This window comes from Vibrio sp. Y42_MX_L11 (assembly GCF_024181785.1).
Classification (GTDB): Bacteria; Pseudomonadota; Gammaproteobacteria; order Enterobacterales; family Vibrionaceae; genus Vibrio; species Vibrio diabolicus.
Window position 1 is genome coordinate 1 of the sequence record NZ_JAMZAP010000017.1, and the last position, 57,671, is coordinate 57,671.

Annotated in this window: 47 protein-coding genes and 1 pseudogene (1 of these 48 running past the window's edge); 24 read left to right on the forward strand and 24 right to left on the reverse strand. The window is 43.0% G+C overall.

The features are described 5' to 3' along the window. Positions 1-597: 597 nt before the first annotated feature. Together NL643_RS16440 and rnk are read right to left on the reverse strand one after the other, a co-directional pair. Entirely contained in the window at positions 598-1,551 is a 954-nt protein-coding gene (locus NL643_RS16440) for a sensor domain-containing diguanylate cyclase (protein WP_253644868.1), read from the reverse strand. A 238-nt stretch (positions 1,552-1,789) separates the two neighbouring features. Then, positions 1,790-2,197 carry a nucleoside diphosphate kinase regulator gene (gene rnk / locus NL643_RS16445; RefSeq protein ID WP_005394604.1) on the reverse strand — a complete coding sequence of 136 codons (408 nt, stop codon included), beginning with the start codon at positions 2,195-2,197 and terminating at the stop codon, positions 1,790-1,792. 529 nt (positions 2,198-2,726) lie between these two features. Here rnk and nirB point away from each other — a divergent pair. The 4 genes from nirB (at position 2,727) to cobA (ending at position 7,608) form a co-directional block, all read left to right on the forward strand. Next, on the forward strand, positions 2,727-5,291 hold the full coding sequence (gene nirB / locus NL643_RS16450) for a nitrite reductase large subunit NirB (RefSeq protein WP_248379939.1): 2,565 nt from the start codon (positions 2,727-2,729) through the stop codon (positions 5,289-5,291). Positions 5,292-5,304: 13 nt separating this feature from the next. Further along, positions 5,305-5,628, forward strand: coding sequence for a nitrite reductase small subunit NirD (gene nirD / locus NL643_RS16455; RefSeq protein WP_046875391.1), 324 nt, complete (start codon positions 5,305-5,307; stop codon positions 5,626-5,628). 196 nt (positions 5,629-5,824) lie between these two features. Beyond that, positions 5,825-6,676, forward strand: a complete 852-nt coding sequence (locus NL643_RS16460; protein ID WP_248379937.1) for a formate/nitrite transporter family protein — start codon at positions 5,825-5,827, stop codon at positions 6,674-6,676. Between the two features lie 173 nt (positions 6,677-6,849). Beyond that, positions 6,850-7,608 carry a uroporphyrinogen-III C-methyltransferase gene (gene cobA / locus NL643_RS16465; protein WP_005394598.1) on the forward strand — a complete coding sequence of 253 codons (759 nt, stop codon included), beginning with the start codon at positions 6,850-6,852 and terminating at the stop codon, positions 7,606-7,608. A 13-nt stretch (positions 7,609-7,621) separates the two neighbouring features. Here cobA and NL643_RS16470 read toward each other — a convergent pair whose 3' ends face one another. Beyond that, on the reverse strand, positions 7,622-8,062 hold the full coding sequence (locus NL643_RS16470) for a DUF4174 domain-containing protein (RefSeq protein WP_182018505.1): 441 nt from the start codon (positions 8,060-8,062) through the stop codon (positions 7,622-7,624). A gap of 117 nt (positions 8,063-8,179) precedes the next feature. On the opposite strand from NL643_RS16470, the gene NL643_RS16475 reads away from it, so the two are divergent. Beyond that, positions 8,180-8,668: an NYN domain-containing protein gene (locus tag NL643_RS16475; RefSeq protein ID WP_005394594.1), complete on the forward strand. Its 489-nt coding sequence runs from the start codon at positions 8,180-8,182 to the stop codon at positions 8,666-8,668. A gap of 88 nt (positions 8,669-8,756) precedes the next feature. On the opposite strand, the gene NL643_RS16480 is transcribed toward NL643_RS16475, so the two are convergent. Continuing rightward, positions 8,757-10,088, reverse strand: a complete 1,332-nt coding sequence (locus NL643_RS16480; protein ID WP_005394592.1) for an anaerobic C4-dicarboxylate transporter — start codon at positions 10,086-10,088, stop codon at positions 8,757-8,759. Positions 10,089-10,508: 420 nt separating this feature from the next. On the opposite strand from NL643_RS16480, the gene NL643_RS16485 reads away from it, so the two are divergent. Both NL643_RS16485 and NL643_RS16490 read left to right on the forward strand, forming a co-directional pair. After that, on the forward strand, positions 10,509-11,246 hold the full coding sequence (locus tag NL643_RS16485) for a siderophore ferric iron reductase (protein WP_164665658.1): 738 nt from the start codon (positions 10,509-10,511) through the stop codon (positions 11,244-11,246). Between the two features lie 89 nt (positions 11,247-11,335). Beyond that, positions 11,336-13,507 (forward strand): TonB-dependent receptor, encoded by a 2,172-nt coding sequence (locus NL643_RS16490; RefSeq protein ID WP_253644835.1) that lies wholly within the window; start codon positions 11,336-11,338, stop codon positions 13,505-13,507. Positions 13,508-13,560: 53 nt separating this feature from the next. Here NL643_RS16490 and NL643_RS16495 read toward each other — a convergent pair whose 3' ends face one another. Beyond that, positions 13,561-13,752: a DUF2986 domain-containing protein gene (locus NL643_RS16495; protein ID WP_012842232.1), complete on the reverse strand. Its 192-nt coding sequence runs from the start codon at positions 13,750-13,752 to the stop codon at positions 13,561-13,563. 136 nt (positions 13,753-13,888) lie between these two features. On the opposite strand from NL643_RS16495, the gene NL643_RS16500 reads away from it, so the two are divergent. Both NL643_RS16500 and NL643_RS16505 read left to right on the forward strand, forming a co-directional pair. Further along, on the forward strand, positions 13,889-14,398 hold the full coding sequence (locus tag NL643_RS16500; RefSeq protein ID WP_253644836.1) for a GNAT family N-acetyltransferase: 510 nt from the start codon (positions 13,889-13,891) through the stop codon (positions 14,396-14,398). Between the two features lie 13 nt (positions 14,399-14,411). Continuing rightward, positions 14,412-14,801, forward strand: a complete 390-nt coding sequence (locus NL643_RS16505; RefSeq protein WP_005394584.1) for a nitrous oxide-stimulated promoter family protein — start codon at positions 14,412-14,414, stop codon at positions 14,799-14,801. 48 nt (positions 14,802-14,849) lie between these two features. Here NL643_RS16505 and NL643_RS16510 read toward each other — a convergent pair whose 3' ends face one another. Together NL643_RS16510 and trxC are read right to left on the reverse strand one after the other, a co-directional pair. Beyond that, positions 14,850-16,010, reverse strand: a complete 1,161-nt coding sequence (locus NL643_RS16510) for an MFS transporter (protein WP_012842235.1) — start codon at positions 16,008-16,010, stop codon at positions 14,850-14,852. Between the two features lie 176 nt (positions 16,011-16,186). Further along, on the reverse strand, positions 16,187-16,621 hold the full coding sequence (gene trxC / locus NL643_RS16515) for a thioredoxin TrxC (protein ID WP_005394579.1): 435 nt from the start codon (positions 16,619-16,621) through the stop codon (positions 16,187-16,189). A gap of 162 nt (positions 16,622-16,783) precedes the next feature. Between trxC and NL643_RS16520 the strand changes: the two genes are divergently transcribed. After that, positions 16,784-17,878 carry a ketoacyl-ACP synthase III gene (locus NL643_RS16520; RefSeq protein WP_253644837.1) on the forward strand — a complete coding sequence of 365 codons (1,095 nt, stop codon included), beginning with the start codon at positions 16,784-16,786 and terminating at the stop codon, positions 17,876-17,878. An 86-nt stretch (positions 17,879-17,964) separates the two neighbouring features. On the opposite strand, the gene NL643_RS16525 is transcribed toward NL643_RS16520, so the two are convergent. The 10 genes from NL643_RS16525 to NL643_RS16570 form a co-directional block, all read right to left on the reverse strand. After that, entirely contained in the window at positions 17,965-19,290 is a 1,326-nt protein-coding gene (locus tag NL643_RS16525) for a DUF1501 domain-containing protein (RefSeq protein ID WP_253644838.1), read from the reverse strand. Positions 19,291-19,299: 9 nt separating this feature from the next. After that, positions 19,300-20,868 carry a DUF1800 family protein gene (locus NL643_RS16530; protein WP_253644839.1) on the reverse strand — a complete coding sequence of 523 codons (1,569 nt, stop codon included), beginning with the start codon at positions 20,866-20,868 and terminating at the stop codon, positions 19,300-19,302. Positions 20,869-21,274: 406 nt separating this feature from the next. After that, positions 21,275-22,537: a hydroxymethylglutaryl-CoA reductase gene (locus NL643_RS16535; RefSeq protein WP_253644840.1), complete on the reverse strand. Its 1,263-nt coding sequence runs from the start codon at positions 22,535-22,537 to the stop codon at positions 21,275-21,277. 351 nt (positions 22,538-22,888) lie between these two features. After that, positions 22,889-24,106 (reverse strand): mannose-6-phosphate isomerase, class I, encoded by a 1,218-nt coding sequence (gene manA, locus NL643_RS16540; protein ID WP_253644841.1) that lies wholly within the window; start codon positions 24,104-24,106, stop codon positions 22,889-22,891. 124 nt (positions 24,107-24,230) lie between these two features. Beyond that, positions 24,231-25,571, reverse strand: a complete 1,341-nt coding sequence (locus NL643_RS16545; protein ID WP_253644842.1) for an MFS transporter — start codon at positions 25,569-25,571, stop codon at positions 24,231-24,233. A 6-nt stretch (positions 25,572-25,577) separates the two neighbouring features. Further along, entirely contained in the window at positions 25,578-27,080 is a 1,503-nt protein-coding gene (gene uhpB, locus NL643_RS16550) for a signal transduction histidine-protein kinase/phosphatase UhpB (protein WP_253644843.1), read from the reverse strand. Then, positions 27,080-27,688 carry a transcriptional regulator UhpA gene (uhpA, locus tag NL643_RS16555; RefSeq protein WP_253644844.1) on the reverse strand — a complete coding sequence of 203 codons (609 nt, stop codon included), beginning with the start codon at positions 27,686-27,688 and terminating at the stop codon, positions 27,080-27,082. The genes uhpB and uhpA overlap by 1 nt, the downstream gene beginning before the upstream one ends. 138 nt (positions 27,689-27,826) lie before the next feature. Continuing rightward, positions 27,827-29,221, reverse strand: coding sequence for a hexose-6-phosphate:phosphate antiporter (uhpT, locus tag NL643_RS16560; protein WP_021707729.1), 1,395 nt, complete (start codon positions 29,219-29,221; stop codon positions 27,827-27,829). Positions 29,222-29,627: 406 nt separating this feature from the next. After that, the gene (gene fdhD, locus NL643_RS16565) at positions 29,628-30,458 is read right to left on the reverse strand and encodes a formate dehydrogenase accessory sulfurtransferase FdhD (protein WP_025534358.1); all 831 of its coding nucleotides are present in this window, start codon (positions 30,456-30,458) and stop codon (positions 29,628-29,630) included. A 53-nt stretch (positions 30,459-30,511) separates the two neighbouring features. Further along, positions 30,512-31,396, reverse strand: coding sequence for a LysR family transcriptional regulator (locus NL643_RS16570; RefSeq protein WP_005460961.1), 885 nt, complete (start codon positions 31,394-31,396; stop codon positions 30,512-30,514). 666 nt (positions 31,397-32,062) lie between these two features. On the opposite strand from NL643_RS16570, the gene NL643_RS16575 reads away from it, so the two are divergent. The 4 genes from NL643_RS16575 (at position 32,063) to NL643_RS16590 (ending at position 36,943) form a co-directional block, all read left to right on the forward strand. Continuing rightward, positions 32,063-34,387, forward strand: a complete 2,325-nt coding sequence (locus NL643_RS16575) for an FdhF/YdeP family oxidoreductase (RefSeq protein WP_253644845.1) — start codon at positions 32,063-32,065, stop codon at positions 34,385-34,387. Between the two features lie 297 nt (positions 34,388-34,684). Beyond that, positions 34,685-35,161, forward strand: a complete 477-nt coding sequence (locus tag NL643_RS16580) for a DM13 domain-containing protein (RefSeq protein ID WP_225461107.1) — start codon at positions 34,685-34,687, stop codon at positions 35,159-35,161. A 141-nt stretch (positions 35,162-35,302) separates the two neighbouring features. Then, entirely contained in the window at positions 35,303-36,103 is an 801-nt protein-coding gene (locus tag NL643_RS16585) for a PhzF family phenazine biosynthesis protein (RefSeq protein WP_253644846.1), read from the forward strand. Between the two features lie 144 nt (positions 36,104-36,247). Then, positions 36,248-36,943 carry an aspartate/glutamate racemase family protein gene (locus NL643_RS16590; RefSeq protein ID WP_047009206.1) on the forward strand — a complete coding sequence of 232 codons (696 nt, stop codon included), beginning with the start codon at positions 36,248-36,250 and terminating at the stop codon, positions 36,941-36,943. Between the two features lie 76 nt (positions 36,944-37,019). Here NL643_RS16590 and NL643_RS16595 read toward each other — a convergent pair. After that, positions 37,020-38,609: pseudogene (locus NL643_RS16595) on the reverse strand (FAD-dependent oxidoreductase); the annotation flags it as partial. 48 nt (positions 38,610-38,657) lie between these two features. Here NL643_RS16595 and NL643_RS16600 point away from each other — a divergent pair. After that, positions 38,658-40,310, forward strand: coding sequence for a recombinase family protein (locus NL643_RS16600; RefSeq protein ID WP_253644847.1), 1,653 nt, complete (start codon positions 38,658-38,660; stop codon positions 40,308-40,310). A 636-nt stretch (positions 40,311-40,946) separates the two neighbouring features. On the opposite strand, the gene NL643_RS16605 is transcribed toward NL643_RS16600, so the two are convergent. Then, positions 40,947-41,090, reverse strand: a complete 144-nt coding sequence (locus tag NL643_RS16605; protein ID WP_157178127.1) for a hypothetical protein — start codon at positions 41,088-41,090, stop codon at positions 40,947-40,949. Positions 41,091-41,811: 721 nt separating this feature from the next. Between NL643_RS16605 and NL643_RS16610 the strand changes: the two genes are divergently transcribed. The 9 genes from NL643_RS16610 to NL643_RS16650 all read left to right on the forward strand — a co-directional run bounded on the left by NL643_RS16610 (position 41,812) and on the right by NL643_RS16650 (position 49,868). Next, complete coding sequence (locus tag NL643_RS16610) at positions 41,812-44,298, forward strand: hypothetical protein (RefSeq protein WP_253644848.1); 2,487 nt, start codon at positions 41,812-41,814, stop codon at positions 44,296-44,298. After that, entirely contained in the window at positions 44,291-44,527 is a 237-nt protein-coding gene (locus NL643_RS16615; RefSeq protein ID WP_253644849.1) for a hypothetical protein, read from the forward strand. Before NL643_RS16610 ends, NL643_RS16615 begins: the two co-directional genes overlap by 8 nt. A gap of 392 nt (positions 44,528-44,919) precedes the next feature. Beyond that, complete coding sequence (locus NL643_RS16620; RefSeq protein WP_086582438.1) at positions 44,920-45,252, forward strand: hypothetical protein; 333 nt, start codon at positions 44,920-44,922, stop codon at positions 45,250-45,252. 53 nt (positions 45,253-45,305) lie between these two features. Continuing rightward, positions 45,306-45,566, forward strand: a complete 261-nt coding sequence (locus tag NL643_RS16625; RefSeq protein WP_253644850.1) for an ATPase — start codon at positions 45,306-45,308, stop codon at positions 45,564-45,566. A gap of 689 nt (positions 45,567-46,255) precedes the next feature. Then, positions 46,256-46,903 (forward strand): hypothetical protein, encoded by a 648-nt coding sequence (locus NL643_RS16630; protein WP_253644851.1) that lies wholly within the window; start codon positions 46,256-46,258, stop codon positions 46,901-46,903. A gap of 14 nt (positions 46,904-46,917) precedes the next feature. Beyond that, positions 46,918-47,655: a hypothetical protein gene (locus NL643_RS16635; RefSeq protein WP_122015991.1), complete on the forward strand. Its 738-nt coding sequence runs from the start codon at positions 46,918-46,920 to the stop codon at positions 47,653-47,655. 461 nt (positions 47,656-48,116) lie between these two features. Next, positions 48,117-48,821: a hypothetical protein gene (locus NL643_RS16640; RefSeq protein WP_213968031.1), complete on the forward strand. Its 705-nt coding sequence runs from the start codon at positions 48,117-48,119 to the stop codon at positions 48,819-48,821. Positions 48,822-48,828: 7 nt separating this feature from the next. Beyond that, the gene (locus tag NL643_RS16645; RefSeq protein ID WP_213968035.1) at positions 48,829-49,248 is read left to right on the forward strand and encodes an AAA family ATPase; all 420 of its coding nucleotides are present in this window, start codon (positions 48,829-48,831) and stop codon (positions 49,246-49,248) included. Further along, complete coding sequence (locus tag NL643_RS16650) at positions 49,245-49,868, forward strand: hypothetical protein (RefSeq protein ID WP_122015993.1); 624 nt, start codon at positions 49,245-49,247, stop codon at positions 49,866-49,868. The genes NL643_RS16645 and NL643_RS16650 overlap by 4 nt, the downstream gene beginning before the upstream one ends. A 70-nt stretch (positions 49,869-49,938) precedes the next feature. Here the strand turns inward: NL643_RS16650 and brxL are convergent, their stop codons facing one another. From brxL to pglX, 5 genes are all read right to left on the reverse strand, one after another. Next, positions 49,939-51,978, reverse strand: a complete 2,040-nt coding sequence (gene brxL, locus NL643_RS16655) for a protease Lon-related BREX system protein BrxL (protein WP_206514138.1) — start codon at positions 51,976-51,978, stop codon at positions 49,939-49,941. Between the two features lie 144 nt (positions 51,979-52,122). Beyond that, complete coding sequence (pglZ, locus tag NL643_RS16660; protein WP_253644852.1) at positions 52,123-54,903, reverse strand: BREX-1 system phosphatase PglZ type A; 2,781 nt, start codon at positions 54,901-54,903, stop codon at positions 52,123-52,125. Between the two features lie 79 nt (positions 54,904-54,982). After that, entirely contained in the window at positions 54,983-55,405 is a 423-nt protein-coding gene (locus tag NL643_RS16665; RefSeq protein ID WP_253644853.1) for a DUF3944 domain-containing protein, read from the reverse strand. 69 nt (positions 55,406-55,474) lie between these two features. Beyond that, the gene (locus tag NL643_RS16670; RefSeq protein WP_253644854.1) at positions 55,475-57,409 is read right to left on the reverse strand and encodes a DUF262 domain-containing protein; all 1,935 of its coding nucleotides are present in this window, start codon (positions 57,407-57,409) and stop codon (positions 55,475-55,477) included. A 57-nt stretch (positions 57,410-57,466) separates the two neighbouring features. Continuing rightward, positions 57,467-57,671, reverse strand: the end of a protein-coding gene (gene pglX, locus NL643_RS16675; protein WP_253644855.1) for a BREX-1 system adenine-specific DNA-methyltransferase PglX. The gene runs 3,479 nt beyond the window's last position; the window shows 205 of its 3,684 coding nt (coding positions 3,480-3,684); its start codon lies off the right edge, out of view; its stop codon occupies positions 57,467-57,469.

Consider the following 57,671-nt stretch of genomic DNA (forward strand, 5'->3'; position numbering starts at 1 on the left):
TTAAATAACAGTAATAGATCAAAACTGGGGATCGCGGTCAAGAGGTCTGTCGCACTAACATTTGTAAACGATCACTGGATCACATTGTTTTAATTCTGAAATTGGCTGCGGAATGACGGTTATATACCTACTTAATATTTTGATATTAAATGAAATTACAAATTCATAATGTTTTAAATAAAATAAATACCGAGCTCTACCCAAATAGAACCAGTAATTATCAAGTGTGCATTATGTTTTATAAAGTTTGTTTTATATTTGTGTGTGTTTATTACTTTTAAACACGAGGCGAGATATTAGCAGAAGGGGTGGTTAAAATTCAACCATGCATTTCGGTTTTTATAAGTTTATGAATTATAATGTTTAACTACTTTTTATTGGTGGTTTTTATAAAAATAATAAGAAATAATATTGTATGCAACAAAAGCAGTCACAAAAACAGTAATAATATTACACCGTGTAGTATGCAACACTCTTAATTGTTTGTTATTTCTTTTGTTTCCTATATAAATGACTTATTAAAAATAAGACTCTATCAATTCCGTAGAGAAAATTGTCAAATTAAAGAAATATTAATTTCAAAAAACAAGAGAATTATTATATCTGGATATAGGCAACGCCATTTTTGCCATTTTTCTTTATCTCATACATTGTATGATCGGCTTTTTGATAAACTTCATTAAACTGTTGTTTTCCTTTATCAAATAGACAAACGCCGATGCTCATTCCAATCGTTACTTTATTTAAGTCCTGATTTATCGCAGGAATGATGGAACTTAAGAGTCGATCACAAAGTTGAGATATTTCTTCTTGATTTGAATAAGAGCTTAAAACGACAAACTCATCTCCTCCTATGCGTCCGACTTGAGACTTGCTTGGCGCAAGCTCTGTTAAGCTATTGGCGATATTGATGAGGAGAGTATCACCAGTATGATGGCCTAGCTGGTCGTTAACTGCTTTAAAATTATCTATATCAACAAACACTAAGGCAGACTGCTGAGACGGCTTGGTTTGAGGTTGATGATTAAAGTTTTCCTCAATTGCTTTTCTATTTAACAGTCCGGTCAATGGATCACTCGAAGCTAACTTAGCCAGTTGCTGCTCATATCGCTTTTCTTTTGTAATATCGATATGAGTGCCCATCATGCGTAGTGGTTCGCCATCAGAACCATACTCGACGATGCGCCCTCGATCGTAGACCCAACTATCACTGCCGTCTTTATGCATCATGCGATGAACTACCTCATAAAGGTCGGTTTTGCCAGCTAGGTGATCTTCAAATGCACCCACCGCAAGATCATAATCTTCAGGGTGGAGATTGTTTTTCCACGTTTCAACCGTCGCGGTTAACTCATGGGGCTGATAACCTAGCATTTTGCCCCACTGCATATTGAATATCGTCAAAGTACCTGAAGGAATATGCTGCTCCCACAAACACAGTCCATTACTGTCGAGTGCAGCATTCAACTTTTCTTGTAGTCGCGCATTCTTCCGCTTCAGCTCTTCATTTTCTTTTTCTAAGCAGGCAATTCGAGTTAGATATTCTTCCATTTTGCGCATAATTTACGTCGTTTTCGGAGCGACAATATACGAAAAATACTTTGCAATTTCTATGATTGAGCTTGGAGATATAGGTATTGAATATGCGGTAAATAATAAAGAATCGTTGATGTTACTTAAGAGCAGCAAAGTAAATGCTTGGAAAAACAAAGAAGGAAATAGGGGATAAGCGAGGGGCTCTCCTGGTGCAAAGTCATAAATGAGGCCTTTGCACCGGGACTACTGAGGGTTAGCGGTTTAGTGCACCACAACGCTCAGGCTGGTAGGTGATATCGACAATTTCAATTGTCTTCACTTGATTATTTGGCATTGGCCATTCAAGTTTTTGACCAACAGACAAACCGATCAGTGCGCTGCCTACGGGCGCAAAAATGGAAATATCATCACTGCTTTTCAGCTCAGATGGGTAAACCAGTGTCTTTGTCATGGTTCTATCTTCACCTGCAAATTTAAACTCTACAGTTGAGTTCATCGTGACCACATTATCTGGCATTTGTTCTGGCTCAAGAACCGTCGCACGGTCTAGCTCTGCTTCTAGCTCAACAAGCTCCGCCGCGATGTTTGGCATTTTATCCAACAAAGCCGTGATTCGGTTCATATCTAAGCTTGAAATGTAGATAGAATTGTTTTCTGACATTTTATGACTCCCAAATAAAAGGCCGCCTCACAAACATGGGACGGCACTCTATATGTCAATTACGGTATCAATCATATGGATTTTATTCCATATGAACTAAATCAGATTCTAGTCTTTATAGTGCGACTTAGCTAGTAAAAGATTTTTGTTGTGAGACTTGATTTTTCTAAAACTTTCAGTCACTTCAGTTGTTCACCTTTAGTAGCCTTGAAACGGCTAGGTTAAAACGAATGCTTTGTTTTTAAACAAAGCTGGGTTTATCGTTAGCGTGGTTTAACTCGACAATCATTGCCATTCTGTAAAAGCCAAAACTGTATAGCCCTTTGTGAGCATGACTGCGGTTATCTCATTTTGTAAAAACTACCAACATCCGTTAATAAATTACCTTTTATTCTTCAATATCAAGATAAAAACGTTCATCTACCCCTTTAGGGTAGTTTGAAATTGTAATTGATTTACATCATGTATTAATTTTCTTTCACAATTAACAATGAGCTCAGTGATAAGAACCTAACCCTTAGGAATTATAATGAGCAAGTTGAAGCTAGTAGTCATCGGTAACGGTATGGTAGGGCACCGTTATATTGAAGACTTAGTCGAGAAAACTGACATCTCTAATATGGAGATTACCGTTTTCTGTGAAGAACCTCGTGTCGCATACGACCGTGTGCACCTTTCCTCTTACTTTTCTCACCATACTGCAGATGAACTTTCCTTAGTAAAAGAAGGCTTCTACGAGAAACACGGTATTAATATGCTGATCGGCGAACGCGCGATTAACATCAACCGTGAAAACCGCATTGTTTACTCAAGCACTGGTCGCGAAGTTCAATACGACAAGCTGATTCTTGCTACAGGCTCATTCCCATTTGTCCCGCCTATCAAAGGCCACGAAAGCAAAGACTGTTTTGTTTACCGCACGATCGAAGATCTAAAAGCGATTGAAGCGTGTGCGAAAAACAGCAAATCAGGCGTGGTTATCGGTGGTGGTCTTCTAGGTCTTGAAGCGGCAGGCGCACTAAAAGCATTGGGTGTAGAAACACACGTTGTTGAGTTCGCGCCAAAGCTGATGGCTGAGCAACTTGACCTTGCTGGTGGTAACCAACTTCGTCAAAAAATCGAGCGTATGGGCGTGAACGTTCACACCAGCAAAAACACGCTTGAGATTGCGGCAGAAGGCACAAACGCACGCAACGTTATGCGTTTTGCTGACGGCACTGAGTTAGAAACAGACTTCATTGTATTTTCAGCGGGTATTCGTCCACAAGACAAACTAGCACGCCAAATGGAGCTAGAACTTGGCCCTCGTGGCGGTGTTGCCATCAACGACCACTGCCAGACTTCTGATGAGAACATCTACGCGATTGGTGAGTGTGCGTCTTGGAACGACATGTTCTACGGCCTTGTTGCTCCTGGCTACAAGATGGCGACGGTTGCCGTTGATCACCTACTAGGTAACACAGAAAGCAAATTCGAAGGCGCTGACATGTCTGCGAAGCTAAAACTGCTTGGTGTAAAAGTAGGTTCAATCGGTGATGCGAACGGTCGTACTGAAGGTTGTAAGAGTTACGTTTACCAAAACGAAGAGCAAGAAGTTTACAAACGTCTTATCGTTTCTGAAGACAACAAGAAACTGCTTGGCGCGGTAATGGTTGGCGATACGTCTGACTACGGCGATTTGCTTCAATTGATGTTGAACGAAATCGACCTACCAGAACACCCAGACGCATTGATCCTTCCTGCACACGCAGGCGCTGAGAAACCAGCACTAGGTGCAGACGCTCTACCAGAAAGCGCAGTGATCTGTTCATGTTTCGATGTAACCAAAGCCAAGATCGCACAAGCGGTTGCTGATGGCCACCATACATTGGGCGACATCAAAGCAGTGACTGGCGCTGGCACAGGCTGTGGTGGTTGTATTCCTCTAGTCACTTCTGTCCTAAACGCAGAGCTTGCTAAATCTGGTATTGAAGTGAAGAACGACGTTTGTGAGCACTTTGCTTACTCACGCCAAGAGCTATTCCACTTAATCCGTATTGAAGAGATCAAAACGTTTGATGAGCTTCTGGAGAAATACGGTAAAGGTTACGGCTGTGAAGTATGTAAACCACTTGTGGGTTCTATTTTGGCTTCTTGCTGGGGTGAGCACATCCTTAAGCCACAACTGGTTAAGCTGCACGACACCAACGATAACTTCCTAGGTAACATCCAAAAAGATGGTACTTACTCCGTAATCCCACGCATGGCGGGTGGTGAAGTTACACCTCAAGCACTGGGTGCACTAGCGAACGTTGCTGCAGAATACAACCTATACACCAAAGTAACCGGTGCTCAACGTATTGGTCTGTTCGGTGCTCAAAAAGACGATCTTCCAGAGATCTGGCGCAAGCTTATCGACGCTGGTTTCGAAACAGGTCAAGCGTACGCAAAAGCACTTCGTATGGCGAAGACATGTGTTGGCTCAACTTGGTGTCGTTACGGTGTTCAAGATTCTGTTGGTCTAGGTTCTTACATCGAGAACCGTTACAAAGGCATTCGTACGCCTCATAAGATGAAGTTCGGTGTTTCTGGCTGTACTCGTGAGTGTGCGGAAGCACAAGGTAAAGACCTTGGCATCATCGCGACTGACGCAGGTTGGAACATGTACGTATGTGGTAACGGTGGTATGAAGCCTCGTCACGCAGACCTACTTGCAAGTGACCTAGATAAAGAAACGCTAATCAAGTATATCGACCGCTTCATGATGTTCTACATCCGTACTGCTGCGCCACTACAACGTACATCGGTTTGGATGGAAAACATGGAAGGTGGCGTTGACTACCTACGCGAAGTGATTGTTGAAGACAAACTTGGCATTAACGCTCAACTAGAAGCAGATGTAGCGAAGCTTGTAGACGAGTACGAATGTGAGTGGACTGCAACCATCAATGACGAATCACAACTGACTCGTTTCGCACACTTCATCAACTCTGACAAGCGCGATGACAATGTTGTGTTTGTTCAAGAGCGCGAACAGCACCGCCCAGCGACCTTCACGGAGAAACATCCTGAAGCGAAAGGCGACATCCTACACGTAGCGATCACTGAAGCATAAGGGAAGGTTGAACATGTCATTTGAAAAGATTTGCCAAATCAACGACATCGTACCGGGCACTGGCGTTTGTGCACTGGTTGATGGTCAGCAAGTTGCGGTATTCCGCCCAACACAAGCAGAAGAAGTGCTGGCGATCAGCAACACAGACCCATTCTTCCAATCAAACGTGCTTTCTCGCGGTTTGATTTGTGAGCACCAAGGCGAACTTTGGGTAGCAAGCCCACTTAAAAAGCAACGCTTTAACCTGACAACAGGTGCGTGCATGGAAGACGAGCGTTTTAACGTGAAAGCGTACAAAACGCGCGTAACCAACGGTGAAGTAGAAATTTCTGCATAAGCTTGGTTTGCATTCCCTCCTCCTTAAGGGGAGGGAGTGCACCGAGTACTTAGATTCAATAGACAAAGGCTTTCCAAGCGTCATCTTGGGGGAACAGGGAAGCGAGATGATGTCGACAGCAGTGGGTGTCAACGGGAAGCCTTTCTCTATTCAATCTTTAACTTTTTAACTTTCAATTTTGAATAAGGACACATTCATGTCTACAGACTTTAAACCTGCTGAATTCGTGCAAACCATGATCAACGTGGGTGAAGCGAAAATTAATACCAGCACACGAGATCTTCTGCTTCGCGGCACGATGGCAGGCGTTATTCTGTCTCTTGCGGTGGTGGTTGCTATTACCGCGATTGTACAAACGGGCATTGGCCTTGTGGGGGCGCTTGTTTTCCCTGTGGGCTTTGTGATTCTCAGTGTGATGGGTTACGACCTTGTCACTGGTGTTTTTGGTCTTGCTCCTTTGGCTAAGTTTGCTAACCGTCCGGGTATCACTTGGGGTCGTATTTTCCGTTGCTGGGGATTGGTAGGTTTGGGTAACCTGATTGGTTCTCTAATTGTGGCTTACCTAGTGGCAATCTCTCTAACCGGTAACTTCTCTCTAGAATTGAACGCGGTAGCGAAGAAGTTTGTCGATGTATCGACTGCCCGTAGCCTTGGTTTCGAAAACATGGGTATGGACGGATGGATCACGTGTTTTGTACGCGCTATCTTCTGTAACCTAATGGTGTGCCTAGGCGTGATCGGCAACATGACGGCACGTTCAGTATCTGGTCGTGTAGCGATGATGTGGTTCCCAATCTTCATCTTCTTCGCGCTAGTATTCGAGCACACCGTGGTAAACATGTTTCTATTCCCACTGGGTATGATTCTAGGTGCGGATTTTGGTATCGCGACTTGGTTGAACTTCAACCTTATCCCAACCATCCTAGGTAATATCGTTGGTGGTCTCGTAATGACTTGTCTGCCACTGTACCTAACTCATGCGAAAACAGCGCCTTCTATCAACGTAGTTGAAGAAGAAGTAAAAGCAGAGCCTGCAATCGCAAAATAAACTGCTTTTATCTGGCCCTACCTATGGTAGGTAGGGCAACTCAACTCATTTAACTTTCAATAGATATTGTATTGATTTGGCTATAAAAAGTAATAACTCCTTGGAGTAGTTTGAACCTTAAGTTAATAACGTGAGTGTTACTCTTTATATCCAAATTTCCGATAGGCGTTGATATGACTACTGCGAACTCATCTTTAAACAGCGGCTTTGTTTCTCTAGTAGGTGCGGGGCCGGGCGATCCAGACTTGCTGACAGTCAAAGGTTTGAAAGCGATTCAAGCGGCTGAAGTTGTGGTGTATGACCGATTAGTGTCGAAAGACATTCTTGAATTGGCGCATGCATCAGCGGAGATGATCTACGTAGGCAAAAAATTGGACTTTCACTGTGTACCTCAAGATCAAATTAACCAAATCTTGGTACAAAAAGCACAAGAAGGTAAACGCGTTGTGCGCCTAAAAGGTGGTGATTCTTTCATCTTTGGACGCGGGGGTGAAGAGTTAGAAGAGCTTGCAGAATACGGCATCAAATACGAAGTGGTGCCGGGGATCACCGCGGCGGCGGGTGCAACAGCTTATGCTGGTATTCCATTAACGCACCGTGATCATGCGCAAAGTGTTCAATTTATTACGGGTCACGTGCAAAAAGACGGTCGCGAAATTGAGTGGCATTCGTTAGCGCAATCTAACAACACACTTGTGTTCTACATGGGTTTGAAGCAAAGCGGTCACATCATGGATAACCTGATCACTCACGGATTAGATCCAGAGATGTCATGCGCCATTATTGAAAATGGTACGCGTCCAGAGCAGCGCGTGTTCCAAGGAAAACTGAACGAACTTTCTGAAATGGCTGAGAAAGCGATCAGTCCAGCATTGATCGTCGTTGGCAGCGTGACTCAGTTGCACAACAAACTAGACTGGTTTAGAAAATAAGTTCGTCTAATGGTTAGATTTTGCAGGGGCTGTGACGTCTCTGCATTTCTTGCTTACGCATTGGCATTTGATCAATCAAGTTGTTGATAAATGGCCAATCCGTTTCTGCGCCCCATCGGTATTTCTCTTGGCCATCTTTACCCAGTAAAATTGCGGTATGTGAGCCTTTTTCAATTTCATACAGCTTGGCAAGCATTTTCAAATCAAACTCTTCTTTGAGCCAAGCTGGAGACGTGTAACCTTGTTCTGTAATGACTAATGTGACCACGTCTCTGTCTTCCAACTCGCACTCATTCATGAGTGCTTCTAGTAAGAATTGTTTAACGTATTCATCGTTTTCTGGAGCGAAGTAAAGCACACTCCGATGCGGCCAGTACTTTGAATGTGCTGGATAACCGAATGCTGTCGATGACAAGATACAAGAAAGTAGTATCACTAGTAACTTTCCGCCCATGACAGTTCCCCTAGAAACCCAAATACCGTTTATACGTTAAGTTTAGTGGAATTGGCTCATTGTGCTTTTACCAAAACTGACTTAGGGTAGGCAGCAAATAAATCAAGCGTAGAAAAGATGAATTCAGAAAGAAAACAAAAGATCGCCATTTTGGTTGATGTACAGAATGTGTATTACACCTGTCGCGAAGCGTATCGCAGTAATTTTGATTACAACCAGTTTTGGTATGTTGCGACGCAAGGGAAAGAGGTGGTGAGTGCTCGTGCTTATGCCATCGCGAGTAACGATCCAAAACAGCGTCAGTTTCATCACATTTTACGCGGTGTTGGGTTCGAGGTAATGCTTAAACCCTATATTCAGCGTCGTGACGGCAGCTCGAAAGGCGACTGGGATGTTGGTATTACTCTTGATGCGATTGAAATTGCACCTGAAGTTGAAGAAGTGATTCTCGTTTCTGGAGATGGGGACTTTAGTCTTCTGGTGGAACGAATTCAGCAGCGCTTCAATAAAACGGTGACCGTTTATGGTGTGCCTAAGCTAACATCCCAAACTCTGATTGATTGTGCAGATAACTTTGTCGCGATTGATGATGACTTCTTACTGTAATCACTAACGTGACAAAGAAAAGGCGAGTCATTCAGGCTGTACGCTAACGTACAATGACTCGCCTCTAATTTATTGTTGATTTGGCTAATTATGAAGGAATGATCATTTGTCCTAACAAGTAGCCCAGACAGCAAGCACCAATCACACCAATCAAACCTACCGACATAAATGAGTGGTTGAAGTACCACTTACCAATCTTAGTGGTACCTGACGTATCGAAGTTCACTGTCGCGATATCTGAAGGGTAGTTCGGAATAAAGAAGTAACCGTATACCGCAGGCATTAGGCCGATAAGCAGTGCCGGATCCAGACCCAAGCCAAGACCAACAGGTAGCATCATACGAGCCGTTGCTGCTTGAGAGTTCACCACAACCGATACAATGAACAACGCAAGCGCGAACGTCCAAGGGTAGTTGGTTACCATCTCAACGATGCCAGATTTGAACTGAGGCATTGCGTATTGGAAGTAAGTATCTGACATCCAGGCGATACCGAAGATAGCAATGGCAGCCACCATACCTGATTTGAATACTACGCCGTTTGGTACGTCACGTGGGTCAGTTTTGGTTGCAAGCAAAATGATACCGCCGAAGCAGAGCATCATCATTTGAATCACAACGGCCATGCTGATTGGTTTCGCGCCATCCACGATGGTACGAATGTCCGGCCACATCGCGATAACGACGATAACCAAGATAGACGCGATGAACAGCAACACAGAGTTACGAGCACTTGTTGGTAGCACTTCATCAAGAGACGTTGCAGTGGTGTTGAGGATCTTTTCACGCCACACCGGATCTTTTAAACGCTCTTGGTATTCTTCATCGTCTTCCAGTTCTTTACCGCGTTTTAGGCTGTAAAGTGACATCAGCAACGTACCGAATAGCGTCGCTGGAACAGTAACGAGCAAAATAGAAAGCAGAGTGATCTCGTGCTGAATATCAGAGAGTTGTGCCAAGTAGTAAACGACTGCCGCTGAAATTGGAGAGGCCGTAATCGCGATTTGCGAAGCGACGGAAGCGGCTGCCATTGGACGTTCCGGACGAATGCCGTTTTTCAGTGCAACGTCGCCAATGATTGGCATGATGGAGTAAACCGCGTGACCTGTGCCGAGCAAGAAGGTCATAAAGTAAGTAACAAAAGGAGCGATCAGGGTGACGCGTTTTGGGTTCTTACGAAGCACACGTTCGGCAACTTGCAGCATGTATTTCAAACCACCAGCCGCTTCAAGAATGGATGCACATGTTACCACTGCTAAGATGATCAACATAACGGTGACAGGAGGGGAGGTTGGCGGCATCTTAAAGATGAAGACTTCAATCACCAAACCAATACCAGATACGACCCCAAGGCCTATACCACCATAACGTGAGCCGATATACAGCATCACGAGCAAAAATAGAAACTCAAGATACAACATGTGGATTTCCTTATTCAAAACAGGGGGCTATATAGCCAAATTACTTAATTACATTGTCCCGATATTCAGAAAGAAAATACTTCATGTTGTTCACACTCCTTTGGATAAGAAACAGCAATATTCAATTATTGGCAATAACTCACGCTACACAGGGAAACTGTTAACACAGTTTTATCAGGGTGTTTTTATGCTGTGTATTTTTGCGATCATGTCAGCGCTAAATGCGAAGAGGTTTAAGAGTTTGTTGCTATTCATCGCATACGTAACCAGACCTTACGGGCGCAAAGAGCTTGAAAATAGAGGCAGAGACCACAGATGAGAATAGGCTTTTGTTATGTGAACACAAAAGATAATAGTTTGCATTGCGATTAGTGCTTGGGTATAAAGGTGTCAGAATGACTACACCAACAATAAACCATCATGTCTGAGCAATTTTTCCCGCAACTATTTCAAACTTCGAGTGAGATTACGCCTTACCTGCACGGTGATATTGGCGAAATAGGGCAAGAAGTTATTCATATCGAAAATGATATCAATCCGATCATTCAAGGCCTTTACCAACAGTTGTCTGAGGCTCATCCGGAAGCGGGAAAAGCGTATTGGTTGACGAGAACGTGGGATTTGTTGTGTTGGCAGCCTGTTTATGTTGCGTTCATTTCTATTTACGGTTTCCACACGTTGCCAAACATTCGTGAGATGGCGCAGCACCTCAAGCCTTGTTTTGTGTCTGGATATCGATTCGCTGACGAAACACATATACATGGTAAGCCAGAAGAATTAATAAAAGAGGCAGGACGTCAAATTCGAGAGTTGTTCGATTTCTACCAACAAGAAATGAGTCAATGGACGCGCATTCGCCCAGGCTTCACTCATCAATTGATGTCGGATGGGATCATGGCTTGTTTGATTCGTCTTCAACAGCGTTTTCCGCAAATGACCAACACGACATTGCGTGAACATGCCATCTTGTGGTTACAGGCATTGGGTTTAGATGCCAACAATAGTCATTCACTTTATGAGACATCACTGGATCAGCCGCTAAAATTGGTCAGAAAAAGCTGTTGTTTAGTCTATAAGTGTGAAGGCAGAAAGCTTTGTGAAGATTGTCCTCGTTTAGAAAAAAATCGACAGCTTATGAGCAAGCATAATCCTAATTAACATTTGGTTAACTTATGTAACAGTGCTCGATTTGAGAGTGAGAATAAGTATCATTGCATGCTCTTGTTGACAACAAAAAGATAAATACAATGATAAAAAGGACGTTTTCTCTTAATCTCATCGTACTTGCGATGAGCAGTGGATACGCAGTTAGCTCAATAGCTGCGGAAGAACTTCAACAAACATCAACACCAAGTGATGAACAAATGGTGGTCGTGGGCAGTGTGATGCCGAAATCGATCTCTGATATTCCAGGAACGGTTTGGTTTGTAGGGCAAGAGGAAATTGCTCAGCAATATCGCGCGGGCAAGACACTTGGTGACATTCTTTCTGCAACCATTCCTTCGTTAGACGTTGGTACGGGTGGTCGAACTAACTACGGCCAGAACCTGCGTGGCAGAGCGATGCTGGTGATGATTGATGGAGTCTCACTGCAGTCTTCTCGCCCAATTAGTCGTCAGCTTGATGCCATTGACCCATTCAACATCGAGCGAATTGAAGTACTATCTGGTGCAACCTCCATTTATGGTGCAGGCGCGACTGGTGGTGTTATTAACATTATCACCAAGAAAGCTTACTCGGATGACTTGTCGTTTGAATCGTATGTCAGTGGCTCTACAGGTTTTAACAGCAGCGATGACTTTGATTACAAACTAGCTCAGTCTATCTCAGGTGGTAATGAGCGAATTGCCGCTAGGGGTTCGGTTGTGTACACCGAGACACAAGGTGCATTTGACGCAAATGGCGACATTGTCACCCCAGATATTTCCCAAGGTTCTCTGCAATACAACTCGACGCTTGATGTGATGGGATCGACAGAGATTCAAATCTCCGATGCCAGCAAGTTAAACCTTGTCGCACAATACTATGACAGCCAGCAAGATTCGCCATACGGCTTGTACATTGTTAACAATAAATTTGTTGATGTACGAGAGGGATTCGATTCCGATCGTGAACACGGTACAGAGCGAGTTCTCTTAAGTGCGAACTACGCTCACGACAGCGTATTCGGCCATCAACTGATTGGCGAGTTGTCTTACCGAAGTGAAGACCAAACGTTTACTCCTTATTACCAAGGTGCTTCTCAGCAAAAGACAGAGGTTTTTGCTGGACGTTTGGCACTGGCAAAAAACTGGGAATCATTCAACCTTGTTTATGGTGTTGATGCGTATTTAGACCGTTTTGAGAGCAATCAAGCTCTATTCGATCCAAGCATTGCAAACAACTCTGGAAACTTGATTAATAAAACGTACGCCGAAGTTGGTCGTTACCCAGGTGTAGATGTAACGTCTTACGCAATGTTTGTTCAAGGTGACTATCAAATTAATCAAGACTGGTCCGTTCAAGCAGGCTACCGCTATCAATACATGGACAACAAGATTGATGACTTTGTTGCCTATAGCGTACAAAAGAAGATTGCCTTGGGTAAGGGGGTGTCAGCGGATGCGGTACCAGGTGGCAGCACCGACTACTCTGTAAGTCTGTTTAATTTGGGCACCATTTATCAGCTTAATGATGAATCTCAACTTTGGGCAAATTTCTCCCAAGGTTTCGAACTTGCTGACCCTGCGAAGTACTATGGTCAAGGCAGTTATGATGCGGTGGATGCAAACGGTCATTATGCGTTGAACAACAGCATTAACGTGTCTGACTCAAAAATGTCAGGTATTAAAACGGACAGCTATGAGATCGGTTACCGTCTTGATACCAACTCTCTTGCGCTTCAGGCGGCAGGCTATTACTCGCTTTCAGACAACTCCATCAAGTATGATAGAAAAACGTTGTTGATTACGAATGTTGACGACGAGCAGCGTGTTTACGGTGCAGAAGCAAACATCAATTACTGGGTGACCCGCGATATCCTGTTAGGGGCATCAGGACACTACGTAGTTTCTGAGCTGAAAACCGATGGTAAATGGGAAGATTTGAGCGCAGGTAAAGCCAGTACGTCTAAGGCTAATGCATGGGCTGCATACTACCAAGATTCGTACTCGATTCGTCTACAAAGTCAGACGATGTTTGATTACGAAGATGACGCCAACAATAAGTTGGAGGGTTACACCACGTTTGATCTTCTGGGTAATGTAACACTACCTGTTGGGCAGTTAGGCTTTGGTATTCAAAACCTATTTGACGAAGACTACACAACCGCTTGGGGTCAACGTGCGCAGATTCTTTATGCGGCACACTACGATGCAGCAGCTTACGACTACAAAGGAAGAGGTCGCACATTCACACTGAACTACAGTGTTGAATATTAAAGTCAATTCTCTCCGTACAATAAACAAAAAAGCCGCATAAAGCGGCTTTTCTTTTAGGCTTGATCTGTCGGCACTGTGTCTACAACATTTTCCGTGCTTTCCGAGGCTTGGTTTTGCTCTTCAGCTTCCATTTTTGCACGTTCAGCTTTGGAGATATAACGCGGCTTATTGCTCTTATGTAGCTTAGCGTTGTGCTTCTTCTGCTTCGCTTTTAAGATCTGATTGATTTTCTTCTTGCGGTTCATGGTGGTGGTCCTTTAATTTAGCGGGGCAGGATAGTTATTTTTTTATCAAGTTACAACTAAATAAGCCCTTACGTCGGTCGCAAGATTCAAGTACGTTTCTATGTCCAATCATCTCTCGCGTTTTAATGGAGTCCAAATGAAAACACTGAACACTGAACGTTTGATACTACGTCTTGTGAGTGTAGATGATGCACCATTCATATTAGAACTTTATAACCAACCAGACTTTTACCGTTTTGTCGGAGATAAACAAATTCGTACTGAATATGAAGCGGCGCGTTATATAAAAGAAAACATGCTACGCATGCAAAAAGTTAAAGGCGTGAGTTTACTCGTAGTAGAGAAAAAGGACGATGGACAGCCGATCGGTATTTGTGGGCTAGTTAAGCGTGACACATTGCAACACTACGATCTCGGGTATGGTTTTTTACCTTCTGCTTATGGTTGCGGCTACGGAGTCGAGTCGGCAACCGCGGTGCTGGAATATGCTCGAGGGGAAATGAAACTCGATAAGTTGGCTGCCATCACCAACAATGACAATATTCGTAGTATAAGTTTGCTCAAAAAACTGGGCTTTGAGTTTGAACGAGTTGAGCAGCAATACGATAATGGTCGAATGTTAGAACTTTACACAATGACGTTGTGATTTTTGGAAGCTCATGAGCGATATTTTACTTGGCAAGCTCGCCACTGAATTTAAGACGGTAAAAGCCATGGTAGAGGTTTACTGTCACGATCACCATGGAACAAAAAGTGACTTGTGCTCAGAATGTCGTGAGCTGCTTGAATACGCAGAAGTTCGTCTTGACCGTTGTCCTTACGGAGAGAATAAACCTACGTGTAACAAGTGTCCGATTCACTGTTATAAACCGGACCCGAAAGAGCAAATGCGTTTGGTCATGCGTTACTCTGGCCCCAGAATGCTACTGAAACATCCCATCTTGGCGGTTCGTCATTTACTTCATGAAAAGCGCGCGGTACCGGAAAAACCTGCAGCGAACGCGTCAAACCGTCACAAACGTTTATCTAAACAAAAAAGCGAAGAATAAAAAACGAGGGCGACATGCCCTCGTTTTCGTTGAGTAGAAGTTGCTTGGTTAGAGGCCAGCGGCCATACGCTGCTTAGTTTTGCTCGCTGCAAGTAGCATGTATACGCCAGTCGCAACCAAAGCGGCAAACAAGTAGCCTAGTAAGCCATGTTCTTGGCCCATAAATTTATCAGCCACAACCGGGCCAGCAACAGAGCCAATGCTGTAGCTGAACAGCATGACTTGTGTGGCAGAGACAATAAAGCGCTCATCAAGTCCTTCGCAACCTAAGTTGATCGCAATTGGGTACAAGGCAAAAGTAGCTGCACCTAAAAAGAATAATGCAGCAGCTAATACCACGGCTGACGATGAAATAAAGGTTAAACCGATCGAAAAAATACCCAAAATACAGAAGAACGCCATTAGCACTGTGCGGCTCATGTATTTGTTCAATGTGGTCACCATTGGTTGAACCAACATGCCACCTAGGATCACTAGTGCCATCAATGTACCAATGTCTTGATGGTTGATTTTACGGTTAGTGAGCTCAACAGGCATTAATCCGTAGATCGCGCCTAAGGTCAAACCTGATACAACACAACCAATAATTGCAGCATGGTTTAGCTTGGCAATTTGCTTAAATGACAAAGCGGTTGATTCATGGCTGTTTGGTTGTTCACACTCTATAAACATCAGCACCAACATCGCCATTAGGATCAATGTCGTGATCGCGATAAACGGAACGCCGCCACTTACGCCAAGTACGCCAATACCAAACTGGCCTAATGCTGAACCGCCATAAAGCGATAGCATGTACAAGCTCAAACGTTTTGCACGTGATGCTTCGTCGCCAGACATTAGCCAAGATTCAACAATGACAAAAACGCCCGCAACGGCAATACCTGCGATAAAACGAGCAGCAAGCCACACTAACCCATTAGCAAAAACGGGTAGCGTGACAATCGTTAGCGAGAATGCCGCTAAGCAGCCAATAAACGCTTTACGGTGACCAACTTGACGCACGACACGTTCAATAAACATCGCGCCGACCAATAAGCCGCCATAAAAAACACTCGCCAACCAACTCGCATAATCTGCTGAGATGTTGTATTCACCGAGCATGAGAGGGATCAAGCTCATTAAATAGCCTGAAGCCACCGCATAAAGAGACAGTGCGACGACTGGAACTGTAACTCGTGGTGATGCTGCAGGAACGACTGTGTTTTCCACTGTTTTGCGCCTATAAGTTAAATGAAATCTATGGGTTATTCGGCGCGAATATGAGGCTAATAGTTAGGCAAGTAAAATGATTAATTTAAGTCGTTTCGACAAATAATATTTGTTAAATAGATAGGTCGATAAGTTGCATAAAAACGCCAACCTACCAGTAAGATTGGCGTGGAGAATTACTTATTAAGTGCTTGATTTAACCATTGATCAAACTGACTTTTAGGTAGCGCACCATTGATCATATCAACGCGTTGACCGTTCTTGAAAACCATGATGGTAGGAATGCTTCGAATGCCAAATTGTGCAGCGAGCGCTTGTTGTGCTTCTGTATCAATCTTTACAAAACGAGCCGTTCCTGCTTGTTCATGAGCGACATCCGAGAAAACAGGGGCAAAACCGACGCACGGATTACACCAAGGGGCCCAAAAGTCGACGACAACAGGCGTATCACTTTGTAATAGGGCAGAAAAGTTATCTTGCGTTCCTTCGATAGGCGCGCCATCAAAAAGTGCACTTTTACATTTACCGCAAGTTGCAGACTCTGCAACACGCTCATTAGGGACACGATTCAGACCGCCGCATGAAGGGCAGCGAGTTTTAAACGATGACATGACTTCTTCCTTTATTACGTATTGATGAAAACATGACTTACCAGTCAGCCTCATTATTTGTATACTTATTTTTTAACCTGCCGAAATAACGCAGAGCAGGTTTGTATTTGAGCCTAAGGTTCTAAGAAATTTTATTAAAATACAACAATAAATAGGTCTGCGATGACAAATTACTACGCTGAAATTACAGGTTGGGGGAAATGTGTTCCTCCGGCCGTGCTCTCTAACGATGATCTTAGCACTTTCCTTGATACTTCAGATGAGTGGATTCGTACCCGCACCGGTATCGAAAACCGCCGTATTAGCCATGTAAATACTTCAGACATGGCAACCGTTGCTGCCAAACACGCATTGGCGCGCGCGGGCGTTGACGCAAGCGACGTTGATTTAATCATTGTGGCGACTTGTTCTCCGGATTCACTTATTCCAAACATCGCATCTAAAATACAGCAGAACTTGGGCATTCGTTCTGCGGCGGCCTTTGATTTAAATGCCGCATGTACGGGATTTGTCTACGGCCTTGAAACGGGCACACGTTTGATTCAATCAGGTAACTATCGCAACGCGATCATTATTGGCGCGGAAAGATTGTCTTTCTACATCGATTGGGCCATGCGAGATACCGCTGTTCTATTTGGTGATGGCGCGGGCGCCGTTGTGTTATCAAGAACAGAAAAAGAAACGGGTCTACTGCAATCTCAAATTGGTTGTGACGCTAAAGGTCGCGATATTCTATCCGTGCCAAAGTTTGGTACTTGTATGGATCGCTTTGCTGAGGACAACGGTTACTGGGATTTCAACTTTGTAGGACAAGAAATTTTTAAACGTGCGGTAAAAGGCATGGGGCTAGCTGCGAAAACCGTGCTTAAAGCATCACAGTTAACTACCGACCAAATCGACGTTGTTATTCCTCATCAAGCGAATATTCGTATTATTCAAACCCTATGTGACCTATCTGGGATCCCACACGACAAAGCGTTTGTGAACATCCAAAACTACGGCAATACTTCTGCAGCGACGGTGCCAATTGCATTGTGTGAAGCGGTAGAGCAAGGCCGAGTTAACCCAGGTGATAACATGCTTCTTGCTGCATTTGGTGCGGGTTTGACATGGGGTGCGGCAGTATTGAAATGGGGTGACCGCGTAACACCAATTGGTGAAAGTGATGCGGTTCTGCCTGAATGTGAGCAATCCGCGCTAGAATTGCTTGAGCGTGCCATTAAGCTGTGTAACGAGCGTCTTCGCGACGAAGCGTAACGGACATTCAGCGGAAATGATATTGAAAAGGGAGCGTAAATGCTCCCTTTTTCATGACAAGTTAATTAAGAGCTCATTAAAGCAGCTTAAGCCATAAAGCCAAGGTTTGAATTAGCGAAGTTGCGGATATTCGGGAACACGTATTCCAATGCCGCGTTATCACTCACGCCCATCCATTGCGCGAGGGTTGAGCCCACTTGATCAGCTGCAATTTGGGGTATGAGTCGACCTTGAGAATAGTCATCGTTTCCGCCCAATACTAGTTCAGGCCATGTGCCGATAGGTCGCTGACCATTCACTGCGCCTCCAATCAATAGTTGATGACCACCCCAACCGTGATCGGTGCCGTTACCGTTGCTTGTCATCCGTCGACCAAAGTCAGACATTGTAAAAGAGGTGACTTGCTTGTTTAGCCCCAACCCTTCAATCGCACGATACATTGCTAAGAGGTTAGTCGCTAGATCTTCGAGTAGTACGGGGTGTCGAACTAATTGAGAATCGTGTAGGTCGTAGCCAGAGTGTTTAACGAAGAAGACTTGTCGTTGTTGCTTTAACACATCTTGGCTTGCTATCAATTTGTACACGGTTTGCATCTGCTTGCCGAGTGTTGATGAGGTGAACAGCGGCGCGTCATCAATATGATTGAGTTGCTCGCTTAGTACACGGCTCATCATCATCGACTCATCAACCATCAAATTAAAGTGACCACCAAACGGATTCTCTGTTTGATGAGAAAGCAGTTGGTCATAGATCCCCTTATATAGCGGGTTATCAATCGCGGTAAGCTGAACCGCACGGTCTTTTTTCAGCACGGTTTGGCGGTGTTCCATCGCGCGTAACCAAAGCGAGTTCCCGTGCACACTGTATAGTGGGGTTATTTCTGATTCAGAAGTTAATACGTCCAACATTCTGCCCGCCCAACCCAAATTGCTAGATTCTTGCATACCACCAAGTAACCAAGCGTCTGTTTGTGAATTGTGGGAAAATAGTTGCTCGGGAAGTGACGCTTCACCTAGCTCAATCGCTTGTTTTGTAACAGGATGGTTGAGAATACCGCTATTGAGCACGATATTGGCATCGCCTTGTTCGAAAATTGAAGACAGCGCCTTTAGTTTGGGGTGTAAGCCAAGTTCTACCAGATTATCCGAGCTATCGGCGGTACGCAAATTGATAGGGAGTATGTCGTCTTTGGCGACAGAAAGAGCCCCTCTGACTTTGGCATATTGGTTATAGTGCGCGTCAGACAACGGCAGTACAGTGTTGAACGCATCGTTTCCACCTGCTAAATAAACACATATTAATGCTCGAAAGTCATTAGGTGGCGCCGCGAGAGAATAACCCGGTAGACCAAGCGAAGCTAAAGCGCCCATCGATGCAGTGCTTTTTATAAAATGTCGTCGTGAAATATCCATAATCCACTCCTAATCCTGAATATAGAATTCATCGCCGGAAATGGCGGTAAAAATCACCAAGGCGAGCTTTGTTGTTGGCACATAGTCCTCACGATATTCATCTAACACGGTGAGCATGAGTTTTTTTAATTCCGCCGAGGCCGTTCCTGCAAAGAGGCGTTCGTTAACCAGCTCGACTAAGGCATCGTGATCATCCAAAAGAAGATAAAACTCGCCGAGATCGAGAGTGTAGGAATCACCGCCGCCTCTGCGAGTGCTGGTCAACATATAGTTGACCAAATCGGTATAAACGGACCAGTTCAGTAGCTCATACTCCGGAGAGCTAATACCAGACTCCGTAAACTCGTTAGATGGTTGGTAGTCAGGAGAGTAAAAATTAAATACGGAAGGAGAACGAAGAGGTCCTTGATTGGCGATATTCATCATCGTAGTAGCGTCTTCGTAACGTGTAGATTTGATTGTAAAACCCGCTGCTCGATGAAAATTAGTTAGGACCAGTATTGGCTCTTTCACTTTTATTGGCGGGGTATCTGTCATGCCTAGAGCCTCAGAATCGAGCAAGATGGCATGAATGACCGCGTTTAAATCTCCTTTTTCTCCTTCGCCATTGTTATTGAATACCGAAGCAACACGTGCGATGTACTCCGGACTTGGATTCGAAGTTACAAAACGTTGGATAAGTAGCTTAGAAACAAACGGCGCCATGTTTGGATGAGACATCAAAATATCGATCACTTTTGAAAGCTCTTCTTGCGCAGTTAAACCAGCAGGAATTGTGTTACCAAGCAATCGTTTCTCGCCATCATCGTGTCGGTGGCTGATGACTCGCATCGGTTCGACAAACGCTAAATCGGCATTTTTCCACCCAGTTAATGCTCGAGCGAGCTCTTGAATATCCGTTTGGGTATATGTGGGGATAGGCTTACCCGTTGTACGATCAAGCTTTTTACTGCCATCGATATTCAGTTCATACAAGCCTAGGGTGAACAACTGCATCAACTCTCGAGCGAAGTTCTCATCAGGTAATGCACCCGTCGTGTTGTTCTCTTTTGCGCTACCGAGCATGGACAAATAGCTGCCCATAACAGGATGAATGGAAACGTCATATAATAAATCTCGGTAGTTGCCAAAAGCGTTAGCAATCAATACATCATAGTAGTCGACTAGACCAGTGGGCTTACTGGAAAGGACACCGCCATAGCGAGAGACCACTAAGATCTGGCTTAATGCATACGCCATGCGTTGTCTGAGTTGATCATCAGCAGTAATAACAATTTGATACCAAGCGTTTTCTCGATTGGATTGTGCGCCTTTGGAAAAAGGTGTCCGATAGAGCGGTTGATGAAAGGTGGCAGGAAGGTAGATTTGTTGAGATATCCAACTTTCCATCCCGACTTCTTCTACCTCATCAATTAATGTTGGTGTTGGCCCAAAAGTGCTTTGATAGAGGAAACGCGCAACGGTTTGATCGGAGGGCGTTAGTTCCATTTTTGCTGGTGCTGAAGGGACGTAACTTAGTAATAAGATAATCAACCCTAGTACCCAACAAGAGATTTCATTCTGTTTCTGACGTCTCATAGTTAACTCGCTTACCCGAGGGAACGACTTAAATCCATTTAACGGGAGTGATTAAGCTCATTTGAGCTAAATAATAAATTTAGAAAAATCAAGCAGCTGCAGGAACGAGTATAGTCTCTATAAGTGACTAACAAAAAACTCAATCTATGAATTTGGTACTTTAGTGCTAGATGTTTTTGATATTTATTTAGGTAACGTACTGATATTTAATATTGCGTGAGAATAGGGTCAAACAGTGATATAGCGAGGAATGTGTGGTGATACTGCAATAATGCGGTCAACGTGAGAGTGGTGTAATCATTAAGTCTACAATACAACTTAAACTAATTTATGAGCTAATAAATAAAGTTGCTTTATTGGCACAAGAGAAAACCGCATGGGTGTTCTCTTGTACAAAGTAAAAGGATTATTTTCTAGCAAGTTTATGGTGAGCTCGGGAGAAGTGATCGGCACAAAATGCGCCCACAATCGAGAGTTCGCCAGCCAGACAAAGCGCAGCTGCGACTTCGGCTAACGCTTTCGCATTGCCGTTGCCGTGCAAACCCAAAATATCCAAACATGCTTTTTGCGTTGGAAGGTCAGTGCCCCCGCCAACCGTTCCCACCATGATGTTTGGCAAGGTCACGCACGCGTATAAGTTGCCTTGAGCGTCCACATCCATACGAGTGATGCCAATGGCAGACTCTGCAACGCAAGCGGCATCTTGACCACAAGCAATGTAAAGCGCGGCAAGGGCGTTTGCGTAATGCGCGTTGACACCAATTGTCCCGCTGAGTAAACCGCCCACTGTGGTCATTTTGCCAAATTGAACCATAGACTCTGGTGTTGTATGCAGATATTTTTCCACCAACTCAGCAGGAATGGTCACTTCGGCGGATACTTTTTTACCGCGTACCGAGCGCAGTGTGTGCGCGTTTGGTTTTTTGTCGCCTGATAAGTTGCCATCCAAGAAGGCTTGAGTTGGTTTGATTGGGCTGGTCGCCAAAATATGATGGAACACTTCGTTTGTTGCGATGGTCACCATGTTTTGTCCGGATGCGTCACCAGTCACGTATTCAAAGACCAAATAAACGTGGTTTCCTTCGATATTTACATTGATGTCTTTGAGTTTGCCATGTGAGGTGGTGGATTCCGCTATTTGACGAAATGCGTCAAACTGGGTCACAACCCAACTGACGAACTGGCCAGCGTCGGCAAGGTTATTAAAGGCGAACACTGGCGTTCGGCTCACCCCTTCACTCAGCAACAATGCGCTCGCGCCACCAGCGGCGGTAATAAGATTTGCGCCACGGTTGTAGGAAGCGACTAACGCGGCTTCTGTCGTTGCGAGCGGAACCAAAAAGTCATCGTTCGCATACAAACCATTGACGCGCAAAGGGCCTGCGATGCCGACCGGCACATTGACAGTACCAATGAAGTGCTCGATGTTGTTGGAGTAAGCGTCGCAATGTGACTGCGTGAAAGGATCAAGAAGATGATCTTTATTGGTCACGTGTTCCAATACTTGCCAACGGCGCGCCAAATGCTTATCCGATAGGCCAGGGCTTAAGCAGAGACGTTTCTCTGGCTTGTGAAACTTCGGTTCTAATGCCGATTGAATCTTACTGCTGGTTTCGATATCGGAAAGGGCGGAGCTTTGAACAGGGTTATCTTGGTTTAACTTCGGCATACAAACGTTAACTGAAAAATCGAACCAGAGATTGTAGTGATTGAGGCTTTGATTACAACGTTGATTATACGTTTTGCAACAAATACCACTGTGTGAGCGCCTTTGTTATCCAAGTGATTTGATATTGGAGCGGAGAATTTACCGGAAATAAATGGGTTTTGACAATGAGTGCTGTAGTGAACAGAAGAATCGGGGGGTAGAGAACTTAGATGGCTTAGGCCGCTGCGGATTTGAGTCGAAAAAATGTAAGCATGAGTGCCTTAAAAGCGGACTGGCTCAATCTATGAAAGGAATCAATTGTCTAACCCAGTCCCTTGGGTCAGACGCTAGTTTGAATCAGTTGTTAACAAACTAGTTGAATGCGCGAGCCACGCGTCCCGCACTTTGAATGCGATAATGGCCAACGTAAGCAGGAACAAATACAGATTGTCCTTTCGCGGCGGTTAATGTCTCACCGTTATCACTGATGAGTGTCAGGTCGGCATCAATCGCCATCAAAATCTCTGCGCTGTTTGCCTCAACCACTTCATTGTTCGGTTGGTTAAGAATGCTGAAACTAAAGTCTGCCACTGGAACGGGGTAAAGGCTCTGGCAACCATTTGCATTGGGTTCAAGAACAAGGCTGTTAAACGGCTTAGGCACAAAGTCTGTGCATTTAACCAGTTCTTCAACATCCATGTGTTTCGGCGTGAGTCCTGCACGCAAAACGTTATCTGAGTTCGCCATGATCTCTAATCCCGTACCTTTAATGTAAGCGTGTGGCGTCCTTGCGCTCAGGAACATCGCTTCGCCAGGTTGCAGCGTGATGACATTCAACAGCAATGGCGCAAACAAGCCGACATCGCCGGGATATTGAGTGGATAGGTCCAAGATGAGCTGGAAAACATTGCTGTCAGTGCCTTGTTCCGATTGACGTGAAGCGTGGGCAAGAAGCTGTTTCAGTGCTCGCTCTTTTGTTTCTCCTTCCATGGTCAGAATGTGCACAAAGAAATCTCGCAAACCTTGTGAGTTGATTTCGCGTTTGAATGCATCTAATGGCGCGCGTAGCTCATCGATATCACAAAGGCTAAATGCCTCAATAATCTCGCCATACGAGCGAAAACCGTTCATGGCTTGGTAACTTGTCAGTGCGTATACCAACTCAGGCTTGTGATTTGGATCCTTGTAGTTACGATGGCTCGCGTTTAGTGGGATGCCAGCACTTTGCTCTTTTTCGAAGCCTATTTCGGCATCTTGTTTGCTTGGGTGAACTTGAATCGACAGTGCATGTTCGGCCGCTAAGATCTTAAACAGAAAGGGCAGGTCGCCAAATTTCGCTGCGGTTTCTGCTGATAAGTAAGCGGGTTGGTTTTGTTTGATCAGTTCAGACAAAGGCAGCGTGTTTTGCTCAATCTGAACTTCAGAGCAGCCGTTTGGGTGAGTCCCCATCCATACTTCTGCTTGAGGCTCATTCGTTTCGTTAGAAAAGCCAAACAAATCGTGAATAGAAGAGGTGCTTCCCCAAGCGTAGTTTTGGATTTTGTTGTTCATTTGAAAGAAGCTATGCGATGAAATAGTGTTCAAATTCATGAATTTTTCCCATAGTTAACCCTCCGAACTTAATCGGAAGAAAAATTGAGCAGAGATACGTTAAATAAGGAGGGCGAGCGCGGTTAGGTCACTCGCCAATTTGCCCGAAGGGCGATAAGTCGATTTACAACCGAGGTTTTGGTTCGAGTGGTTTTCGTGATGGTTGCGCTTGCAAAAATGGCAGCAATAAAAGGCCAATGACGGCTGCACAAACTGAAATGGTGATGAAGAAACCCGTCCAATGATATTCTTCAAGAATTAACGCCAATGGATAACCAGACAATGCTGCGCCCATGTAGGCGAACAAGCCCACGAATCCTGTCGCCGCGCCGGCAGAATCTTTGTGAGAGCACTCCGCCGCTGCCATACCGATCAGCATTTGTGGCCCAAAGACAAAGAAGCCGATGGAGAACAATCCCGCGGCTTGGAATGCAAAGTTGGTCAGGGGCATCAGCCAAAGCGCAGAGACAGATAAGAAAATCCCAATCGCGAACAGCAAGTTCATTGGCCCACGGTTACCGCCAAAGAGTTTGTCTGAGCCCCAACCTGCAACCAATGAACCAACAAAACCACCGATTTCAAACATCGACAGAGCAGCGTTGGCGTTAATCAGGCTATAGTGATGCTGCTCGGTTAAATACAGGTTTCCCCAGTCGTTGATTGCGGTTCGGACGATGTAAACCAACACATAACTGAACGCGAGTAGCCAGATATATTTGTTGTTAAATACGTACGATTTCAGAATTTCGCGGTAGGTGAGGCCACGTCCGTAATTTTCTTGCGCAAGTTCTAGTGCGTCGTTGCGCCATTGTCCGACACTTGGTAAGCCCATTGTTGTGGGTTTGTCGCGCAATCGCCAACAAACGAATAGACCGAGAAATACCCCGATGATGCCGGGTAGAATAAAGCCTTCACGCCAGCTGTAGTGTAACGTTAAATAGCCCACCCAAATAGGGATCAGCGCGCCACCAACGTTGTGTGCGGTGTTCCAAATCGCCCATAAGAAGCCACGCTCGGAGCGTGAATACCAAGTGGTTAGCAGCTTGGAGCACGAAGGCCAGCCCCAGCCTTGGAACCAAGCGTTTAAGATCCACAGAGTAATGAAAGCTGCGAGTGAGCTAGAAAAGCCGAACGCGATGTTGACCAGACCTGTCGCAATCAAGCCTAGCCCCATGAAATAACGAGGGTTAGAGCGATCTGAAATCGTACCTGAAATAAACTTCGAGCAGCCGTAAGTAATGTAGAAAAGCGTACCGATAAGACCCAAATCGCCTTTATCTAAGCCAAGATCGGTAATCATCGCTGGTGCGGCGTAGTTAAAGGTCTTACGGGTAAAGTAAAAACCTGCGTAGCCGATGTACATCCCCAACATAATATGCAAACGCCAATGGCGGTAACGCTGGTCGATTTGCTCTTTGCTCAGACTCGGTTGAGTAAATTTAGGTGAACGTAAAAATCCAAACATCTTGAGTTACACCTTAGGTAAAGTAATGCTGATTTGTGTGCCAATCACTTGATCGCTGGTGGAGTAGATAACCATTTTTCCACCTAACGCGTGCACACGCTCTTGCATGCCGCGAACGCCCATGCCTTTCATGCTGTCCTGAACTTTGAAACCGACACCATCATCGTGAATCATCAGTGACACCGCAGCTTCTCCAATTGTCAGTTCAATACTGATCAACTGCGCTTCTGCATATTTGGCGGCGTTATTCAATGACTCTTGGCATAAACGGAATAGGGTTACTTTGAGTGTGTCACTCAGGCTGGTGTAATCGCCTTGCCAGTTCAGTTGAACAGTCGTTCCGTGATTGGCGAATTCCATTTCTCGCGTTAGTTGCTCGACGGATTCTTTTAAGTCCAAATCATCCAGCATTTTTGGTCTTAGCTTGCTTAACAGTCGCTTAGTGGTGTCGTACACGTTGAGGGAAAGCCCTTCGATCATGTCGGCGCAACCCACGCTTGTTTCTGCGTTATTTACTCGCTTAATGATGTTGGCTTGTGTGCGGATCGCCGTGATGTTCTGGCCGATTTCGTCATGTAGCTCGCGCGCAATATCGCGTCTTACGGATTCTTCCGCTTTGATAAGCTGGCGAGACAAATTCTGATTGCGTGCAAGTTCGCCGCGCAGTTTGTGATTGAGGTCTTTTTGTTTCTGAACCCCTAAGCCGAGCATAATGCCGGTGATGGTTTGCGCCGAGAGAGATAATAACAAATCGGTGATTTCTAGATTCGATACGCCGCTACGAGCCGCAATCAGCGCAATGCTGTTGAGCATGGTGGCGAGTAGGGCACCTTGCCAGCCGTAACGCAGAGCAAGCACGATGATTGGAATCGCCATACAAAATGGCGCAAATCGTTTTAGCTCTTCAGGCAAACTGGTTTGCACCAAAATACTGCCGATCAAAAGCAGCGCATAAAGCACGATATGACGCACCTGAAATACAACGGCATTACTAAGTAGGAGAGAGCTAAGCGGAGACCAACGACTTTGGAACAAATAACTCCATAACAAGTAGCATATAGGCACCACGAGCAAGCCTCCAGAAATGCTAGCCAGCCACACCATGTAAACCGAAGGAACGTGAAAACCAACGGCCATCACATTAATAAACGCGCTAATGATAATGACAACGCTCATCACGGCTAAATGGCGGTTTTGGTCTCCGTAGTAATATTTTTTCGCAATCAGAGTGACCGGGATACTGGCAATGCTCGCAATCAGCACGGTAAGCCACTGTGGTTGACCCAGTAACATCGCAAGAGCGATGGAAAGCCCCCACTCCGAAAGGTAAATCGTCGGCCAATAAGCGGTGCGAGTGTGCAGGGCGACACCTAATCGTAAAGCGAAAGGAAACAATAAGATCGCCAGCTCGGGATCATTGACAAAGTAATAGGCAATCACCCACAAGCAGAACCAGGCGCAAGCCATAACAAAAAGTCCGCAAATGGTGGTAACAGCATAAGCTCGCATTAAAAGGACTCTTGAGAAAATAGTTTGGCGAGCTCAACGTTGTTTTTCACGCCGAGTTTGTCGATGGCATTTGCACGATGAACATGCACGGTCTTGTGGCTCAAGCCAAGCTCTGCCGCGACTGACTTTACATCTAACCCGGTAGCAAGTAGCTGACATACCTCGTTTTCACGTTTTGTCAGTTGGCATAGAGAGGTGGTGTTGTCGCTAGGCGTTGCAAGTTTAAGTGCAATATCTGATGTGAGGTAACAGCCGCCAGAAGCACTGGTTCTCACGGCTTGAATAAGTTCGTCTGGGCTACAGCGTTTACTAAGATAGCCTTTTGCTCCTAGCTTTAGTGATTTTTCCACCATCGCAGGGGAGTCATGCACGCTAAGCATCACGCAGGCAATGCCAGTTGGTATTTCGCTAAGAAAGTTTAAGCCGCTTTCATCTGGCATGGAAATATCTAGGATGACGACGTGTGGGTGTACCGAAGGCAAGCCTGTGCGTGCTTCTGCGACAGAGCCGAACTCACCAACAACGGTAATATCACTTTCTAAATTTAATAATTGTGCGAAACCCGAACGCACGATGACGTGATCATCAACTATAGCAACATGAATCATTATTACAACCAAATAGAGCAGACGACTAACAACAACAAGCTCCAACAGGAGCCAATAGAAAAATCTTTAATGATACTGAATTGAACCATGCTTTTTAATGATCTTGCGCGCTTTACCGAAGTAAAGCGCGCAGAGAAGTTAGGCTTGGTTTTGTGCAAGTTGAAGCTTCTTCGCGTGTCGAATCTTCTTCTCTTCCGCGATAGCGACGAAAGCAAGCAAAACAATACAAATCATGGCGGAGGTATCTAGGGCTGCGAAGGTACCTTTCCAACCTGTTAAGCCGAAGATAGGTGTACCGTCTGCAATCATACCGAGACCAAGTTTCGCGAAGCTGTCACCGATTAGGTAAGCGAATGTACCTTTTACGCCGTCAGCCACACTGATTGCTTTTTTAGGGACAAAACCAACCGCGGCAACACCGATAAGAAGTTGCGGACCAAACACCAAGAAGCCCAATACAAATAGAGAGGCCAAGTACATGAACTCGCTAGTGGCGTGCTGGTAGAACTCAAGCGATACGATGATCAAACCAAGAGACACACAAGCAACCAATGCGCGGCGACCGTTTGCTAGGTCAGATAAGTAACCCCACATCAAAGTACCCACAAGCGCACCGACTTCGAACAGAGTAAAGCCAGAGATTGCCGTTTCTTTTGACAGACCAAGCTCTTGGTACGCGTATACCGTTGACCATTGGTCGATACCGATGCGAACGATGTAAAGGAAGATGTTGGCAAAGCAAAGTAGCCAGATAACTTTGTTTTTAAGAACGTATTCAACAAAGATTTCTTTTTTGGTCATCTGGTTTTCTTCAGCGGCGGTGTCTTCTTCACTCACTGCTTCATCGAAAAGTTCTTCTACTTTACCTAGACCGTAAGCTTCTGGAGAGTCGCTACCAAAGCGCATACCGATAAAGCCAACGATGATCGCGATGATAGAAGGGAAAACGAACATGCCGATTACGTGGCCGTCGAATAGGTAGTTAGCACCGAAAAGAGCAACACCCGCTGCGCCCGCACCACCAACGTTGTGTGACATGTTCCACAAACCTAGGTAAGAGCCGCGTTTGTTACGAGGTGTCCATTTTGTAATGGTTGAGTAACTAGAAGGGCCACCAGTACTTTGGAAGAAACCACTTAGAGCGTAGAAAGCCACCATCAAGAACAGGCTTGCACTACCGCCGCCCATGCTGAAGCTGAAACCAAGCATTGCAAGACCAGAAAGGATCAGCATAAAAGGGAGGAATTGCTTGGTGTTCTTACCGTCAGCGTAGTAAGACACAACGGTTTTACCGATGCCGTATGTGATGGAGAAGCCAAGGCCAATAAGACCTAGGTCTGTCATACTCAAACCGTAAGTTGAGATCATGTCGTTTTGCGCGACATTGAAGTTCTTACGAATCAAGTACATGGTTAGGTAGCCGATGAATACGACCAAGTAAGATTGGATGAACGGTTTAAACCACATCTTTCTTCTAACTTCGACAGGAAGATCGAGGGTCGGCTTCCGCACCTGTTCGAGGAATTTTAACATGATGAACTCTCTTGTAATTGTTTTAGAAACACAACGGAGACCGTTATGCGCTCTTGTTACCTTTGACTGAGCGGAATTCTAGAGAGTGGTTTTGTGAGGCACATGAGATGGTTGCCTAGATCGGCTAGGAAAAATTCCTAGAAATGCCTAGGAAGGCGGAAAAGCGTGAAAAGAGTCACACAAAATCCTTACTAATTTATGGGTTTTTGACAGGGTTCTTATCGGATTGGAAAGCGTTCAAATGCAAACCGATTAATATGCATAAGCTTAGTGCTGACAAGGGGTGAGCACGTTTGGTTGGACAGAATAGTGTCTTGTCGCTAAGTATCAATTGGGAACGAGAAGCAAACAACAGAGACCCGGAGGTCTCTGTTAGAAATATTAGGAATTCGGCTAAGTTGACGTGTTAAGGCGCAGGGCTGTATAGACGCGGCGAGCCGTGTTTTGGTAAGTGAATTAGGTTCAAATGGTTTCTTCTTGCCCATTCGACGGTTAACGCTGTAGGCGCAGATAAGCAAACCAGAGTGGGGATACGCGCGCGAACGGCTTTGTGGATCAACTCCAAGCTGCAACGGCTTGTCATGATTGCGAAGCCACTTTGAGGCTCGATGTGATTGTTGGCCAATGCGCCAATCAACTTATCTAGCGCGTTGTGACGGCCGATGTCCTCTCGGCACAACTTGATGTTGCCTTGTGAATCTGCAAATAAAGCGGCGTGTAACGCGCCAGATTCACGTGCGGCTTCTTGATGCAGTGCGACTTTGTCTCGCAGCCCTTCGAATACATCGGAGCGCGGAGGAAGAGACGGTGTCAGCGGCGCCAAATCAGGCAAAGCTTGTTCCAGAGCCTCGACGCCACAAATGCCGCATCCGGTTGTGCCAGCAAGATTTCGGCGTTGTGTTTTTAATGCCCAGAAAGCGCGGTTGCTGATTTCCACTTCCGCATAGTGAGATTCGTGATCGCCACCAATTTCAATGTCTTTGATCTCTTTGAAGTCGTGGACGATGCCTGTGCTTAGGCTAAATCCTTTCACGAAGTCTTCCAGATGGCCTGGCGTCACCATCATGACCGCTTGGCTAATGCCGTTGTAGCTGATAGCTAAGGCGGATTCACTCGCCAGCGACATTTGTTGCACTGGGCGGCCATCAATCAATTCTCGGTAATTGAACGCACTTGGTTGAGGTGGTGCTTGATTGAAATCGGACAGTTCAAAATAAGATTGAGTAGTACATCTCATGAAATCACCTCATAAGCCGTTATGTATGCCAAACATTGACGTGTGGATTCTTGTTATCGATTAAATATGTTTTTTGCTTCTGCGAAGCACTGATCGGTTAGCGCGGAGAAGGGTTCTTGTTTTCGCTTTAACAAACCTAGTGGGGCGTGAACGGCGGCTTCTTCGATAGGGATAATGCGAAGCGTATCGTTCAACTCTTCCAATCCACAATTCAGCGGCATAATGGCGCAACAAAGGCCACTGGTTACTGCTTGGATCAAGTGAAAGGTTGAGTTACTTTCAATGACGGTTTGCGGAACCAGCCCTTTACTCACAAAGCTAAGATCAATGGAGTGGCGATAGTGCATACCCTTTGAAAGCAGCCCTAGCGGAATGTTATTGAGTGACTCCCACAACACTTCAGATTCGGCAAAATCAAAATGACGCTCATCGAATAAAACGCCAAGCTTGGTCGAATCTAGCTCGATAACATCGAAGTAAGCGGTGTTAACTTGATCGACATAACACATCCCCAAATCAAGTTGATTTCGATTGAGTTGGTCTATGATCTGTTCGGTCGTCATGGAGAGTATTTGAAAGCGTAACTCAGGGAACTGTTGAGCTAATGGTTTGAGCAATTGCATCGGGTTTTGGCTGGCGAGTGGCACCATTCCAAGCCGAAGAGAGCCTACCAACTGACCACGGCAGTTGGCGGCTTCGGCTTGCAATCCATCATGAGCGGCTAAGACGGTTTTTGCCCAAGCTAAAATGCGTTCTCCTGCTTCAGTAAACCCTTCAAATCGTTGACTTCTTTGGATTAATTCGAGATCGAGTTCTTCCTCTAAGCTTCGGATTCTCATGGACAAGGTAGGCTGCGTAATGTGGCACAATGCGGCGGCTTGACCAAAGTGTTTGGTCTGTTCAAGTGCGATGAGATATTTAAGTTGTTTGATATCCATAATGGCTTGTTAACCTTGCGTTGTGAGTCACATGTACGAGGGAACTCCCTAAAAAGGGCACAGCACTACCGTACTTTTTAAGCGCTGGAGCGTTTTAACTGGGGAATGAAAAACCAAAACCAAGTCAAGAATAAAACCACACTTAAAATTGATCTGAATCAAGGCTATTCCTGATATTCATTAGGGTCAAATTTAAAGTATCTATAGTGTGATAGATATTATCTATTATCAAGAGGGCCGATTTTATTGAGTTCGTTAAGCGAGCTAGGTGGAATCGAATGGGAAAACGATTAACCTCATAAACTGTATTGATTAAAAATGTGATGAGCGTCAGTGGAAAAATTCGTCATAGATTTTGTTTATCACTCGGTCAGGATTATCAATTGGACGCATATTGAATAACGACTTAATCTTTGATTTAGATCAAGGCGCAACAATGCGAATTGAATCTAACAGTCTTAGAAACAGTAGGCGGGTATCCGATATCAAGAATCTAGATAAGTAAACGCTCGGACAAGCGAGAGCATGTTGAGTAGTTACTTATTTGGATTAAAAAATACATGGATTAGAAACTAAGCCCTTCAATACTTCCGCATTATCTCAATAAATAACGCGCTTGTTTTCACGGGCACCCTGCTTGCTGGTATATCTGCGAGGAGTAAAGTCGTGAGCCAAAAAGAACAAATAAAAGCATACAAAGGTCCAGCTGGTGGTTGGGGTGCACTGAAAGCCGTAACCAGAAGTTGGTGGGGCAGTGAAAATGCAGTTAAAAACATTCGCACTATGCTCAAAACCAACCAAAATGGCGGTTTCGACTGTCCGGGATGTGCATGGGGCGAGTCGCCAGATAGTGGTAAAGTCAATTTCTGTGAGAATGGCGCGAAAGCGGTAAACTGGGAGGCGACCAATCGTCTGGTTGATCCTGAGTTTTTTGCCAATCACAGCGTTTCATCTCTCTCAACGCAAACCGATTACTGGTTGGAATACCAAGGCCGTATCACGCACCCAATGCGATACGATGCCGAGTCCGACCACTATGTACCTGTCTCTTGGGATGAGGCTTTTTCTCTTGTGGCTAAACATCTCAATCAATTGGATTCACCGCACCAAGCGGAGTTTTATACCTCTGGTCGTGCAAGCAACGAAGCGGCGTTTTTGTATCAGCTATTTGTCCGCGCATTCGGTACCAACAACTTCCCAGATTGTTCCAACATGTGTCACGAAGCCAGTGCAATAGGGATGAAAGACACCATTGGTGTTGGTAAAGGCACAGTGATCTTTGATGATTTTGAAGAAGCTGATGCGATTTTCGTGATTGGTCAAAACCCGGGCACGAACCACCCACGAATGCTTGAACCTCTACGCGAAGCGGTAAAACGTGGTGCACAGGTTATCTGTCTAAACCCGCTGAAAGAGCGCGGATTAGAGCGTTTCCAAAACCCACAAATGCCGATTGAGATGTTGAGTAACGGCTCAGAGCCTACCAACACGGCGTACTTGCGTCCTGCTTTGGGCGGAGACATGGCAGTGTTTCGTGGCATCGCGAAATTCTTGTTGCAATGGGAGCGAGAGGCATTGCAAAACGGTGGCAAAGCGGTCTTTGACCGTGAATTCATCAAACAACACACGATAGGTATTGATGAGTATTTGGCTGAAGTGGACGCAACCTCTTGGGAACACATCGCGGAACAATCGGGTCTTGATTTAAGTGAAATCGAGATGGTGGCGAGCATGTATCGACGTGCAGAACGTGTGATCATGTGTTGGGCGATGGGGTTGACTCAGCATCGTCACTCTGTGCCAACCATTAAAGAAGTCGCAAACGTGCAAATGTTACGAGGTAACGTTGGTAAGCCGGGCGCGGGTCTTTCACCAGTGCGTGGTCACAGTAACGTTCAGGGCGACCGTACGATGGGTATTGATGAAAAACCTTCAGATCTGTTGTTGGATCGAATTGAAAGTCGATTTAACTTTGCCGTCCCGCGTGGTGAAGGCCACAACACTGTGCAAGCCATTAAAGCGATGGAAGAAGGGCAAGCGAAAGTATTTATCGGTTTGGGCGGTAACTTTGCACAAGCAACGCCAGACACAGAACGTACGCACAACGCGATGCGAAACTGTAATTTAACCGTACACATTTCGACGAAGTTAAATCGTTCTCACCTTGTCACAGGTAAAGATGCGATTATTCTTCCATGCTTAGGCCGTACCGAGATTGATCAGCAAGCGACTGGCCCACAAGGCGTGACGGTTGAAGATACCTTCAGCATGGTGCATATCTCATTTGGTCAGCTAAAACCGCGTTCGGAGCATTTGCGTTCAGAACCAGCGATTATTGCCGGTATTGCCAATGCTACACTCGGGGCAAAACCAATTGATTGGTTGTGGGCGATTGAAGATTACGACCGTATTCGCGATTTGATTGCCGACACGACTCCGGGCTTTACCGACTTTAACCATAAGCTTAAACACCCGGGTGGATTCCACTTGGTAAACCCAGCTGCCGAGCGTCGATGGAATACACCAAGCGGCAAAGCACAGTTCAGCTCTAGTGAGTTGCCGAAACAGTTGATCAGCGAAGCGATACTCGAAAAAGGCCAAAAGCCAGATTTGATCTTGCAAACCATGCGCTCACACGACCAATACAATACGACACTTTACGGCTTAAATGATCGTTATCGTGGTGTATTTGGTATGCGCGAAGTACTGTTTATCAATGAAGCGGATATTCGTAAACTCGGATTTGAACCGGGCGATAAAGTGGACATGGTGTCATTATGGGAAGATGGCGTAGAGCGTCGCGTGAGCGGATTTACGCTTGTTGCCTATGATGTGCCAGCAGGTCAGGCGGCGGCTTACTATCCAGAAACGAACCCATTGGTTCCTTTAGATAGTTATGGGGATAGAACATTTACGCCAACCTCTAAGTTTATTGCGATCAAATTGGAAAAATCGACATCCGATAAGATCGCTTTGGTGGAAGCAGAATAGTTCCCAAACCAGCACAACGACATTCCCGATAAGCAAACGGCTGATATCAATTATCAGCCGTTTTTAATTGCTCACTTTGCCTTTAGATCATTTCGTCGAAGGCATGTAGGGGGCTGAATTAAAATAGTTATTTTCGTTAGTAACGGGCTTATTGGATAGCACTCTAAAAGGCAGCAATTAAGGCGCATTGGTCCAGCTTGTGTATAATATTAATGAAATTAGGCTATTAGACGTATAACCTGACGGATGTCTGTATTTGAGCCTAAATCTAAGCTGATGAAACTAACAAGAAGATAGATGACCTTGAAAAATATAATTAAATTAACGTTAAGCCACTTAGTGGCTGTTGCGATTGGTATTGCGATAGGTATCTATACTTTACCGATTCTTATTGCACCACCTGCGCCGACCGATGAGCAAGTTTCTGAGCGCATGCAAGGTGCAGAATACAGTGCAGTTGTCACGAGGGACCTCAAAGATAGCGACGCTTTTCATTGGGGAGAAGGTGAAATTCATTTGAGTTCCCAAGCTATTACGCTGGTAGGAAAACTCGCTCCCGGGCCTGACTATAAACTCTATTTATCTCCTAAATTTGTCGAGACTGAACAAGCGTTTAATGACCTTAAATCTGAGATGAGCTTGGTTGGTGATGTCAAAACATTCAATAACTTCGTTGTTGAGGTTCCTCAAGGGATTTCCATTTCTGAATACAATACTGTTGTTGTTTGGTGTGAAACATTCGGTGAGTTCATTACTTCGGCAAAATACCAATAAATCCCATCAGGAGAAAAAGTGGTTTCTTCTTAGTTAATAAAGGTTTACTGCTCAAATAACTGGTGCAATACATTACGTGGTACAAATGCACTAAGTGCTGCTAATGGTTCTACAGTGGTTGATAGAACTTAAGGATATTTTGTGGAAGTTAAAATTTTTCAGGTCGACTCGTTTACATCAGATGTATTCAAAGGCAATCCTGCAGGTGTGTGTATCACAGAATCAAGCCTTGATGAGGAAATGATGTTGGCCATAGCGGCAGAGATGTCGCTATCTGAAACCGCGTTTCTGTCATTAAACACAATGCAACTTCGTTGGTTTACACCTGAAACGGAAGTCGCTTTGTGTGGACATGGCACATTGGCCACGGTGCACGTGCTGAGAGAGCAAGGGTTATATAGTACAGGTGATACCATTGAGTTTGGCACGCTATCCGGCGTTTTAACTGCACAACTTGATCATGACGACATTCATTTGGTGTTTCCTGCCCCTCTTTTAGATATGCGAGCAAGTATTAACACAGATTTGCTTCACGGCTTAGGGCTCGATGTGGCTGATGTAATCGCTTATGGTCAGTTTGATAATAAGCAGTTGATCGTCATCAATGATGAGTCTTTGATAGAGCAACTCGAACCTGATTTTAGTGCGTTACTTAAACAAAAAGGTCGTGGAGTTGTTATCACTGCTCAATCAAGCACTGACGCTGATTTTGTCTCTCGTTACTTTGCCCCTTGGGTTGGTGTTGATGAGGATCCAGTGACAGGTTCTGCTCATTGCGCTTTATGTGTTTACTGGGCCAAAGAGCTCGGTAAAGCGCAATTAAAAGGCTTCCAAGCATCCAAGAGAAGTGGAGTTGTTTATACAGAATTATTGAATCCGGAATGCGTTAAGCTTTCTGGAAGTGCGGTAACAATGTTGCGAGGAGATATGAGAATTGCGTAGTCGTCCTTTTTGGTTCTCGTTTTTCTGATTGCAGGTTTATCCAGTTTTCACTAGTGACAACGCTAGAAGGCTGTCTATCCACGTGGTTGATTTTGTTTGTAAAAGCACCCCTCCCACGGTGGTGTATAACGATTGGAGGGTTATATGAAAACTATCGGTCTTCTAGGCGGCATGAGCTGGGAGTCGACGCTTAGTTATTACAAATTGATCAACGAAGGGGTTAAAGAGGCGTTAGGCGGCCTAAATTCCGCAAAAATTTGTATGTATAGCGTGAATTTTTCAGAGATAGAGAAACTTCAACACCAAGGTAAATGGGAAGAAACGGCAAGTATTTTATCTGATGCTGCATCTTCAATAGAAAAAGGGGGCGCCGATTTTATTCTTATTTGTACGAACACAATGCACAAAGTTGCTCCTCAAATTGAAGCCAGTATTAATATCCCCATACTACATATCGCAGACGCGACTGCTGAGTTACTTCGTGAGAAAGGGGTTCAAAAGGTCGGACTCCTTGGTACTCAATTCACAATGGAGCAAGACTTTTACAAAGGACGGCTTTCCGACCTCTATGGGCTGGATGTCATAATTCCCGCTCAAGATGATCGCTCTATAGTGCATAACATTATTTATAAAGAGTTATGCCAAGGTGAAATCAAAGAAGAATCGAGAACGATATACCTGCAAATTATTGAAAAACTAAAAGAGCAGGGAGCTGAAGCCGTGATTCTCGGGTGCACTGAAATTGCCTTACTTGTAAACCAAAGTCACACAGATGTTACGCTACTTGATACCACTTCTATCCATGCTCAAGCAGCAGTCCGTTTGGCGATAGAAGGTTAATGAGTTAGATTTGAGTCCATGTAAATAAACAAAAGAGAAAACCAATTCCTCGGTTTTCTCTGTTTTTATTATCCCGTTATAAGCGCGAGAATTTGAGTGTTCTGTATCCACCAATCAAGTTACGAGCTTTGTAACCATTGTTGACCAGTTGACGGTATGCCACGTTACCGCGCAAGCCTACTTGACAGTAAATCACAATCTCTTTGTCTTTGGGTAGTTCACCCATACGATGGCGTAACTGGTCAACCGGAATGTTGATTGCCCCTTCAAGATAACCAACAGACTCCAATTCACCCGGGTTACGGACGTCGAGGAGAATTTGATCTTCAGTCAGGTTGTCGATTTCATCGTAATGAATCGCCGTTGCGTCACCTTTGATGATGTTATTTGCCACAAATGCCGCTTGGTTGATCACATCTTTCGCACTGCCGTAAGGTGGCGCGTAAGTCAGTTCAAGATGCTGCAGTTGTTCAACCGTCATGCCAGCACGTTGTGCAACAGCCATAACGTCGATGCGTTTATCGATGCCATCTTTACCAACTGCTTGAGCACCTAAAATCTTGCCTGATTTTGGATCGAACAACATTTTGAACGACACCACTTCAGCGCTAGGGTAGTAACTCGCGTGGCTTGCGGTATGCACGTACACTTTGTCGTATTCGATACCAGCGCGTTTTAGTTGCTTCTCGTTTTTGCCGGTAGAAGCCACTGCAAGGTCAAAGATCTTACAAATCGCTGTCCCTTGTGTGCCTTGGTAGGTTTCTTTGCGGCCGAGCATATTGTCCGCTGCCATACGGCCTTGACGGTTTGCCGGGCCTGCAAGTGGCACTAGAGTTTGCTCGCCTGTCACGAAGTCTTTCTCTTCTATCGCGTCGCCGACAGCGTAGATCGAAGGATCGCTGGTTTGCATGTATTCGTTCGTGTAAATACCGCCTAGTGCGCCAATTTGAAGGCCAGCTTCTTGCGCCAGTTTTGTCTCAGGACGTACACCGATTGCCATGATCAGAATATCGGTAGTGAGTTTTTCACCGTTGTTCAGTGTTAACTCCAATTCACCTTCTAGGTGTTGGTGTTTCTCACTCTCACCAGAGTCGAAACTTGCAACGTGCTCGTTAGGTACGAATTTCACAGATTCAAGCGCGACGCCAAGTTTGAGGTCGACACCTTTGTCACGAATTTCTGCATGAGCAAAACCTGCCATTTCACGGTCTACTGGTGTCATGACTTGGTCTGCCATTTCGATCAGAGAGGTTTTAATGCCAAGTTGGTGGAAGGCTTCCATCATTTCTAAACCGATGAAACCGCCGCCAACAACCGTCGCATGTTCTGGTTTGTTCATTTGGATCGTTTCGATGATGCGATCCATATCTGGAATGTTACGTAGCGAGTGGGTGAGCGGGTTATCGAGGCCTGGGATTGGTGGAACAATAGGGCCTGCACCTGGGCTAAGCAGTAGGAAGTCGTATGATTCTACGTATTCAGACTCATCCAACAGGTTTTTGATGGTAACGGTTTTGTCCTGTCGGTTAATTGAAACTACTTCATTCATCACGCGAACATCAACGTTAAAGCGTGCTAAAAAGCTTTCTGGCGTTTGTAGTAGTAACTTACTGCGTTCTTGGATATCGCCGCCGATGTGATAAGGCAAGCCACAGTTGGCAAAAGTAAATTGTATGATAGACTACATGTTTTATAGGCTTATCGAGAGTTAGTTATGAGCAAATACCATCTTTATCATCGTGTCAGTAAAGTTGTCCAAAGTGAAGAAGGACACGGTATTGACCGTCAACAACAGAGCAGTGAAGTTTGGATTGAAAATCATAACAAGAAACGAGTTGATAATGGTTTGCCGAGTTATAGCCGTGGACAGATATACGAAGATAGAGGGCGCAGTGGGTATACAGCAGCTAACTTGAAAATGGGAGAGCTTGGTCAACTCATGAGTGATATTGAGCGCGGCTTTATAGCGGAAGGCGACATTATTGTTATAGAACTGATTGACAGATTTAGCCGAGCCAAGCCCGACTTTGTGCGTAAGCAGTTTGAAAAAATTTTGTCAGCGGGTGTGAAGATAGCGATTACAAAATGGGATATTGTCTTTGAAGAGGATATGCAAGGGATTGAAGGAGTAAGTGCAAGAGTATTGCTTGAGATTAGCATCTACCTTGCGAACCAAGAATCGTCCCAGAAAAGCGCAAGGATTCGAGCAAGCAATAAAACAATGAAAGAGAAGGGATTAAAGCATATAGCTAAAACACCCATCTGGCTGGCTCGTTCATATGACCGAAAGGGTCATGAAGTTATTCCTCAAAATGCTGAGATTGTTCAGAAGATCTTTGAGCTGAAATTGGAGCATGGTTGGGGAGCTTTAAGAATCATGAATCACTTAAGAGCGTTAGAGGCAAAGGGCAAGCTAAAAGGTTTTGTTGCGGTGGATAATAAACCAAATCTAATTTTAGCGAGATATACATACAATGATGAGGGGGAGTTAGTTCAAGGGGCGTTGAATTCTCCTCTTACTGAATCCACAGTTAATGCAATTTTGCGGAATAAGAATGTGATCGGCTCATTGAATGATCAACCAATTTACTATCCGCCAATTGTAGATGAAGCTGTATATTATGCAGTGCAAAAAACGTTTGATACCAACACTGGTGGCGGAGGTAGCGGTCAATTCAATAATGTTTTTCGTAATATTGGAGTATGTGGGTGGCCTGACGAACGGGGTAACAAGTGTGGATACTCGTTGGCGTATGAACGAAGAACAGGAACTAAACCGCCCAAAGGAATGTATCTCAAGTGCAATAACAAGAGGAAACGTCATCGTTGCAAAGCGAAAAACGTCAACTATTTTCAAGCTCAAAACACAGTCTATGCAGTATTAAAAGAGATCAAATATGAAGTGGGCAGCTCGATTGATATTTCAGCATTAGAAGCGAAAAGAGATGAAAAAATCAAACAATTAGATACTGTTAGGGAATATATGATCAAATTCCCTTCTGATCCGAGCTGGGAAAAGGATTACGAAGAGTTGCTTGCCAAGGAAGCTCTTATCACCGAAGAAATCGAAAATGCCAAAGCAAGAGTAACAGGGACATTAAAAGACCTAAACTTAGACCTCAGTAGATCAGAAGACAGATTCAGATTTAATCAAATAATGAAAGATTATAAAATTAGAGTTGTCTTTTGCGAAATGCAGATGGTGGTTAAGATCGGAGTTTGGCACGATTTTGAAATCAGAATCCCGTATAATTACACGGAAAGAGATGTTAGCAAGTTTGTTGTAAATGTAAAAGACAACATGAAAGGCGTTATATTGAGAAAGGGACGAATACCAAGCTTAATATTAGCATCAGGAAAACTGTAAGTGCTTGTACAATCAATAGCTCGTTATATTCAATAGAAATACTTAAACTCAGTTGTCATTTCAGATGAATTGTTGGTCGAGAACGCTACTTACGGTATGGATAAGAATTTATTTGCTAAAAATACTAACTTTATCTAGATGAGGAAGAGTTACGTAGAGAGGTAGAGGCTACTTTAGCTGAACTCTGAGAATGTTCCCCATAGATAGCAGACAGTACAAAATTTATGCCTAGTGTGAAAAGCCAGAGAGCGCTTGTTCTCTGACCTATGTCTATGAGCATAATCATAAATCGGTTCAGGCTTGTCGTTAGTTTCTTATGGGCATCGTCCACTTTTTGGAGGCATCTTGGAACGCTAGAAAGCTTACCCCAAGAGTTGCCCAGGAGCGGCTGATTTGAGGGTATAACGCACTCTGAATCAGTCTTTTAAGTGGTTGTTTTTTGCTCTCGTTTATTTAAATTCAAATAGCTTGGGGAACAAAATGGGGAAGAGTAGTCAAAGAGATGATTTAATTGCATTTTTTTGATGTTTCCCACATTGTTTTTTCGATTCAACTGTGTAACGGGGAACTGAACCGAGATCTGAATCTTGAAGCGCTAGAACTTGCGATAGCAGCACGATCTAGTAAATGATCTGATTAACGATCTAACTTGTCTGATTGCTTGTCTTTAACTTCTTCAAGTCGAATTCTTACTGTTCTAACTATATCAGCAAGACGCAGCATTTTTGCTCGACTAGTGTGACCGATCTTATCGCTCTGCTTCTTAGCTTGTCTCATCATAAACCTTCTAGATGATTTGGGATGGTCGGTATTATATCTCATTCTACTTGCGTATACCCCTACCTGTGATTTGTGCGTTCTTTTAGCTATTTTTAAAACTCAAGTTCGAAAGTGCTCTTAGCCCTTGTTCCATAAGGCTTTGGGTGCGACAGAAAAATATTATTTTATATAAGAAAAAGAGAAAAAGTTGTCGCACTAGAAAGAGCTGAACTGTGAGGTTTCAACTAGGAAGGAGTTCTTCCTAGTTCGATTGAAGGAGCGGAGAGAGCTAAGGAACAGAAGTGTTAACTACTTCGCAGTTAACTTTCCCTAGTTTGTTTGTCTTCTTTGATTTTTTATTCGTTATTCATGCATATTAAGTTTTTTGAGTTTAGAAACTGGCTTTTATCTATTTTTAAGTTCTAATTTGCTTTGAAGCCTTGCTAGTTAAGGGCTTAGGTATGGACTATGTTTTACTTATTTTATATACAAATCAACACTACATAGTCCATAGTTTAGTGTGAATAAAAAACTAGCAAGAGATAAGAACAGATAGAACAAGCAAACATGCGAAGCATTTTGCGTAAAATAAAAACAAAGTTATCATGTATAATAAAGGAATAATAACCACTTTTAATTGCTGTATTAATATAAATTATAACTTGTAAGGTGAAAATAATTCACTTACTCTGAAAGAGTAAAGTATAATTATAATCCCCGTAGAGGGAAGGCAGTTTTTAAAATGACGTACAGTTGTATTAAAGGAGAAAGTGCAGTAGACACTCAACTCTTCATATCATCAGATGATGAAACACTTCTAACTAAAGCAGAAGAATTCAATTCTACAGACAGAATAGTAGTAACATCTCAAAACAATCTTGTTTTAACTATCAGAAAGCATGAAGCTAAAGATAAAGTAATTACAGCTATTCATTTCGACTTCAAAGCTAAGTATGCATCAAGCATTGCTCTTACTGCGATTAAGCATAAGCTAAATATGCACGACATAAGCACTGACACAAGAATTACCACTGGTAACAGTGATGTAGGTTTTGCGAAATATGTGTGCGAAGCTTTTAATCACTTCAACTCTGAGTTGCTTCTCAGAGAGAGCGCAAAGTCTGTCAAATCTCTAGTTCCTTCAGTAATTTCATCAGATGAAGAAGCGGTGAAAAGCTTAATTGAGTGGACTGGCGTTAGTACAGAAAAAGCAGAAGCTATCTACGAAGAATCTCATTCTGACCTGATGGAAGAAATCATCAAATCTGTCACTCTTACCGCTGACCACAACACATTCACACTGCACGACATGAAAATGGAAGTTTTTGCTCAGAACCAGCGTAACGTGGTTGTTCTACGCTCACCGACAGGAACATGCAAAACTGAGTTTGCAAAAGCTCTAATTGAAAGAGAAGCAAGCAAAGGACGCAAGACAGCCACTATAACTGGTCTTATCGCTGTGGTTAAACAGCATACTCCTGCTAATGTTGCTTCAGCGTTTTATGATGAACAAATGCATGTCATTGAAAATGCGAGTCACTTGAGTGCTACGGTCAACTCTCTTACCAATGCTTTTACAGCAGAGACAGTAAAAGAAGCAGACACCATCATCATTGATGAGTGCGAGAAGGTTTTACAGTCCATCTTCGATCCGCGCTCTGGCTATATCAGCGAGTTAGCTAAAAGAACGATTAGAGCAGAACTAGCTCAAGCTATAAGAAGCAACAAGAAAGTTATTTTTATGGACGCCGATGCTACTGACGCGATTTCTGTGAGATATGCAAAAGCTTTTGGTCGCAAAGTCAAAACTGTGAACATGTGTAAAAACGTATACAGAGATATCGCTACTACTGTCGAAAGCATCGAGATGATGAATCAAGAGCTAATAGCTAAAAAATTACTTGATAAAAATCCCATGTTCATTGCTTGCGACAGAAAAAGCGAAATCGACCGCCTGGTCGAGCAGTCAGGCTACACAAACGCTAGAGGCAAGGCTGACTACAATAAAGCGCTGAAAGCAGGAATCCTAGTCTTACACAGCGAAAATAAGAGCGGGAAAGCGCAACGTGCATTTCTTAAGAATCCTAATCAAGAAATTGTTAAATATCGTACTGTTATTGTATCACCTTGCTTAAAAGAAGGTTTCAGCATTACAGCGCATCATGCTGAAGAAGTCATAGTGCTTTGTAATCGCGTTCTTCTGCCAACCGCATTGATTCAGCTAGCAAGAAGACTTAGAACAGCTATTAGATTGACTTTTACTGTACCAACATTTTCACAAGTGGCTGCTTACACTGATTACCGTGCTGACGCAATTGAGGGCAATATCATTAGTGAATTAGAAGCTGAGTTTCTGGTTCGAGAAGAATTACTTAAAAGTAATCTTCGATTTACACTAGCTAAAACACTACAGCTACTTGGCTTTAATGTTGAGCGTGTTGATGTTGATTTTGAAGAAATTAAGGCAGCTTCAAAAGCAGATAAGGTATCAAAAGAAGCTTTCGAAAAGTCAGAGATGAAAGCTACTACTGAAGCACTTAATCTCGATAATGTATCAATTGCAGAACTAAAAGAAAAAGAAGAGCTGAAAACGGATGAAAACTACGCAGTTAAGAAGTATGAGATAGCACAAAGACTGCGCATTAGCACTGAGTGTGTTGGTGAAGATGTGTATGAGTTTAACAAAGTTTTCAAAAAAGATTTCCTGAAAGCGCTGAAAGGCAACCTTCTGAACGGAGGCACTAACTCAAAAGAGGCAAAAGCTATGAAAGTTCTGGCTGACGCGCTCGGAGTTAAGGAACTTAGTGTAGACACTGAAATTGTAGTTGAAGACACCACGGCAGTTTACAACCACATCGTTGACAAACAGCACCGATCAACTTTTAACGCTGCTGGACTATGTGAACTAAAGGCAGGCAAGAAACGCTCGGACACCAAGGGCAAAAAGGCTGCATCAAGAGCACTTAAAGAAATCATGACTGCACTTGGATTTGAAGAGAAGAGAAACAGAAAGGGCAACACTACGAACGGTAAAATCTACACGTTGCACAAGCTTGCTAAGTCAGCTTTGTTTGAAAGCAATGCAATAGAAGAAATTCAAGCGCAGTTCGTTCTTGTTGATGACAAGAGAAGAGAAAGTGAAAGAGCTAGAGTTGAAGCGGAAGTTGCAGCAGAAAAAGCGGCAGTAGAAAAAACAGATAATAATAAGAAGGAAAATGAACATGCATAGTGTTAATAATTTAATCGACTCAAAACCGTTCTTGAGCGGAAATGAAGTGTCATCAATTTTAATCGAAAACGGTTACACTTATAGAAACAAAGCATCTAGCAAAGCTTTAAGTGAAATGCTATTTTGCACGCAAAGAAAAGCAATTAATATAATAAATGACGGTTTAAAAGATAAAAGCACACTAGCATTGTTTTATTTGCAATTTAATTTAGCTGGAAGTGACATTTAAGTGTTGATTATAATGTTTTAACTTGTTATGTTAAAAGTGTGAGGTGATTGTACGTCAACTCATACTTTACAAAGCTTTTAACCCTAGTTCCAACTGGGGTCTTTTTCTGCCCTGACCTGTCGCTGCTGGTTGGGGTATTTTTTATCTTAAATAAATTATCTGTTTTAGTTGAATGAGTTTAAATGAATTAAAAAAGATAATTGACATCAAATTGCCATTTTTGCCTTTTTGTGCATTATTTTAAAATAAAACAAAGATAATCATTAAAAATGATATTTATTATAATTTTTTCTATTTGCATTTATAACACAAGGTCTTATAATATAACTATACAGTGAAGGAAGGCACTTAAACACCGAAAGTTAATAATAATAATAATGGAAAATACAAAAATGAAAAATTTCAAAGAAACAGAAATCAAAGTTGAAAGCGAAAAAGAACTACTTCTATCTCTAATGACCAAAGCTGTTGCTGCTCAAAGAGAAAAGCTTATGTTAAGCGAGTGGGATGTCGATTACATGGAAGAAGAAAGCGGTTCTGTCTGCGGATTCTTCGAAGAGATCGTTTTTGGGGAAGAAGATGTATGTGAGCGAGTTTTATGGGAGTTCATCGATATTCACGAGCTATACGAGAAGTTTGATTTGATTGATTGTAGTTTTATCGATGAAGCAAGAGATATGCAGCGTGCCTTGGTTAATGAGCAAGTCTATCGCTACGACTCATAACCCTCCAATAAGCCCCTGACAGGGGCTTTAATAAAAATAACAAGAGGCACAGCATGCAACACACTAACGAAGTAATTGAATTTGCAGACAAGTATCTGTTCAAAGAAAAGCACGGATACAACAACTTAGTCATCAACCCAGTTGGCGGCATGGTTAAGCTGACAGGGCTATCTAGGAACACTGTTCAGCAAGCGTTCGCGGGAAAGAAATGCAGTAAGCTACAAGTTAAGGTTCTCGAACTTCTTGAAATCATTGTTACTGATGACAAGAAGAAAATGAAAGAGATTCGAGAGATAGCAAGAAAATATCAGTAATACCAAAAACACAAAACCTGACTCAAAAGCCCCATTGGGGCTTTTTTTAATTCTATTTAAAATGTATTCCTTGATATCTTTAAATGACATAAATTGAGTATAATTACAGATTTAATTAAAAATAAAATTTAACAATTAAAGAATGCTTATAATAAAATGGTAGTGTTAAATGTATTTAATATCTTGTGATCCAGGGATTTCTGGTGCTATCGCTATTTTTGAAGACAATGATCTAATCGATTTTTTAATATAAAAAATACAAAAGACATTAATGCAAAGAACATCATTGATTTTCACCGCACAATATCGGGAACAAGAACAGAAAAAGTGGTGCTTCTCAGTGCCACTTTATATCACTCCCCACAAGTATAGAAGGGGTTTATACTCATTCTCTAGACGGTGGGACAGTTAAAAGGTTTATTTCGATCTTGGTTACAACGTACAAAGAACTAGAAAAATTAAGGTATTAATATTGTATATATTTATAAAATAAAACATTGACTCTTTACTAAGAAGTGATTAATGTATTTCATATGTTAGCTGGCAATTGGTCTCCTATCGCTAACTAGACACTAAATGTATCGTTCTGATATCGGTGTCCTCAATAGATAATAACAGTATTAAGAAAAATAAAATTGCTTAAAGCAAAGTTTAAACTTACTTAATTCTAACTCTCTATGGAGGACATTATGTACAATTGTGATACTACTGACTTCGATCAATCTAATCATCCTTTAACTTCATCAAAACTTCATTTACACATATCTAATATTATTAATAATATCGGTATTGTTAACAATATTAATCGTAAAGAATATATATGTGACATTCCATTAATTAAATCAGTGCAACTGGCACTATTAAATAGAAAGCCAGACATGTATTTAGATTGGGAGATTAGTTACAGCCTCTCAAAATACAACTCAAACATAACTGAATATACTGAGTTAGAAAGCTATATTAGGCAAGTCTATCTTGGTACGGATTTTATGTACTTTCTCGAAAGTGATCTTAGCGGGGAACTTTCTGCTCTAAATCAGATTAAGCATATTTTGCTATATCATGGTAACAATCTCATAGTCGATGATGACTGTTTTTCTGCGTTTAAGTTTGGGCTAATCACCAAGAGCGGTTCTCATTTGTCTTGCTTATTCATAAATAGAACCTCTGATTTACAAAGCCATCATGTTAAAGGTGTAGATTATATTTTCTGCCAAGTTGATGATTTTCTTATACCTTTGTCAGAAGACATAACTAAGTGGAATTATAAGCCACATCTAAAAGTTGTCACAATTGCCACATTAGTTTCGTGGCACGAGAAGAAACTGTATTACTAGGGAAGGGAGACTATATGGAAGGATATTCTGAAACGTGCTGCTTTTGTGCGCTTAGATTTGTTTATCAACTCACACCGATAGAGAGGATATTACTGAGACAGAACCCAAGAGGTTCTCAGTTTAATAAAGAGTTGATTGAATGTTGTTTAATGATAGTTGATGGAAGAACGAAGGTGTCGGATATGAGAATAAGTGATGAGTATTTGGAGAAACTTTTTGAGCGATTTACTAAGAAGTCTGCAAGTACTGAAATTGGTAACTATATAATTGACCAGGATAATGGGCGGTGCATCACGATTGATTACGATGCCTACCAATTACATTTTCAAGATATAAAAACTGATTTTGATTATCAGAACCGAAACATGAGTCACGGTACTACGTTATTAAACGTCAACATACCGTCGTATGGTGTAATGTCAAAGTTGAAAGTGAAAGATAGGTTAGAGATGATCCCGCACTCCGCTGAGTCATTAGCAGTCACGTTTTCGAAATCAAAACCCTCTTGGATTTTGAAAAGTTTCGATGCAATCAGATTTTCAAATTCAGAAAAAAGTAGCGCTCTTATAGCTAAATTCCTGACTGCTGATGGTTGTGAGACTAGATTTATTTTTAGCATTTATGCATCTCACGTTAAGACTAATCGAGAAAACTTGGATGTAATATGCTTAATCGATGACCGTGAATACGAGGTTTGTAGTCACGGACAAAAGCAAATGAATGCAATCTCAATAATTGATTTGTTGATTTAAAGGGGAATTGCTGCGTAAGGTAGACAGGGCAGTATGATTTATCATACTGCTTTTTCTAAAGTAACGTTGCTCCCGAAATCTCTGGTATCGTTCTCTCTGACTGATCTAGGCCGAAGGTTTTTCCACTAATTATGACCAATGCTTATGCTTTAATTATACATAAACGTAAGTAAAAAATGCTATTTTGGAATTTTTCGCTTTAATAAATGGTTTTTTCTGTTGACTTTGTATTGGATGTGGTGGTAGCTTTTATAGCGTTCCACTGAGGAAGCTCTATGGACTCAATAATAATATAACAACTTAGATAATAAAATAATACGTTGGATGTGTATTTCTATAAAAGTACTTGAAACAGCATCTAAAGATACGTGCCAAAATGACTAAAAATTAGTCAGAAAGTTTGGTGTTTGAACTAAGTTATCAAACTCAATAATGAGTTTATATTATTAATGGAGTCCATCATGGATATTTTTAACACAGAAAAACAGTTCACTTCTTTCTTCCTAGATCTTGATGGGGAGAAATTGAATTCTCTTTTAGAGTCCTCCAACGCCCATCTCATAGTTACGTCTTGCGACGGTACTCCACTCCTAGATGATGTATCAGGTCAATATCAGATAAGACTCTTTGTCGATTTAGAACTAGTTGCTATTTGTAATGCTGATGAGTGCTACGGTATTAGCGACTTAGAGCTACATCCGTCTTTTGCTAATCATAGGCAACTTATAACCCAACTTTTTTCTGGGTATTTGCTTGCTCCAGAGTTTTTGTTCGAAATCAGTGAGTTTAATACTATCTCATTGATAGTACGACAATTATTGCGAGATGGTCAATACGCAGTTCACACTCTTAATGGTGATGAAGTTCTTCTTCTACACGATTATGGAGACATCGCTGCGTTGAGTTTTTCCGCCGAAGACCAAAAGGTATCATTTACATCTAAATTAGTCATTGGCAACGCAATTTATAGTGACAAACTAACCTCTGAAATACTCGATTCGTTTGGTGCCAAGGTTCAAGTACTGACCAAGCAAGTTAAAGCAGACCTTGTAGAAAAGGTTAAGACTCTGAATGAAGATCTTCGCTTCAATCGTGTTCCTCGTGCCATGTTGATGACTAAAGAACCGTTATTTGTATCGTCAATTCTCAAAGAAGGTCAGGTATAAGATGGTGATCAACGGGCAAAAACTTACTCTAGTGAGAGGTATCCCAGGCTCTGGGAAGTCAACGCACGCTAAGACTTTAGATGCAAAGTTGGTTGAGGCTGATCAGTTTTTCATCGATAAAGATGGCCTATATCAATACGATAATGCTCAGATTAAGAATGCACATAACTGGTGCAAGCTTGAAACTACCCGTCTTTTGAAAGCTGGTTTCAATGTTGTTGTTGCCAACACGTTCGTGAAAAACTGGGAAATGAAATTCTATCAAAACCTAGCGAATGACATGGAGCTGGCCTTTGAGGTGATTGAAGTGAAGGGGAGTTATCAGAATGTACATGGTGTGCCTGATTCCGTGGTTGAACGCATGGCTTCTCAGTTTGAAACGCTTCACTCAAGCTTTGTAACTACAACAAGAGGTTACGCAGCATGAGTAAGATTGAAGTAAGATTTAGTAACATCCAAAAAAATGAATACGAAAGCTACGAAGCATTGGTATGGGCGAGTGTTGAGAGTGATACTATCAAGTGGGAAGGTGAGCTTACCGTTCAGTTAGTGGATGGTGAGTTTGATTGTTACTGTCAAATTTATTCTTGCGATATCAGTCATGATGACTGCCTTAGGGATAATTACAGAGATACTGATGAATTAGGTATCTTTGACGAAGAGCTAATGACCAGATTCTTTGAAGAAGTTGTCGCTGAAGCCGAGCAAGGCTTTTCGGAAGAATGCACTCTTGATGCACTGTTAGAGGAAAGTTGTGGGTTGAAGCTAAATGAATCTTCTACAAGTGCTGCTGGCTGTGGAATCGTGGGCGGCTTCCATTTAGAGAAATACACCGAAGCCGATGGAGATAAGGTTTTACTCGTAGCAATCGACTCTGAAGCAAACGGCGATCGCATGATCAATCGTACCAAAGTGTTTGATAGTGAAGAAGAGTACGATGAATATGTAGAGGACTGTAGTGAAATGAACGGGCGTCAGCTATATTGGAATGATGGGAATTTCGCACTACAGATGTATATGAAAATGGTTGATTGTGAGTACGATTGATTCAATTCACTAAGTTAGTTCGATTAGATACAGAAGCGATCAAAATGATCGCTTCTTTTTGTTTGTTAGCTTAACTAACCCCAAGCGCTTTATACACCGCATCAACAGGATCACTATAAAAGCTGACTTGAAACTTAGTAAATGTCTCCGCTGGCACTGTAGGAATATCAGTAGCAGAAGCCATTGGAATAAGGATCTTTGTTGCACCAGCTTCAAGTGCTACTTGCATAGAACCTGCCAAATCCTGCACAGGATTTAACACTCCACCAAGTGTCATAGAGCCGAGTACAACCATTGATTCCTGCATTGGTTTCCCAAGAAGGATAGAGCAGTTCGCAATCAATGATGAGAGGCTAGAACTATGTGAGTTACCAGACATCTGTAGGTCGACAAAGTGTAAGTGGAACTCATGATCAGAATATTGATTGTTTGCTGCGATGCGCGACAAGTTACCTTTGAAATACTCAAATCCCACTTTCACTTGCTCTTTTGCTTCGGTATCTGATCCTAAACCTGAAGTGGTTAGCTTACCATGGCCCGCCGTTTTTTGAGTTTCAATTCGGAATACGCCGAGCTTGCCAGCAGTACCAGGGCTAACGAAGTGAACAACGCCAGCATTAGGCATGCCTGGTGGGATAATCTGCGAACCACCTTGCTCTGGAACGTTTACAAAGAACTCTTCAAGCGACTCATTATCGATGTAAGAGAAGTTGACATCGAAGAACTCCATCCCACCAATTTTTTTGAGCTGTTCTTTCACTCGACGTCGCACTTCAAGGGCATACGTCAAACATGTACGTACGTCTTCTTTAGAGTACTCGCCATGGGGTACTAGAAGTTTTAATAGACCTGATGTTGTTCTACGAACGGCTATTACGTCACGTTGATTTAGGTTATTACCCAACTTAAAGAACTTATCGATAGCATCCGCAAAGCCATGTTTTCGCATCTCTCGCATGTACTCTGCGAGATAATCTGTGATTAAACCATAACGGTTGGTAAAGAACTCTGGTCTCATCTTAGGGATTTCCCAACCAGGAATATAGGCATGGAAGCGGTCAAAGAATGCTGAGTCAATCATCTCGGTAGGGAAAGGGGCCAGTAAGTGACTGGTTTTAACTAAAGTCTCAACGCTTTGGTCGATGTTGCCCACAAAAACCATAGAAGCTTTTGCTTCAATAGAGTCACGACCACGACTAAATGATCCTGAAGCCATATAGTCTTTCATGATCTGCACGCCATCTTTGTCTTTAAAACGAATCCCAGCGACTTCGTCAAAAGCGACGATATCCCACATGCCAACAAGACCGACCTGGCGGCTCGACATATTGTAGAAAAGGTTTGCTACCGTAGTTTGACCACCAGAAACGAGTAGGGAGTTTGGAGAACATTCTTTATATACGTGCGATTTACCCGTACCGCGAGGGCCAAGCTCACACACGTTGTAGTTGTTTTCGACAAAAGGAATCATTCGAGCAAGAATATGCCATTTTGCGCGTTGCTCTAAGTTAGTAGGTTCCATACCAATAGAACGAAGGAGCAAGTCGAGCCATTGATCCATGGTAAAGTTACGTCGAGCATTAAACACTTCATCCATATTCATAGAAGGCATTTGAATTGCTTTTAGTCCCAGAACAGAAAATGGCGAGGTTTTCTGACCTTCTTCAAAGAAGTAGCTCAACGTTACGATACACCAGATCCCTCCAGTTAAGAGCTTTTCATTCTCTTTGACCATACTTGCAGGGATAACGGCGTCTTTGATACCAAGGTTAGATAGGCTTGCCTCATATACGTCTTTCTTTTGGTTGAGCTTAACCGATATCTTATCAATGACTTTATGTGTACCGCGTTCACGTATGAGAGATTTAACCTTTTCAGCTTCATCAGGTCGAACGTAGTTATCCGTTAAGATTTTCTTAACGCGTCCCATTCCTGCTTCGATAAGATCGTCATCGGTTGCCGAACAGTACATACCAAGCAGATATTCAAGGACGTAAACGGGGACGTTTGCCCCTTCTTTAAGCTGTTTCGTTAAGTCTTTGCGAACAACGCGTCCTTTGAACTCAGTGGTCATGAGATCGTCTAAGTCGACATCTCGAACATCTTTGATTTCTTGTGCAATGACCTCTTCCAGAGAAAGGGGGCTTTCATCAGGTTGTGGAGAAGTGTCATTTTCTTCATTGTCAAAATGATGGTAGTGATGAACTTCCGTTGCTTTACTATCGTTGTTATCGTCAATCATGAATAAGTTCCGTTAAAAAAGATCATCAAAATCGTCTTGGATTGCCAAGTCGATTGTTACCGAATGAGTTGCGTAGCGGTCACCCTGCTCACTATCCCACATGATTAGTTTATATGGGGTAGTTCGATCGAAGTTGCTGCCGTTTAGCGTCAGTATCGCATTGCGTTTGCGTTCATCAGAATTTGAGGCTGAAGAGTCAAACAGTATCTGTGCTTTGTTTGAAACAACAGTGCCTTCAGGGTCTTCTATCCAAATATTTAGGTTACGTTCTTTAAATTGATCGCCAACGGCATTGGTTTGTAAGAACTCAATTTTCTCACTAAGTGTAACAATACGAAGCCCATTACTAAGTGGCACTACACCTACTTTTTGTTTTGCAGTTGTCTTTTGCTTGGTCGTTTTCAAGTGCTCTATACGAAGAACTGGAACACAAATCTCTTGTGGCATTATTCCACCGTGAATGAACTTAGCACCACCCACAAAGTTAAAGCGGTTTGAGCCGCGAGGAACAATAAACTCGGCTTGGTCACCATTGGCAGACAACTTAGCCGTTACGGCCATGTCACCTTTCCAATAGAAACTGTCTTCTGGAAGCTTCTGTCCGATGAGGTAGCGCTTTTTAGCTTCAATTGTGCCATGTGGTTTTACGGAGAGTGCCGTCTTATCAGATTCAACAACATCGCTAGATTTAAACAAAAATCCGTGGTCGGCAGTCACAAGGATGCGATTACCGTTTAGTTTATTGATAACTCTTTCAACCAGTAATCTCACTTGCTCAATACCATCTGCACAAGCATCAAATGTCTGGTTTTCTGTAGCGGCTTTATCGCCAATAGCATCAATCTGGTCGTGGTAAATATAAACAACACGAGCATCAGCTACCGCTTTTCGACCTTCTTCGTTTGTCCAATTTATGACATCAGACGCTTTCACAGCCATACCGTGATATTTTTCTAGTATTGCATGGCGGTTATCTAAGCCATGAACACTTAAACCGTCAGCTTTGTATTTGATGTCCTTACCAATATGGGCGGTTAGCTCTTGATGAGGAAGAAGCGATGCCATCCCAAGCTGGGTATAACTAGGAACTACACCAAGCTGAGACTTAATGACAGACTTAAAGCGTTTTTCTTTGTTTATTTTTTCATGTATTTCGTGGGCAACTTCATAACGAAGAGCGTCACTCACAATGACAAATACACGTTTGATCTGGCTTGACTGGAAGATACGTTCCACTTCATTTTTATAGAAGTCATATTGATTAAAGACGCCACTGAGCTTCCATGTATCTAGTAGGTTTTCTAGATCGACATGTTTTCCCCAGGCGATAGCCAAATCGTGTAAGTACCAATTGACATATAAGTCTTCGATGTCTTCGACAAGTTTTAGCTTTTTCAAAATATCTGAGCCTTGATGGGCAACATGGCTCGCATTTTCAAAGAAGTTTCGGTAAGCAGTATCGAAAAGGAAAAGTTCTTGCTCATAAGCCCTGTAAAGTTCTTTTGCTGAGCTGAAATCAAACCCATCAATGTACTTAGTTCTTAGCGTATAAAACTGCTTGGCTGATTTGATAGCTAAATATACATTCTTATATTTAGTATCTACAAATTCAGTCTTAACGTGGCACCAATGCGTAGTAAGCCTATGTGACACCAGGCTGTTTATCTCTTCGCTACTTAACGATGAGATGTTATTGACGAGTAAGATAGATAATTGTTTATCTGCAAACTCAAAGGTCTCAACTAGTTTTAGCTTTTTCGGGGTATCAATAAGTCTTAACTTGTCGGAAATCTCATAATCTCGCTCTATCTGACGAGCAAGGCGATTGTAGTTATCTTGATGAATGCGGCTTTCTCTTAGTTGAATAACGAAGCTAACAACTTGAGCACGTCTGCCTGAATTCATACCAACACGTTCTGCCGTATACCCAGCTTCAAGCTGTTCTTGTGTTGGCATTGGTAATAGGTGTGTTGTAAATCGAGTAACTACTTCGTCGGAATTTGAGCAACCACCATTGATTAGTGACTGATAGCATTCTGTAAAGAGAAGCTTTACAGCTAATTCTTGAATCGATGGCGCTTTAGCATTTTCATCTGTTTTTTCAACGATATAACCTAATTCTTCATAAGCAAACCTCCAAAATGGTTCGCTTAAATTGAATTTATCAAGTTCGGTTAACAGTTCTTTGGATTCAAAATCGTTAGCTAGTTCAGCGAGTAAAGCTTGTAAAATAGTAACAAACGTTGGCGTTTCGATTTTTAAAGTCGCGGCGATAAGCGCTAACTCTAGTTCCCTTTCGTTAGCTGATGGTGGAAGGATCTTCTTCAATCGAGTGACACGCTGTTTATTGCCGAAAAAGGTTTTGTACTTGGCAATGACAGGTCGAAACTCCATGTTCATGCCAATATCATTCAGGATCATAGAGCTACTATCGGCATAAAACTCTTGTGCATAAAGTCGAACGTCATATAACCAGTCGCGTGTTGGTTCGTTAGGTGCTTTATTGCTATAAAGCAGAAAAGCCGTCTCTGGTTCTAGCAGTTCAATACGGTGTTTAACTTCGAGGTGTGACAACGCATCTAGATGGATTATTTTCGTACTTTCGTAAGATGAGTCTAGAGAAAGCGATCCGATAAGGTCGTTGAACTCATTGTCCGTGTCCTGCCAAAAGACAAGTCTGCTTTTTTCAAATTTGGCTAATAGCCCGCTAGTGATCTGGTCAATATTCATTGTTGTTTTGCATCGCCTAAATGTTGGCTGTGGAAAAGTGCTAACTGTTTGGGAGTTTAACACTTTATGAAGCAAAAATCGCTGAGAGCTGAAGGGGTAAAGTGAGAGATTGGTGCTTGTGTAACTGTTGCTTACGTTGAGTCTAAACAAGCACCAAATTGCATAACTCCTCTCGCTCAGCTTCAGACATTTTTTCCCAAGAGTCCGCAAATAGCTTTGCTAGAAGAGCCTGCTCAATATCAACGGCCTCAGCTTTGTAGTCTGTTTTGATGCTAAGTTTCTTGCAAACATCAATAAGAATTTCCTTATATTCAACCCCTGAACGTCTGAATAAATTAACCAACGTATCACCGCCAAAATGCTGTAGCTCACCAGCAATTTGCTGCCACACTTGTCGGTAATCGCCTTTCGCAGCTTGGAACTGCTTGTCTCCTGTTAACGTTTCGGTGTAGCGAGTTTTTCCATCTTTGTCAGTGGTAAGATAGTTAACTAAAACACCTAACATATCGTTATCTGCATAACGTAGAAGCTCTAAATCTTTATCTTGTTTGTATGTATTGCTCATTTTCTTTCTTCTAGATATTGCAAGTGAGTGCCGAGTGTATACAACGCTCGGCAACACGTTGTTACTGTTTTATGCGATCTGTTGTTCTTGTTGTTCACTCTTTACGAGAAAGTCTAAGTGAAGCAATTTGGCTTTAAACTGTTCGTCACCCAGTGAGATTCTCCAGCGTTTCTCCATAAACTCGAACAATGCGAGACCTCGGGAAAGAATAGTCTCAGGTAACCATTCCTCTAATTGAGCGATTTCATTTTCTGATGCTGAACCGTTGTAATAGCCAACGCCTGAACCGTTATTCTTCTTATCATCGAATCCATCGTTTTGCAGGCTGGAGTTCTTTGCTCGGCTTAATGGTACTAAATTACCCAATGAGTTAGCTAACCATGTTGTTTGCTCTTTGGTTAAACTTCCAAAGCGATCCTGCCAATACTGGTTAGAAGGTGTCTGTGGGAAGATATGCTCAATGGTGATCTTATCTTTGCTTGTTGCTTTAAAGTCATTCCAACCGAGTTTCATGGTCTCTTGTTTACCGCGTTTGGTTAACCAAGCGTCATATTCAAACAAGAAGTAACGTAAGCCATCCCATTTAAAGAAGCCTTGTTGCCCTAATTCATACTTTTCTGCAATGTAGCTGTGAAAGCGAGCAGGGTCGTAGTAGTAATCGACCCAACCGTTGATCGTACTGATAACCGAACTGATGGCTCGGTTGCCCTTTAATAACTCTCTAGCCATGCCAAAAAACTCAGAGTCGCCAGTATTCGAACGGCGGTGACATAGTGAGAACAGGGTAAAGTTATAGCGCTCCGCTGCGGTTAGCAAATCATTGATCTCTTCCCAAGATTGCTTGGATACAAACGCCGCGAGTAGGAGAGGTCTGAAAGCACGGAAGCTTAGACGTTGTAGCCTATCAAGTAATAGCTTGTTTTTGTCGTCATTGTAGTTAGGAAGATAGAAGTAAGGATTGTGGATGTAGAACCAATGACGAATTGATTCTTGTAAACTTTCAACGTATTCACTGATTTCTTCTACCGAAACTCGCTCTTGTTCATCTTTTGGATGAGTGACATTGCAAGCAGTGAACTTCTCGTTTAGCAGAAACTTAATGTAATCGTCCCCTTTGTTACGGCTGTACTTAAAGTACATCGTCCAATGGTTTCGTAAGAAAATGTCCTCATTAAGAGGGTGGTCAGGATTTTTCCCAAGATATTCGTACATGGTTTTCCATGCACTGTTAATTTTACTGCGTAAAACCTCATGCCCTTCATGATCATGGAAAAGTGTAGATAGGTAGATTAAGCGGTTTTTTAATAACTCAAGGCTAGTCAGAGGTTTACCACGGTTGTTCATCGTTTCGAATGTAACGAACACATCAATTTCTTCATCAATCTCATAGAGATTAAATTTGATTTTCTGAGTTAGCTTCTTAAAAACTAGTGCAATTTCGTCTTCTGCCAGCGTTGATAATTTATCTTTGAAGTACGATTTAGCCACATTAAGGTTTTGTGTGTACAGGGTTTCTTGATACTGGTTACTATGCGAGTGTTCGCCAAAAATGATGGTCTTTAGGTATTCGTCGCTAGGGTTATCTTTCTCGTAACCGAAGATGAAGCTTTGTCGCTGTCCATCGTCAGCTTTGTGTAATACATAACGACTGCGTATGGTTTCTAGCGATTGGTAATTGAGCTGTGTACTTTGGTCGACTGACTCTAAAATAGCCTGAATCAAAATCATTGATGTTGTTAAGCGTTGTTGTCCGTCAACAATGTAGAAGGGTTTAAAGCCAACTCCTTCTATAATCCATTCGTCTTGCTCCCACTTTTGCCATAATTTTTGTGTAGCAGGTTCTAGTGTCACAACACCAGTATAATGAACTCGGCTTGGATCAAGTTGAATGATGTCTTCCCAAAAGTCGTCAAGTTGCTGAGAAGACCATGCATAGCCACGTTGGTAATCAGGAATCCTGAGGATTCGACGTTCAAAAATGTCATTAAGACTTTGTAGTTTCATTGTTATTGTTCTCGGAAAGTAGAAAAAGAGCAGCCGTAAGGCTGCTCTATGCTTGTGTTACTTGATTACTTCTGGGTTCTTACCGTGGATCGCTTTCACATCAGCGAGTAGGTTACCGAACTTGCCGTAGTTGACTTTAACGCCGTCATCGAGGTCTAAGCTGATCTTCATTTCAGCTAAGTGTTTTAGCTCTTCATCGAAAGTGACCAGTTCAGCTTGCTTCTTCTCAATCGTTTTCAGCTCTTTGTCTATTGCCCGTAGT

Coding starts and splice junctions, on each gene's coding strand:
- NL643_RS16440 (WP_253644868.1), bottom strand. CDS start 1,551: ATGGAAGAATATCTAACTCGAATTGCCTGCTTAGAAAAAGAAAATGAA.
- rnk (WP_005394604.1), bottom strand. CDS start 2,197: ATGTCAGAAAACAATTCTATCTACATTTCAAGCTTAGATATGAACCGA.
- nirB (WP_248379939.1), top strand. CDS start 2,727: ATGAGCAAGTTGAAGCTAGTAGTCATCGGTAACGGTATGGTAGGGCAC.
- nirD (WP_046875391.1), top strand. CDS start 5,305: ATGTCATTTGAAAAGATTTGCCAAATCAACGACATCGTACCGGGCACT.
- NL643_RS16460 (WP_248379937.1), top strand. CDS start 5,825: ATGTCTACAGACTTTAAACCTGCTGAATTCGTGCAAACCATGATCAAC.
- cobA (WP_005394598.1), top strand. CDS start 6,850: ATGACTACTGCGAACTCATCTTTAAACAGCGGCTTTGTTTCTCTAGTA.
- NL643_RS16470 (WP_182018505.1), bottom strand. CDS start 8,062: ATGGGCGGAAAGTTACTAGTGATACTACTTTCTTGTATCTTGTCATCG.
- NL643_RS16475 (WP_005394594.1), top strand. CDS start 8,180: ATGAATTCAGAAAGAAAACAAAAGATCGCCATTTTGGTTGATGTACAG.
- NL643_RS16480 (WP_005394592.1), bottom strand. CDS start 10,088: ATGTTGTATCTTGAGTTTCTATTTTTGCTCGTGATGCTGTATATCGGC.
- NL643_RS16485 (WP_164665658.1), top strand. CDS start 10,509: ATGTCTGAGCAATTTTTCCCGCAACTATTTCAAACTTCGAGTGAGATT.
- NL643_RS16490 (WP_253644835.1), top strand. CDS start 11,336: ATGATAAAAAGGACGTTTTCTCTTAATCTCATCGTACTTGCGATGAGC.
- NL643_RS16495 (WP_012842232.1), bottom strand. CDS start 13,752: ATGAACCGCAAGAAGAAAATCAATCAGATCTTAAAAGCGAAGCAGAAG.
- NL643_RS16500 (WP_253644836.1), top strand. CDS start 13,889: ATGAAAACACTGAACACTGAACGTTTGATACTACGTCTTGTGAGTGTA.
- NL643_RS16505 (WP_005394584.1), top strand. CDS start 14,412: ATGAGCGATATTTTACTTGGCAAGCTCGCCACTGAATTTAAGACGGTA.
- trxC (WP_005394579.1), bottom strand. CDS start 16,621: ATGTCATCGTTTAAAACTCGCTGCCCTTCATGCGGCGGTCTGAATCGT.
- NL643_RS16520 (WP_253644837.1), top strand. CDS start 16,784: ATGACAAATTACTACGCTGAAATTACAGGTTGGGGGAAATGTGTTCCT.
- NL643_RS16525 (WP_253644838.1), bottom strand. CDS start 19,290: ATGGATATTTCACGACGACATTTTATAAAAAGCACTGCATCGATGGGC.
- NL643_RS16530 (WP_253644839.1), bottom strand. CDS start 20,868: ATGAGACGTCAGAAACAGAATGAAATCTCTTGTTGGGTACTAGGGTTG.
- NL643_RS16535 (WP_253644840.1), bottom strand. CDS start 22,537: ATGCCGAAGTTAAACCAAGATAACCCTGTTCAAAGCTCCGCCCTTTCC.
- manA (WP_253644841.1), bottom strand. CDS start 24,106: ATGAATTTGAACACTATTTCATCGCATAGCTTCTTTCAAATGAACAAC.
- NL643_RS16545 (WP_253644842.1), bottom strand. CDS start 25,571: ATGTTTGGATTTTTACGTTCACCTAAATTTACTCAACCGAGTCTGAGC.
- uhpB (WP_253644843.1), bottom strand. CDS start 27,080: ATGCGAGCTTATGCTGTTACCACCATTTGCGGACTTTTTGTTATGGCT.
- uhpA (WP_253644844.1), bottom strand. CDS start 27,688: ATGATTCATGTTGCTATAGTTGATGATCACGTCATCGTGCGTTCGGGT.
- uhpT (WP_021707729.1), bottom strand. CDS start 29,221: ATGTTAAAATTCCTCGAACAGGTGCGGAAGCCGACCCTCGATCTTCCT.
- fdhD (WP_025534358.1), bottom strand. CDS start 30,458: ATGAGATGTACTACTCAATCTTATTTTGAACTGTCCGATTTCAATCAA.
- NL643_RS16570 (WP_005460961.1), bottom strand. CDS start 31,396: ATGGATATCAAACAACTTAAATATCTCATCGCACTTGAACAGACCAAA.
- NL643_RS16580 (WP_225461107.1), top strand. CDS start 34,685: ATGACCTTGAAAAATATAATTAAATTAACGTTAAGCCACTTAGTGGCT.
- NL643_RS16590 (WP_047009206.1), top strand. CDS start 36,248: ATGAAAACTATCGGTCTTCTAGGCGGCATGAGCTGGGAGTCGACGCTT.
- NL643_RS16600 (WP_253644847.1), top strand. CDS start 38,658: ATGAGCAAATACCATCTTTATCATCGTGTCAGTAAAGTTGTCCAAAGT.
- NL643_RS16605 (WP_157178127.1), bottom strand. CDS start 41,090: ATGATGAGACAAGCTAAGAAGCAGAGCGATAAGATCGGTCACACTAGT.
- NL643_RS16610 (WP_253644848.1), top strand. CDS start 41,812: ATGACGTACAGTTGTATTAAAGGAGAAAGTGCAGTAGACACTCAACTC.
- NL643_RS16615 (WP_253644849.1), top strand. CDS start 44,291: ATGCATAGTGTTAATAATTTAATCGACTCAAAACCGTTCTTGAGCGGA.
- NL643_RS16620 (WP_086582438.1), top strand. CDS start 44,920: ATGAAAAATTTCAAAGAAACAGAAATCAAAGTTGAAAGCGAAAAAGAA.
- NL643_RS16625 (WP_253644850.1), top strand. CDS start 45,306: ATGCAACACACTAACGAAGTAATTGAATTTGCAGACAAGTATCTGTTC.
- NL643_RS16630 (WP_253644851.1), top strand. CDS start 46,256: ATGTACAATTGTGATACTACTGACTTCGATCAATCTAATCATCCTTTA.
- NL643_RS16635 (WP_122015991.1), top strand. CDS start 46,918: ATGGAAGGATATTCTGAAACGTGCTGCTTTTGTGCGCTTAGATTTGTT.
- NL643_RS16640 (WP_213968031.1), top strand. CDS start 48,117: ATGGATATTTTTAACACAGAAAAACAGTTCACTTCTTTCTTCCTAGAT.
- NL643_RS16650 (WP_122015993.1), top strand. CDS start 49,245: ATGAGTAAGATTGAAGTAAGATTTAGTAACATCCAAAAAAATGAATAC.
- NL643_RS16665 (WP_253644853.1), bottom strand. CDS start 55,405: ATGAGCAATACATACAAACAAGATAAAGATTTAGAGCTTCTACGTTAT.
- NL643_RS16670 (WP_253644854.1), bottom strand. CDS start 57,409: ATGAAACTACAAAGTCTTAATGACATTTTTGAACGTCGAATCCTCAGG.